Source organism: Pseudomonas sp. A34-9 (assembly GCF_029543085.1).
Taxonomy (GTDB): domain Bacteria; phylum Pseudomonadota; class Gammaproteobacteria; order Pseudomonadales; family Pseudomonadaceae; genus Aquipseudomonas.
On record NZ_CP119967.1, the window covers coordinates 4031338 to 4086027 of the forward strand.

59 protein-coding genes and 1 pseudogene (1 of these 60 only partly in view) are annotated in these 54690 nt (G+C 60.4%); 27 read left to right on the forward strand and 33 right to left on the reverse strand.

The genetic code is table 11. From position 1 onward, the window contains the following. On the reverse strand, positions 1-349 hold the 5' portion of the coding sequence (locus P3G59_RS17880; protein WP_277758341.1) for a rhodanese-like domain-containing protein. The gene continues 80 nt to the left of window position 1, outside the view; the window shows 349 of its 429 coding nt (coding positions 1-349); its start codon is at positions 347-349; its stop codon lies beyond the left edge, outside the window. A gap of 101 nt (positions 350-450) precedes the next feature. Between P3G59_RS17880 and ftrA the strand changes: the two genes are divergently transcribed. The 3 genes from ftrA (at position 451) to P3G59_RS17895 (ending at position 2513) form a co-directional block, all read left to right on the forward strand. Beyond that, complete coding sequence (gene ftrA, locus P3G59_RS17885) at positions 451-1425, forward strand: transcriptional regulator FtrA (protein ID WP_277758342.1); 975 nt, start codon at positions 451-453, stop codon at positions 1423-1425. A 435-nt stretch (positions 1426-1860) separates the two neighbouring features. Then, entirely contained in the window at positions 1861-2241 is a 381-nt protein-coding gene (locus tag P3G59_RS17890) for a DUF6124 family protein (RefSeq protein WP_277758343.1), read from the forward strand. A 2-nt stretch (positions 2242-2243) separates the two neighbouring features. Next, positions 2244-2513, forward strand: a complete 270-nt coding sequence (locus P3G59_RS17895) for a hypothetical protein (RefSeq protein ID WP_277758344.1) — start codon at positions 2244-2246, stop codon at positions 2511-2513. Between the two features lie 156 nt (positions 2514-2669). Here the strand turns inward: P3G59_RS17895 and P3G59_RS17900 are convergent, their stop codons facing one another. Together P3G59_RS17900 and P3G59_RS17905 are read right to left on the reverse strand one after the other, a co-directional pair. Next, positions 2670-3086 carry a hypothetical protein gene (locus P3G59_RS17900; RefSeq protein ID WP_277758345.1) on the reverse strand — a complete coding sequence of 139 codons (417 nt, stop codon included), beginning with the start codon at positions 3084-3086 and terminating at the stop codon, positions 2670-2672. A 35-nt stretch (positions 3087-3121) separates the two neighbouring features. Next, positions 3122-3460, reverse strand: coding sequence for an FKBP-type peptidyl-prolyl cis-trans isomerase (locus tag P3G59_RS17905; protein ID WP_277758346.1), 339 nt, complete (start codon positions 3458-3460; stop codon positions 3122-3124). Positions 3461-3623: 163 nt separating this feature from the next. On the opposite strand from P3G59_RS17905, the gene P3G59_RS17910 reads away from it, so the two are divergent. Next, entirely contained in the window at positions 3624-4715 is a 1092-nt protein-coding gene (locus P3G59_RS17910) for a sensor domain-containing diguanylate cyclase (protein WP_277758347.1), read from the forward strand. Here P3G59_RS17910 and P3G59_RS17915 read toward each other — a convergent pair. Further along, on the reverse strand, positions 4712-5020 hold the full coding sequence (locus P3G59_RS17915; protein ID WP_277758348.1) for an RcnB family protein: 309 nt from the start codon (positions 5018-5020) through the stop codon (positions 4712-4714). The genes P3G59_RS17910 and P3G59_RS17915 overlap by 4 nt on opposite strands. A gap of 219 nt (positions 5021-5239) precedes the next feature. On the opposite strand from P3G59_RS17915, the pseudogene P3G59_RS17920 reads away from it, so the two are divergent. The 3 genes and pseudogenes from P3G59_RS17920 to P3G59_RS17930 all read left to right on the forward strand — a co-directional run. Then, positions 5240-6361: pseudogene (locus P3G59_RS17920) on the forward strand (IS481 family transposase); the annotation flags it as partial. 392 nt (positions 6362-6753) lie between these two features. Continuing rightward, on the forward strand, positions 6754-8046 hold the full coding sequence (locus tag P3G59_RS17925) for an MFS transporter (RefSeq protein WP_277758349.1): 1293 nt from the start codon (positions 6754-6756) through the stop codon (positions 8044-8046). A gap of 12 nt (positions 8047-8058) precedes the next feature. Continuing rightward, positions 8059-8829 (forward strand): substrate-binding domain-containing protein, encoded by a 771-nt coding sequence (locus tag P3G59_RS17930; RefSeq protein ID WP_277758350.1) that lies wholly within the window; start codon positions 8059-8061, stop codon positions 8827-8829. Here P3G59_RS17930 and P3G59_RS17935 read toward each other — a convergent pair. Next, entirely contained in the window at positions 8819-9733 is a 915-nt protein-coding gene (locus tag P3G59_RS17935; protein ID WP_277758351.1) for a LysR family transcriptional regulator, read from the reverse strand. The two genes, P3G59_RS17930 and P3G59_RS17935, sit on opposite strands and share 11 nt — an antisense overlap. 380 nt (positions 9734-10113) lie before the next feature. Between P3G59_RS17935 and P3G59_RS17940 the strand changes: the two genes are divergently transcribed. Next, entirely contained in the window at positions 10114-11922 is a 1809-nt protein-coding gene (locus P3G59_RS17940; protein WP_277758352.1) for a monovalent cation:proton antiporter-2 (CPA2) family protein, read from the forward strand. A gap of 118 nt (positions 11923-12040) precedes the next feature. On the opposite strand, the gene hcnC is transcribed toward P3G59_RS17940, so the two are convergent. From hcnC to P3G59_RS17970, 6 genes are all read right to left on the reverse strand, one after another. After that, a complete protein-coding gene (hcnC, locus tag P3G59_RS17945) occupies positions 12041-13300 on the reverse strand; it encodes a cyanide-forming glycine dehydrogenase subunit HcnC (protein WP_277758353.1) in 1260 nt (419 codons plus the stop codon). Then, positions 13293-14702 (reverse strand): cyanide-forming glycine dehydrogenase subunit HcnB, encoded by a 1410-nt coding sequence (gene hcnB / locus P3G59_RS17950; protein ID WP_277758354.1) that lies wholly within the window; start codon positions 14700-14702, stop codon positions 13293-13295. The genes hcnC and hcnB overlap by 8 nt, the downstream gene beginning before the upstream one ends. Further along, on the reverse strand, positions 14699-15013 hold the full coding sequence (gene hcnA, locus P3G59_RS17955; RefSeq protein WP_277758355.1) for a cyanide-forming glycine dehydrogenase subunit HcnA: 315 nt from the start codon (positions 15011-15013) through the stop codon (positions 14699-14701). The genes hcnB and hcnA overlap by 4 nt, the downstream gene beginning before the upstream one ends. Before the next feature lie 240 nt (positions 15014-15253). Continuing rightward, positions 15254-15793 carry a hypothetical protein gene (locus P3G59_RS17960; protein ID WP_277758356.1) on the reverse strand — a complete coding sequence of 180 codons (540 nt, stop codon included), beginning with the start codon at positions 15791-15793 and terminating at the stop codon, positions 15254-15256. Between the two features lie 224 nt (positions 15794-16017). Next, positions 16018-16947 (reverse strand): hypothetical protein, encoded by a 930-nt coding sequence (locus P3G59_RS17965; RefSeq protein WP_277758357.1) that lies wholly within the window; start codon positions 16945-16947, stop codon positions 16018-16020. Between the two features lie 192 nt (positions 16948-17139). Next, positions 17140-17448 (reverse strand): hypothetical protein, encoded by a 309-nt coding sequence (locus tag P3G59_RS17970; RefSeq protein WP_277762175.1) that lies wholly within the window; start codon positions 17446-17448, stop codon positions 17140-17142. 193 nt (positions 17449-17641) lie between these two features. Between P3G59_RS17970 and P3G59_RS17975 the strand changes: the two genes are divergently transcribed. Continuing rightward, positions 17642-18325, forward strand: coding sequence for a response regulator transcription factor (locus P3G59_RS17975; protein WP_123594222.1), 684 nt, complete (start codon positions 17642-17644; stop codon positions 18323-18325). Then, positions 18303-19697, forward strand: a complete 1395-nt coding sequence (locus P3G59_RS17980; protein WP_277758358.1) for a HAMP domain-containing sensor histidine kinase — start codon at positions 18303-18305, stop codon at positions 19695-19697. The genes P3G59_RS17975 and P3G59_RS17980 overlap by 23 nt, the downstream gene beginning before the upstream one ends. Before the next feature lie 131 nt (positions 19698-19828). Here the strand turns inward: P3G59_RS17980 and P3G59_RS17985 are convergent, their stop codons facing one another. Genes P3G59_RS17985 through P3G59_RS17995 form a run of 3 tightly spaced genes read right to left on the reverse strand, consistent with a single transcriptional unit; the run spans position 19829 to position 22077 of the window. Beyond that, positions 19829-20239 carry an SRPBCC family protein gene (locus P3G59_RS17985; RefSeq protein WP_277758359.1) on the reverse strand — a complete coding sequence of 137 codons (411 nt, stop codon included), beginning with the start codon at positions 20237-20239 and terminating at the stop codon, positions 19829-19831. 21 nt (positions 20240-20260) lie between these two features. Continuing rightward, entirely contained in the window at positions 20261-21058 is a 798-nt protein-coding gene (locus P3G59_RS17990; protein ID WP_277758360.1) for an SDR family oxidoreductase, read from the reverse strand. Further along, positions 21055-22077, reverse strand: a complete 1023-nt coding sequence (locus P3G59_RS17995) for an aldo/keto reductase (protein ID WP_277758361.1) — start codon at positions 22075-22077, stop codon at positions 21055-21057. Before P3G59_RS17995 ends, P3G59_RS17990 begins: the two co-directional genes overlap by 4 nt. A gap of 112 nt (positions 22078-22189) precedes the next feature. On the opposite strand from P3G59_RS17995, the gene P3G59_RS18000 reads away from it, so the two are divergent. Continuing rightward, the gene (locus P3G59_RS18000) at positions 22190-23086 is read left to right on the forward strand and encodes a LysR substrate-binding domain-containing protein (protein WP_277758362.1); all 897 of its coding nucleotides are present in this window, start codon (positions 22190-22192) and stop codon (positions 23084-23086) included. Positions 23087-23304: 218 nt separating this feature from the next. Continuing rightward, a complete protein-coding gene (locus tag P3G59_RS18005; protein ID WP_277758363.1) occupies positions 23305-23964 on the forward strand; it encodes an isoprenylcysteine carboxylmethyltransferase family protein in 660 nt (219 codons plus the stop codon). Positions 23965-24084: 120 nt separating this feature from the next. On the opposite strand, the gene P3G59_RS18010 is transcribed toward P3G59_RS18005, so the two are convergent. Together P3G59_RS18010 and P3G59_RS18015 are read right to left on the reverse strand one after the other, a co-directional pair. Next, positions 24085-24753 carry an HAD-IA family hydrolase gene (locus P3G59_RS18010; protein ID WP_277758364.1) on the reverse strand — a complete coding sequence of 223 codons (669 nt, stop codon included), beginning with the start codon at positions 24751-24753 and terminating at the stop codon, positions 24085-24087. 69 nt (positions 24754-24822) lie between these two features. Continuing rightward, a complete protein-coding gene (locus tag P3G59_RS18015; protein ID WP_277758365.1) occupies positions 24823-25236 on the reverse strand; it encodes a response regulator in 414 nt (137 codons plus the stop codon). 198 nt (positions 25237-25434) lie between these two features. Between P3G59_RS18015 and P3G59_RS18020 the strand changes: the two genes are divergently transcribed. Continuing rightward, the gene (locus P3G59_RS18020) at positions 25435-26376 is read left to right on the forward strand and encodes a class I SAM-dependent methyltransferase (RefSeq protein ID WP_277758366.1); all 942 of its coding nucleotides are present in this window, start codon (positions 25435-25437) and stop codon (positions 26374-26376) included. A 125-nt stretch (positions 26377-26501) separates the two neighbouring features. Here the strand turns inward: P3G59_RS18020 and P3G59_RS18025 are convergent, their stop codons facing one another. Next, the gene (locus P3G59_RS18025) at positions 26502-27275 is read right to left on the reverse strand and encodes a helix-turn-helix transcriptional regulator (RefSeq protein ID WP_277758367.1); all 774 of its coding nucleotides are present in this window, start codon (positions 27273-27275) and stop codon (positions 26502-26504) included. A 110-nt stretch (positions 27276-27385) separates the two neighbouring features. Between P3G59_RS18025 and P3G59_RS18030 the strand changes: the two genes are divergently transcribed. Together P3G59_RS18030 and P3G59_RS18035 are read left to right on the forward strand one after the other, a co-directional pair. Further along, positions 27386-28501: an extracellular solute-binding protein gene (locus P3G59_RS18030; RefSeq protein WP_277758368.1), complete on the forward strand. Its 1116-nt coding sequence runs from the start codon at positions 27386-27388 to the stop codon at positions 28499-28501. A gap of 89 nt (positions 28502-28590) precedes the next feature. Next, a complete protein-coding gene (locus P3G59_RS18035) occupies positions 28591-29709 on the forward strand; it encodes a P1 family peptidase (RefSeq protein WP_277758369.1) in 1119 nt (372 codons plus the stop codon). Between the two features lie 106 nt (positions 29710-29815). On the opposite strand, the gene P3G59_RS18040 is transcribed toward P3G59_RS18035, so the two are convergent. After that, on the reverse strand, positions 29816-30448 hold the full coding sequence (locus tag P3G59_RS18040; RefSeq protein ID WP_277758370.1) for a TetR/AcrR family transcriptional regulator: 633 nt from the start codon (positions 30446-30448) through the stop codon (positions 29816-29818). A gap of 162 nt (positions 30449-30610) precedes the next feature. On the opposite strand from P3G59_RS18040, the gene P3G59_RS18045 reads away from it, so the two are divergent. Continuing rightward, entirely contained in the window at positions 30611-31051 is a 441-nt protein-coding gene (locus P3G59_RS18045) for a hotdog fold domain-containing protein (RefSeq protein ID WP_277758371.1), read from the forward strand. Between the two features lie 63 nt (positions 31052-31114). Here the strand turns inward: P3G59_RS18045 and P3G59_RS18050 are convergent, their stop codons facing one another. Beyond that, positions 31115-31801 carry a GNAT family N-acetyltransferase gene (locus P3G59_RS18050; RefSeq protein WP_277758372.1) on the reverse strand — a complete coding sequence of 229 codons (687 nt, stop codon included), beginning with the start codon at positions 31799-31801 and terminating at the stop codon, positions 31115-31117. Positions 31802-31995: 194 nt separating this feature from the next. On the opposite strand from P3G59_RS18050, the gene P3G59_RS18055 reads away from it, so the two are divergent. Further along, positions 31996-32319 carry a YXWGXW repeat-containing protein gene (locus P3G59_RS18055; RefSeq protein WP_277758373.1) on the forward strand — a complete coding sequence of 108 codons (324 nt, stop codon included), beginning with the start codon at positions 31996-31998 and terminating at the stop codon, positions 32317-32319. 42 nt (positions 32320-32361) lie between these two features. After that, positions 32362-32574 (forward strand): YXWGXW repeat-containing protein, encoded by a 213-nt coding sequence (locus tag P3G59_RS18060; protein ID WP_277762176.1) that lies wholly within the window; start codon positions 32362-32364, stop codon positions 32572-32574. Positions 32575-32589: 15 nt separating this feature from the next. Here P3G59_RS18060 and P3G59_RS18065 read toward each other — a convergent pair whose 3' ends face one another. Both P3G59_RS18065 and P3G59_RS18070 read right to left on the reverse strand, forming a co-directional pair. Then, positions 32590-33147: a YceI family protein gene (locus tag P3G59_RS18065; protein WP_277758374.1), complete on the reverse strand. Its 558-nt coding sequence runs from the start codon at positions 33145-33147 to the stop codon at positions 32590-32592. A 74-nt stretch (positions 33148-33221) separates the two neighbouring features. Then, the gene (locus P3G59_RS18070) at positions 33222-34577 is read right to left on the reverse strand and encodes an MATE family efflux transporter (RefSeq protein ID WP_277758375.1); all 1356 of its coding nucleotides are present in this window, start codon (positions 34575-34577) and stop codon (positions 33222-33224) included. A gap of 199 nt (positions 34578-34776) precedes the next feature. On the opposite strand from P3G59_RS18070, the gene P3G59_RS18075 reads away from it, so the two are divergent. The 3 genes from P3G59_RS18075 (at position 34777) to P3G59_RS18085 (ending at position 37846) form a co-directional block, all read left to right on the forward strand. Further along, positions 34777-35340, forward strand: a complete 564-nt coding sequence (locus P3G59_RS18075) for a chorismate mutase (RefSeq protein WP_277758376.1) — start codon at positions 34777-34779, stop codon at positions 35338-35340. Positions 35341-35497: 157 nt separating this feature from the next. Then, positions 35498-36055: a phage infection protein gene (locus tag P3G59_RS18080; RefSeq protein ID WP_277758377.1), complete on the forward strand. Its 558-nt coding sequence runs from the start codon at positions 35498-35500 to the stop codon at positions 36053-36055. Positions 36056-36202: 147 nt separating this feature from the next. Next, on the forward strand, positions 36203-37846 hold the full coding sequence (locus P3G59_RS18085) for a diguanylate cyclase (RefSeq protein WP_277758378.1): 1644 nt from the start codon (positions 36203-36205) through the stop codon (positions 37844-37846). Here P3G59_RS18085 and P3G59_RS18090 read toward each other — a convergent pair whose 3' ends face one another. The 3 genes from P3G59_RS18090 to P3G59_RS18100 all read right to left on the reverse strand — a co-directional run bounded on the left by P3G59_RS18090 (position 37847) and on the right by P3G59_RS18100 (position 40673). Continuing rightward, positions 37847-38140, reverse strand: coding sequence for a hypothetical protein (locus P3G59_RS18090; protein ID WP_277758379.1), 294 nt, complete (start codon positions 38138-38140; stop codon positions 37847-37849). A 91-nt stretch (positions 38141-38231) separates the two neighbouring features. Next, complete coding sequence (locus tag P3G59_RS18095; RefSeq protein WP_277758380.1) at positions 38232-39320, reverse strand: polyamine ABC transporter substrate-binding protein; 1089 nt, start codon at positions 39318-39320, stop codon at positions 38232-38234. Between the two features lie 51 nt (positions 39321-39371). Beyond that, positions 39372-40673, reverse strand: a complete 1302-nt coding sequence (locus P3G59_RS18100) for an FAD-binding oxidoreductase (RefSeq protein WP_277758381.1) — start codon at positions 40671-40673, stop codon at positions 39372-39374. Positions 40674-40833: 160 nt separating this feature from the next. Here P3G59_RS18100 and P3G59_RS18105 point away from each other — a divergent pair, with 160 nt between their 5' ends. Further along, complete coding sequence (locus tag P3G59_RS18105; RefSeq protein WP_277758382.1) at positions 40834-41724, forward strand: LysR substrate-binding domain-containing protein; 891 nt, start codon at positions 40834-40836, stop codon at positions 41722-41724. Between the two features lie 81 nt (positions 41725-41805). On the opposite strand, the gene P3G59_RS18110 is transcribed toward P3G59_RS18105, so the two are convergent. Further along, positions 41806-42192 carry a cytochrome c family protein gene (locus P3G59_RS18110; protein ID WP_277758383.1) on the reverse strand — a complete coding sequence of 129 codons (387 nt, stop codon included), beginning with the start codon at positions 42190-42192 and terminating at the stop codon, positions 41806-41808. Between the two features lie 52 nt (positions 42193-42244). Further along, complete coding sequence (locus tag P3G59_RS18115) at positions 42245-43576, reverse strand: PLP-dependent aminotransferase family protein (RefSeq protein WP_277762177.1); 1332 nt, start codon at positions 43574-43576, stop codon at positions 42245-42247. Between the two features lie 89 nt (positions 43577-43665). On the opposite strand from P3G59_RS18115, the gene P3G59_RS18120 reads away from it, so the two are divergent. Then, on the forward strand, positions 43666-44559 hold the full coding sequence (locus tag P3G59_RS18120; RefSeq protein WP_277758384.1) for a DMT family transporter: 894 nt from the start codon (positions 43666-43668) through the stop codon (positions 44557-44559). A gap of 3 nt (positions 44560-44562) precedes the next feature. Here P3G59_RS18120 and P3G59_RS18125 read toward each other — a convergent pair whose 3' ends face one another. Beyond that, a complete protein-coding gene (locus P3G59_RS18125) occupies positions 44563-45378 on the reverse strand; it encodes an AraC family transcriptional regulator (RefSeq protein WP_277758385.1) in 816 nt (271 codons plus the stop codon). Positions 45379-45508: 130 nt separating this feature from the next. On the opposite strand from P3G59_RS18125, the gene P3G59_RS18130 reads away from it, so the two are divergent. After that, entirely contained in the window at positions 45509-46021 is a 513-nt protein-coding gene (locus tag P3G59_RS18130; protein ID WP_277758386.1) for a carboxymuconolactone decarboxylase family protein, read from the forward strand. 562 nt (positions 46022-46583) lie between these two features. Here the strand turns inward: P3G59_RS18130 and P3G59_RS18135 are convergent. Beyond that, positions 46584-48029 carry a SulP family inorganic anion transporter gene (locus P3G59_RS18135; protein ID WP_277758387.1) on the reverse strand — a complete coding sequence of 482 codons (1446 nt, stop codon included), beginning with the start codon at positions 48027-48029 and terminating at the stop codon, positions 46584-46586. Between the two features lie 156 nt (positions 48030-48185). Here P3G59_RS18135 and P3G59_RS18140 point away from each other — a divergent pair, with 156 nt between their 5' ends. Continuing rightward, on the forward strand, positions 48186-48494 hold the full coding sequence (locus P3G59_RS18140) for a hypothetical protein (protein WP_277758388.1): 309 nt from the start codon (positions 48186-48188) through the stop codon (positions 48492-48494). On the opposite strand, the gene P3G59_RS18145 is transcribed toward P3G59_RS18140, so the two are convergent. Next, entirely contained in the window at positions 48485-48943 is a 459-nt protein-coding gene (locus tag P3G59_RS18145) for a GNAT family N-acetyltransferase (RefSeq protein ID WP_277758389.1), read from the reverse strand. The two genes, P3G59_RS18140 and P3G59_RS18145, sit on opposite strands and share 10 nt — an antisense overlap. A gap of 143 nt (positions 48944-49086) precedes the next feature. Here P3G59_RS18145 and P3G59_RS18150 point away from each other — a divergent pair, with 143 nt between their 5' ends. After that, positions 49087-49731 (forward strand): TetR/AcrR family transcriptional regulator, encoded by a 645-nt coding sequence (locus P3G59_RS18150; RefSeq protein ID WP_277758390.1) that lies wholly within the window; start codon positions 49087-49089, stop codon positions 49729-49731. An 11-nt stretch (positions 49732-49742) separates the two neighbouring features. Here the strand turns inward: P3G59_RS18150 and P3G59_RS18155 are convergent, their stop codons facing one another. The 3 genes from P3G59_RS18155 to ggt form a co-directional block, all read right to left on the reverse strand. Then, positions 49743-50756, reverse strand: coding sequence for a hypothetical protein (locus P3G59_RS18155; protein WP_277758391.1), 1014 nt, complete (start codon positions 50754-50756; stop codon positions 49743-49745). A 196-nt stretch (positions 50757-50952) separates the two neighbouring features. Then, on the reverse strand, positions 50953-51486 hold the full coding sequence (locus P3G59_RS18160; RefSeq protein WP_277758392.1) for a cysteine hydrolase family protein: 534 nt from the start codon (positions 51484-51486) through the stop codon (positions 50953-50955). Between the two features lie 66 nt (positions 51487-51552). After that, the gene (gene ggt / locus P3G59_RS18165; protein WP_277758393.1) at positions 51553-53280 is read right to left on the reverse strand and encodes a gamma-glutamyltransferase; all 1728 of its coding nucleotides are present in this window, start codon (positions 53278-53280) and stop codon (positions 51553-51555) included. 155 nt (positions 53281-53435) lie between these two features. On the opposite strand from ggt, the gene P3G59_RS18170 reads away from it, so the two are divergent. Further along, positions 53436-53951, forward strand: a complete 516-nt coding sequence (locus P3G59_RS18170; protein WP_277758394.1) for a methylated-DNA--[protein]-cysteine S-methyltransferase — start codon at positions 53436-53438, stop codon at positions 53949-53951. A 94-nt stretch (positions 53952-54045) separates the two neighbouring features. Here P3G59_RS18170 and P3G59_RS18175 read toward each other — a convergent pair whose 3' ends face one another. After that, positions 54046-54636 carry an NUDIX domain-containing protein gene (locus tag P3G59_RS18175; protein WP_277758395.1) on the reverse strand — a complete coding sequence of 197 codons (591 nt, stop codon included), beginning with the start codon at positions 54634-54636 and terminating at the stop codon, positions 54046-54048. Positions 54637-54690 lie beyond the last annotated feature (54 nt).

Genomic DNA, 54690 nt, shown 5'->3' on the forward strand with positions numbered 1-54690 from the left:
CGCCAATCATCTCTTTGACCGGGTAACCCAGCGCCGCCAGTTTCACCGCTGCCTTGTTCGCGCCGTTGCAGTGCGGGCCGGCGCAATAGACCACGAACAGCGTGGTTTTCGGGTAGTTCGCCAGCTCCGCCGCCGTCAGCAACCGGTTCGGAATATTGATCGCGCCCGGCACATGCCCGCGCTCAAAGGCCAGCGGCCCGCGCACGTCGACCAGGACAAAATCGATCTCACCGGCCTCCTGGCTGCTGAAGACGTCGGAACAATCGGTTTCGAAAGTCAGACGATTGCTGAAGTGCATCAGGGCGATCGCCGACGGAGCGGCAGGGATGTCGCGAACGAGGCTGGTCATGGGTGTTGCTCCTTGGTCTGTAGGGGTGTGAACAGACTTTATCGAGCGGCCGCTTGCGGCTACAGTGGCGCACAAGACACTCACCGGGAATTTTCCGCCAAATGCCGACATCACCAGGTCTGGTCGCGATTCTGGCCTACGACGGCCTCTGCACATTCGAGTTCGGCATCGCCGTTGAGGTCTTTGGCCTGACCCGGCCGGAGTTCGATTTCCCGTGGTACACCCACGCCATTGCGGCGGTCGATCAAGGCCCGATGCGCGCCTTGGGCGGGATTCAGGTGCTGGCCGATGGCGGTCTGGAACTGCTCGCCGAGGCGCGCACCATCATTATTCCCGGCTGGCGCGATCGAAATGCAGAAGTGCCGCCAGCGCTGCTCGATGCACTGCGTCAGGCCCATGCCCGTGGCGCACGGTTGTTGTCGATCTGCTCCGGTGTATTTGTGCTGGCGGCCAGCGGTCTGCTCGACGGCCACGGCGCCACTACCCATTGGCGTTACACGGCGGAACTGGCGCAGCGTTTCCCGGCAATTGCGGTCGATCCCGATGTGCTTTATGTCGACGCCGGGCAGTTGATCACCTCGGCAGGCAGCGCTGCCGGGATCGATGCCTGCCTGCATCTGGTGGCGCGGGACTTCGGCACGCAAGTCGCCAACTCGGTGGCGCGGCGACTGGTGATGTCGCCGCAACGCACCGGCGGTCAGGCGCAGTTCATTCCGACCCCGGTCAGCCCGACGCCGCGCAACGACCTGTCGCGCGTCATGCAGTGGGCGCGCGAGCGCTTGCATGAACCGCTGGAAGTGCGTGATCTGGCCAGTGAAGCGGCGATGAGTGAGCGCACGTTTCTGCGGCGCTTCACCGAGGCCAGCGGGCAGTCGCCCAAGGCGTGGCTGCAGCATGAACGGTTGGCGCGGGCGCGGGAGTTGCTGGAGAGCACGCCGCATAACACCGAGCAGATTGCCGAGCGTTGCGGCTATCGGTCGGTGGAGAGTTTTCGCGTGGCGTTTCGCGGGGTGGTGGGGGTGCCGCCGTCGGTGTATCGGGAACGGTTTGGACGGGGCGTGAGGGTTGAATCCTGAGGTGGTTTTGAAGGCGCCTTCGCGAGCAGGCTCGCTCCCACAGTTTGGAATGCGTTCCCCCTGTGTGCGAGCTTGCTCGCGAAAGCGCCGGGTAAAACGCAGCATCATTTAGACATCAGCCACAAGGCTACAGCGCCTTGCGCCTTTGCCTACAACTACGCCAGAATCCGCCGGCTTGTGCGGCTTGGGGGCTGCCGGTAACTTGGTTCGCGTCACTGAATGTTCAGTGATCGGGTTTAGTCGCTCGGTGTTTTCTCAAGTTCGCAAGCTGTTATTCAGTCTGGCATTTCCATGCCTGCACTCAATGGCGGCTGTGCGCAGGGCGCTTTCGAGCGCGCCGGTAATGCTTGGGATGCCGGTCGACTAACCTGCGTATAGCTGCCACCTAATGTTTAGTCGCAGGACGGTGTCAGCCTCATTGAGGTTTCCCAGCATATGTTCAAAATAACGCCGAATCCGCCCGAAACAGGTGCGGAAGTTGATCAGAATCCAACGTCCCCCTATTCCACACCGGGCTCCAGAAAACTCCACGAAGCCGCCGAACGCGCCCTCGATCACTACCTGAAACCCGCTCCCCCTGCGCCACCGCGCAAACCCAGCACCATGTTCCTCGTTGACCCCAACACCGGCGCCGAAGACCTCATGGCCCACGCCTGCGAATCCATGGCCTCGGCCAGCGTCATGCTCAGCGACTTCGCCGCCCTGCTCGACTCGCCCTACCGCAACACCGTGCTCGGCATCCAGCAAGTGGTCATGCTCGGCGAACTCGCAGTCAACCGCGCCCTCGACAAACTCGAACCCGCCCTGAGGCAATAAACATGTCCAACAAAACAGATGCACAAGTCGTCGCGGCGTTGGTGTCCATGGGTTTCAACGAACGCGACCGACGCTGGGCGCAGAACGCCTGCCTGGTGCTGTTTGAAAGCGAACGCGAAACCATCGTCGCCTCCGCCGTCACCGTCCTTCCCCAACTCGATGAACTGGAAATCGACGCCGTGCTACCCGCACTGCGCCGCGTGACCCGCCGGTTCCCCGCACTGCAAAAAACCGTGGCCGACACACTGGCCGAGATGGCGCACGCAGCCTGATTGACCGCGTGATCGTTCTTCGCGAGCAGGCTCGCTCCCACACCAGATCTGCGCTGGCTCACGGCATTCGAGTTCACCGCCGATCCACTGTAGGAGCGAGCCTGCTCGCGATGGCGTTCTTTCTGCATCGGACGCGTGAGTCAAACATCGTTGTCTCTAAGCTCGAAAATCCGCCAGGATAAAGGGCGTGTGGTCACGCAAGTAAACGTCGACATCGTCCAGCGAGTGCAGCGCTTCACTGGATGACTCCACATGCTCTTCATCGTCATGACGAATGACCGTGACGAAATAGGTTTCTTCCTGTCGGACCAAAGTCGCAGTGCGTTTGACCGGCCGCCCATCCTCCTGAGCGAAGGACATCGCACGTAACGTTTCATTTTGCAGAGCTTCAGACACGTTTGCTTTGAGCGCCTTGCCTTTGGCGAGCAGTTCTTTCGCGACTACCCAGCTGCCAACTGCAGCGGCAGCGGCAGCGGAAACGAAATACATATAGTTGTAAGTCGATCCTCTGCGCGAGGCATGCCTCTCCACCAGCCAATCGGCAACTTGTGAAATCCCGTGCCACACATCCATCGCATTTATTCCCAAGCTTAAAAAACGACCCGGTTTCAATCCTCCCGCGTCAGCACTTCCAACAACTCAATCTCAAACACCAGATTCGAATTTGGCGGGATCTTGCCCATCGTCCGTTCGCCATACCCCAGATGCGCCGGCACCAACAATTTGCGTTTGCCCCCCACCTGCATCCCCATCAAGCCCTGATCCCAACCCTTGATCACCCGCCCGGTGCCGATCACACACTGAAAAGGTTTGCCACGGCTGTAGGAAGAATCGAACTCGCTGCCGTCTTCCAGCCAACCGGTGTATTGGGTGGTGATCAGCGCGCCTTTGACGGCCGCTTTGCCTGCGCCGATCTGAAGATCGATTACCTGCAGTTCATCATTCATAACATTCACTCTATTGTTCAGCCGGCCGCCGTTTTCCCAGAAATGCCGGTGATTGGCAACCCGCCAGCGCAGATCAACGTGGTATCCGAACCGAGTGATGAAGCATTAACATAGCCAACCGCCACTACTCCACGGATCGACCCGCCATGCTGGCAGCGCCCGAATGACTCTGTTCTGGATCAGCCTTGCCGTGGGCGCGATCTTGCTGGCCATCATCGCCCTGCTGCTGTGGCGCGAACGCGGTTTGCGCAGGCAGCTCGCGCACTATCAGGATCTGCTGACACGGGCCGTCGCTGGACAGAACATTCATCAGGACGGCGACGTCGAGCGCTTCAAACGCAGCCAGTACTTTGCGCGCATCGGTACGTGGGACTGGGAAGTCGACACGGATCGGCTGTACTGGTCGGACGCGATTTACGGCATGTTCGGCTTCAAGATCGGCGAAATCACGCCGTCCTATGCGCTGTTCTGCTCCTGCGTGCATCCGGACGACCGCACCAAGGTGCGCGAAGGCGAACTGCGCTGCCTGGAAACCGGCGAAAACCACGATGAGGAATATCGCGTGGTGTGGCCCGACGGCACGATTCGCTGGCTACGGGAAACCGGCAACGTGGTGCGCAACGACCACGACGCGGTGGTCAAGATGATGGGCGTGGTGCGCGACATCACCGAAGAAAAAGCCTCGGCCAGTTACCTGCAACACCTCGCCCACTTCGATCCGCTGACCGGCCTGCCCAATCGCCTGGTGCTGGAACAACGCTTGTCCGAAGCACTGGATCACGCGCGCCAGACCGAGACCCGCGTCGCACTGGTATTCGTCGACCTCAACGGTTTCAAAACCATCAACGACCGCTACGGCCATGCCGCCGGCGACCGCGTGCTGATCACCACGGCCACGCGCCTGAAACGCATCCTGCGCAGCACCGACACCGTCGCGCGCATTGGCGGCGACGAGTTCGTGGTGATCCTGCAAGGCCTGGCCCCGGGCCTCGATCTACAGGACGAGGCGCGCAGTATCTGCCAGAAAATCTTCATCGAACTGTCGCCACCGATCAGCATCGGCAACGACCAGCGCCACATCGGCAGCAGCCTCGGGGTCGCGGTGTTTCCGGATCATGCGACGGCTATGGATCGCTTGCTGCACATCGCCGATCTGGCGATGTATGAGGCCAAGCGCAGTGGCAATAATCAGTATCGGTTGGGTGGAGAAAGCCCCACGCGGGTGCAGGCGCAGGGCTTTGAGATCCGCTCTTAACGCTCCACCGGTTTCATCTCGACAATCGTCCCGTTGGTGATCATCACCATCACGTACTTGTCGTTGATCTGCACCCACTGGGCCTGGTCGATCGGCGCTTTCAGGCCTTTGGCTTTCCAGTTTTCCAGTGCCTTGTCCTTGCGCTGATACATTTCAGGCGCCCGGTCGTTGACCTTCAACTCCCGATCGCTGGTCGGCGATTGAACGGCCTGTTCATTTGAGGTTTGCGCCGCTTGAACAAGTGGGCTGATCCCGGCAATGCCGGCGACGAGGGCCAGGCTGGCGATTAGGGTTTTGCTGTTCATCGGTGAACCTCCTGAATTGGGTAGTACCTCAACTCCGACTGCGTGGGGCGGGAATCATTCCTTTTTTACCGGGGGTGGCCGCTAGAGGTCATTGGAATTGGGTGTCCTGGAGACAAAAGCAAATCAAGAGCCCCTCACCCTAGCCCTCTCCCTGTATGTACCGGAGACATGGTGGACACTTTTTAATAGACACATTGCTCATCACCAAGGAGATGACCTGTGTCCTGGGAAGAGGTGTCCACCGTGCAGCTTCGTTCAGAGTTCGTGCATTTGGCTCGGCAAGAAGGAGCCAATGTCCGGCAGCTTTGCCGCCGATTCAATATCAGCCCAAGCACTGCCTACAAATGGCTCAACAGGTTTGAAACTTCAGGTGCAGAGGGCTTGATCGATCAGTCTCGACGACCGAAGACGTCACCCAAACGCTGCGCTGACGAGGTTGAGCAGCAGATTCTGACCGTGAGTGAGGAATACGCGGCTTGGGGCGCTCGCAAGCTCAAACGTGTGCTGGAAGACAGCGGCGTAGTAATGCCTTCGGTCAGTACCGTGCATGCGGTTTTACAGCGTCATTCACGCGTTGATTCAAAGGCCGCTGAGATTAAACCGTTTATCCGCTTCGAGCATGAAGCGCCCAACGATCTTTGGCAGATGGACTTCAAGGGCCATATCAGCCTGGCTCAGGGACGCTGCCATCCGTTGACGATACTGGACGATCATTCGCGGTTTTCGCTGTGTATCGCGGCCTGCCTCGATGAGCGACGTGAAACCGTTCAGGAGCATCTAATCCGGGTCTTTCGGCGTCATGGTCTGCCTTTGCGCATGACGATGGACAACGGTTCACCCTGGGGTGACCAGACTGGCGTTTATACCGCGCTGGAGGTCTGGCTGATGAGTCAGGGCATCAAGGTCGGGCACTCTCGACCTTATCATCCGCAAACCCAAGGAAAGCTGGAACGCTTCCACCGCAGCCTGAAAAATGAAGTCCTGCGAGACCGACATTTTATTGATCTCAACGGTGCACAACGGGCGTTTGATATCTGGCGTGATATCTACAACCAGAAGCGTCCACATCAAGCGTTGGACATGCAGGTGCCTGCTACTCGCTACAGCAGCAGCCCACGGGAATATCAGGAGCAACCCGCGGCGCCGGAGTACGACGATGGGGATGTGGTCAGGAAGGTTCAGGTGAAGGGCGAGATCTACTGGCGGAACCGTGAATACACAGTCGGAAAAGCTTTTTACGGGAGGTCAGTAGCTATCCGGGAAACGACGGAAGATGGCATCCACGATGTCTACTGGAGTAGACATCGTATTGCCCGAATCGACTTGAACTTGCAGATCGTTACGGCAGGTAAGAAGATCTAAAACCGTCCACCATGTCTCCGAACATGTGTCCACCATGTCTCCGGTACATACACTCCCGGAGGGAGAGGGGACTGACCGAGGTGTTTGGCAGAAGTGCGCCGACGTGCGATACCGAGTCGAATGTATGTTTCCAAACCTACCGAAATCGACTCCCTCTCCCTCGGAAGAGGGCTGGGGTGAGGGCGAAACCATAAGCAGCCGTTACCGCAGCAATGGATTTGTACCCAAAAAAACATTGATCCACTTTGCACATCAATCCATGCCAACAATGCAATTAACAGATTGTTACATCTGCGCCACCATCGGCCTCAATAAAAACCGTGCGCCGCCCTCCCGTCGCGCACGTCATAAAAGCGGTGGAGTACTTTTCTATGACAGCCTCAATCCCACACAACGGCTCGCGGGCCGGCGCCATTTTCCGGGTGACCTCGGGCAACTTCCTCGAACAGTTCGATTTCTTTCTGTTCGGCTTCTACGCCACGCAGATCGCGGCGGTGTTCTTTCCGGCGAGCAGTGAGTTCGCTTCCCTGATGATGACTTTTGCGGTGTTCGGCGCAGGCTTTTTGATGCGTCCGCTGGGCGCCATTGTGCTCGGTGCGTACATCGATGATGTCGGCCGGCGCAAAGGTTTGATCGTCACCCTGTCGATCATGGCCAGCGGCACGATATTGATTGTGCTGGTGCCCGGTTACGAGAGCATCGGCCTGTTTGCGCCGGCGCTGGTGTTGATCGGGCGCTTGCTGCAAGGCTTCTCGGCCGGTGCGGAATTGGGCGGTGTGTCGGTTTACCTCGCCGAGATCGCCACGCCGGGTCGCAAAGGCTTCTTTACCGCTTGGCAGTCGGCCAGTCAGCAAGTGGCGATCATCGTCGCCGCTGCTTTAGGCTACGCCTTGAACGCGTGGATGGCGCCGGATGTGGTGGCCGATTGGGGCTGGCGGATTCCGTTTTTCGTTGGCTGCATGATCGTGCCGTTCATCTTTTTCCTGCGCCGTAATCTGGCCGAGACCGAAGAGTTCGCCGCACGCAAACACCGCCCGAGCATGGGCGAGGTGTTCCGCACCCTCGGCCAGAACTGGGGCGTGGTCCTCGGCGGCATGCTGATGGTCGCGTTGACCACCACCGCGTTTTACCTGATCACCGTGTACGCGCCGACCTTCGGCAAAACCGTGCTGCACCTGAGCACCTCCGATGCACTGTTAGTGACGCTGCTGGTCGGTGTGTCGAACTTCTTCTGGCTGCCGATTGGCGGGATGTTGTCTGACCGTATCGGCCGTCGTCCGGTGCTGATCGCCATGTCGCTGCTGGCCTTGGCCACCACCTATCCGGCGCTGTCGTATCTGGTGCAGGCGCCGAGCTTCAGCCACATGCTGCTGTCACTGTTGTGGCTGTCGTTTATCTACGGTTTGTACAACGGCGCAATGATTCCGGCGCTCACCGAGATCATGCCGGTCGAAGTGCGCGTTGCCGGTTTCTCCCTCGCCTACAGCCTGGCCACAGCGATTTTCGGTGGTTTCACCCCGGCGATGTCGACCTTCCTGATCCAGTACACCGGCGACAAAGCTGCGCCGGGTTACTGGATGAGTGTCGGCGCGCTGTGTGCCTTGTGCGCCACTCTTTATCTGTACCGCCGTGCTGGTGGTCGTCTGCAACCTGTCGCGGCCTGAGGAATACTCGCCATGAAAAAACTGTTTACTGTCACTGCCCTGCTCGCCGGTCTCGCGTTCAATCTCGCGGCCCAGGCCGAAGAATTGAGCGTGATGACCTCCGGGGGCTTCACTGCCGCCTACAAGATTCTCGGGCCGAAATTCGCCGCCAGCACCGGCAACACACTGACTACCAGCCTCGGCCCGTCGATGGGCAAAGCCCCCGAAGCTATCCCCAATCGTCTCGCCCGCGGTGAACACGCCGACGTGGTGATCATGGTCGGCTACGCCCTCGATGATTTGATCAAACAAGGCAAGGTCGACCCGGCCTCGCGCGTTGAACTCGCCGATTCGCGGATCGGCCTGGTGGTGCGTGAAGGCGCGCCGAAACCGGACATCAGCAGCGTCGACGGCCTGAAGAAAACCCTGCTCGACGCGCAGTCAGTTGCCTACTCCGACAGCGCCAGCGGCGTGTACATCGAGCAGCAGTTGTTCAAGAAACTGGGGATCGAAGAGCAACTGAAACCGAAGGCCAAGATGATTCCAAAAATCCCGGTCGGCTCGGTGGTCGCCACCGGCGACTATCAATTGGGCTTCCAGCAGGTCAGCGAATTGCTGCCGGTGCCCGGCGTGAGTTTCGTGGCGAAGATTCCGGAATCGGTGCAATCGGTGACGCGCTTTGCTGCCGGGATTCCAGTCGGTGCGCAGCATCCAGAAGAAGCCAAAGCCTTGCTCGCCTACCTCGCCGCGCCGGCCGCGCAAGCTGACGTGCAGGCCACCGGGCTGGACTCGGTCAAGCGCTGATCGTAGGCGGCTGGACCTTCATTTCCACCACCAGCCGCTCCAGTTCCAGTGCCGCCGGGGTCAACGTGCGACCCCGGCGCTTGATGATGCCGACACTGCGCATCACTTGCGGATCGGTCAGCGGCACCCGCGTCAGGATCGGATGGTCCGGCCCGGGCATCGCCATCAGCGGCACCGCCGCCACCCCCAATCCCGCCTCCACCAGACCAATCATCGTCGTCACATGTCGGGTTTCGCAGATGCTCGGACGCTGCGGCACTACGCTGCTCAAGGCCTGATCGAGCAGAAAGCGGTTGCCGGAGGTCTTGTCGAGCGAGATGTAATCCTGCCGGTAAAACTCGTCCCAGCTCACGCTGCTGCGCCCGGCCAACGGATGATCGCGGCGGCAAGCGACGACGTAGCACTCCTGCACAAGCGGTTCGAACTCGACTTTGGCATCCTGCGTGCCGAGAAAACTCAAGCCAAAATCCGCCTCGCCATTGACCACCGCACTCAAGACATCGTGAGCGCTGGAGTCCAGCACTTTGACTTTGATCCGTGGAAATTGCTGGTGATAGCGCGCGACTACGCGGGGCATGAAGTAGTACGCCGCCGAAGGCACACAGGCGACGGTGACATGGCCCAGACGCGTCGAAGCGACTTCGCTGATGCCCAGCAACGCCACGTCCAGATCATCGAGCAAACGCTCGACACTGGGCATGAAACCGCGCCCGGCCTGGGTCAGGCTGACCTTGCGTGTGGTGCGTTCAAAGAGTTTTACGCCGAGGGCGTCTTCGAGCTTTTCGATGCGCCGGCTCAACGCCGGTTGCGACAGGCGCACGGTGTCGGCGGCCTTGCGAAAACTGCCCTGCTCGACCACCGCGCGGAAGGCTTGCAGGTCGTTGAGGTCGAAGTTGATGGCCATGGCGGGACTCGGGAGATTGATACGCTGAGGTTATGAATGTAACCAATTGATGCAACTTATTACAGAGCACATGAAGAGCCCCTATAGGAGCTGCCGCAGGCTGCGATCTTTTGATCTTGAATCCTTGCAGGCAAAAGCAAGATCAACAGATCGCAGCCTCGTTGCACTCGACAGCTCCTACAGACCACATGAATAGCCCCCTGTAGGAGCTGCCGCAGGCTGCGATCTTTTGATCTTGAATCCCTGCAGGCAAAAGCAAGATCAACAGATCGCAGCCTCGTTGCACTCGACAGCTCCTACAGGGGATCTTCGGTGGATGAAAAGTCGCTGTAGCCCTTATCCTTGTCACCCCCGCCGTACCGTTGTCAGGAGTAACCCCCATGCCCCATGAAGGCAATCTGTTGCAAGCCGCCGTCGTCTTTCTGTTCGCGGCCGTGCTCACCGTGCCTTTGGCCAAACGCCTGCAACTGGGCGCCGTGCTCGGTTATCTGTTTGCCGGGGTGATCATCGGCCCGTCGGTGCTGGGCCTGATCGGCAATCCGCAAAGCGTCGCGCATATTTCCGAACTGGGCGTGGTATTGCTGCTGTTCATCATTGGCCTTGAGCTGTCGCCGCGACGCTTGTGGGTGATGCGCAAATCGGTGTTCGGCGTCGGTCTGGCGCAAGTGCTGCTGACAGCTTCGGTGATCGGCGTGCTGGCGTTGTCGGTGTTTGGCCAACCGCTGAACAGTGCGATTGTGCTGGGCCTCGGTCTGGCGCTCTCATCCACGGCATTCGGTCTGCAAAGTCTGGCCGAGCGCAAGGAACTGACCAGCCCCCATGGGCGTCTGGCGTTTGCGATTTTGCTGTTCCAGGACATCGCGGCGATCCCGTTGATTGCGCTGGTGCCGATGCTCGCCGGCGGTGCTCATGACACCAGCAACGCCGAGAGTCTGAATCATGCACTGCAAGTGCTCGGCGGTATCGCCGTGGTCGTGGTCGGCGGGCGCTATCTGCTGCGTCCGGTGTTCCGCGTGGTGGCAAAAACCGGTTTGCCGGAAGTGTCGACGGCCACAGCGTTGCTGGTGGTGATCGGCACGGCGTGGTTGATGGATCTGGTCGGTGTGTCGATGGCGCTGGGGGCGTTTCTCGCCGGTTTGCTGTTGGCGGATTCGGAATATCGCCATGAACTGGAAGCGCAGATCGAGCCGTTCAAGGGCTTGTTGCTCGGGTTGTTTTTTATCAGTGTCGGCATGGGTGCCAACCTCAGCTTGCTGCTGAGTGCGCCGATCACCGTGTTAGGGCTGACGCTGCTGTTGATCGCTCTGAAATTGCCGCTGTTGTTCGTCGTCGGGCGTCTGGCCGGTGGCTTGACCAAGGTCAGTGCGATTCGCCTTGGCATCGTGTTGGCGGCCGGTGGTGAGTTCGCATTTGTAGTGTTCAAGATCGGTCGGGATCAGGGCCTGTTCGAACCACGCCTGTATGACTTGCTGGTGCTGACCATCACCCTGTCGATGGCGGTGACGCCGTTGTTGCTGTTGATCTGCGCGCGACTGGTCAGCCCGAAAGTGCAGCCGGTGGAAGTGCCGGAAAAATACCGCGAGATCGACACTGACACCCCGCGTGTGGTGATCGCCGGCATGGGCCGGATGGGCCAGATCGTGGCGCGGATTCTGCGTGCGCAGAACATCAAGTTCGTCGCGCTGGACACCTCGGTGGAGACCATTGAACTGTCGCGCAGCTTTGGCGGCGTGCCGGTGTTCTACGGCGACCCGATGCGCCCGGAAATCCTTAACGCGGCCAAGGTCGGCGAGGCAGAATATTTCGTCATCGCCACGGACGATCCGGAGACCAACATCAAGACCGCCGAAGTGGTGCGCAAGCTGTATCCGCACATGAAAATCATCGCCCGGGCGCGTAACCGTCAGCACGTACACCGGTTGGTCGATGTTGGCGCGGAGGCGATTCGTGAGACCTATTATTCGAGTCTGGAAATGAGCCGGCGCACCTTGGTGGGACTTGGTTTGACTCAGGCCCAGGCCGATGCGCGGATCAAGCGCTTCAAGCACCACGACGAGCAGGTGCTGGAGGCGCAACACGCAGTTTACGACGACGCCGCCAAAGTCCTGCAAACCGCCCAGGAAGCCCGGGCGGAGCTGGCGCGGTTGTTTGAATCCGATCAACTGGAAGAAGAATCGCGCAAATCCTGAGCCCTGCCCAGAACCCCATGTGGGAGCGAGCCTGCTCGCGAAAGCGGTGTGTCAGTCAACTTATTCGTTACTGACAGATTGCCTTCGCGAGCAGGCTCGCTCCCACAGGGGATCTGTGTCAGGCCGGCTCTAGCGTGCGCTCCTGTTTGACCGGGGCTGTTTCAAACCGGTCCGCCAGAAACGGCGTGATGTCCAACGGCAGCGGTTCATCGTTGACCAGTTTGTCCAGCAACACGCCAGTAATCGCCGAGGTCAGAATCCCGGTACGGAAGTGGCCGCAGGCATTCAAATACCCTTCCACCCCACGCATCGGCCCAAGAATCGGCAACTCGTCCGGCGAACCCGGACGCAAACCTGCCCACGTACGTTTGAGATTCACATCCTTGAGTTCCGGCAGGCAACGCACCGCGCCCTGCACCAGCCCGGCGATTTCCGGGTAGGTGGTGGTGACGTCGAAGCCTTTGTCTTCGGTCGTGCTGCCGATCAGGATCTCGCCGTTGTCCTTCTGCGCCACGTAGCAGTCGCTGGTGGTCAGGCAGCCGTTGAGGATTTTCGGCATACGCTCGGTGAGCAGAATCTGGCCTTTGACCGGTTTCACCGGGATGCGAATTCCCGTCGCCCATTCGCTCAAATCCGCCGCCCAGGCACCACCGGCGTTGATCAGCGTCTTGCAGTGGAACACGCCCTCTTCGGCCGTCTGCACACCGGTGACGCGGCTGCCGTGATGCAACACGCCGGTGACGTTGGTATTGACGAAGATGTCGACGCCGTTCTGCCGCGCGCCTTCCATGTAGGCATCGGCGAGGCGGAACGGGCTGACCTGATGGTCGCAGAGAAACTCCAGCGCCCCGCGTGCTTCGTGGCTGACGCTCGGTTCAGACTCGCGCAACGCAGCCTGATCGAGCCAGCGCACCTGCTCGGCCAGGTGTGGAATGCAGCCGACGATGTGCTCGGCGTAGAGCCGGTCTTCGTCGTCGTAAATGACGAATTTCAACCCGGTTTTTTCGAACTTGAAATCCATGCCGTGATTGTCTTTCAGTTCACGGTGCAGCGCCGGGTACAACGCGTTGGACTGCAAGGCAAAATCGAAAAACGACTCCGGCAGAATGTGCGGCGTGCTCGCGTCCACGGCCACCGCCGCGCCCTGGGTTTCGCGCTTGCGGTTGGCCGACATCATGCGGAAGAAAATCACCCCGCAGCCGAGGCCGACCGACTCGCCGATCGCCCACAAACCACCGGCCGAAGCCCGGGTCGCGTTGCCGGGGCGTTTGGCATCGATGACCGCCACCTTGAGATTTTTGCGCTTGGACAGTTGATAGGCGCAGGACGCGCCGATCACCCCGCCGCCGGCAATGATCACGTCATAGAACTTAGTCATGGGCAGTGGCCTCCGTGCCGACGGACTGGAACGCAGAAAAAGGAATCGGATCGATCGGGAATCGCGGGCGCAGCCAACCGACGTCCTTGCGCCCGGTCGCCTGACGCAAGCGATCGCTGCAGTAGCCGACGCACATGCGCCCCTGGCAATCGCCCATGCTCACGCGGGTACGCATTTTCAGGCTGGCGATGTCTTGCACGCCCTGCTCCAGCGCCAGGTCGATGTCGGCGCGGGTCGCGTGTTCGCAGCGGCAGATCACCGTGTCGGCGGCAGGCAGTGCGGTCTGACCCACGCCGCGTTCGGTGTAGCGGTCGACGGCGGCACGGAAGCGCACGATGGCTTTGAGTTTGCTCAAGTAGCGGTCGCGACGCACGCGGGCCAAATCCTCTTCGAGGACACCGCGTTGCAACAGAATCGAGGTTGCGGCGATCTTGCCGGCAAGCATCGCCGCTTCACCGCCGCGAATCCCGCCCATGTCGCCGGCCAGATGCACGTGAGGTTCGTTGCTTTGCTGCAAGACGTTCGAGTTGGCACGCAGATAACCGTCGTCGCTGAAGCCATGATCCAGGCCCATCTGCTGACTCAGTTGGGTGCGCGGAATAAAGCCGTAACCGACGGCGAGGGTCTTGGCTTCGAAGCGCTCGACGCGGCTAAGGTCCGGCTCCCACGTGGCCGAGTACGGCGCGACGCTGACGCTTTTCAGCTCGCCCTCGCCGTGTGCTTCAACCACGCCCCAACCGTAGTTCATCGCAATGCCGTGCAGTTTCAGGTAGGCGAGCATGCTCAAACCGTCGAGGAACAGCTGCGGCTTGTTCAGCAGCGCCAGACTTTCGCGGGCAATCTTGCCGAACGCACAGGCTTCATACACGCCCGCGACGCTGACGCCCGCAGCGTGCAACTGCGTCGCCACCAGCGGCAGCAACGGCCCGGTGCCGGCGATGATCACCGGCCCCTGCGGCTTGACCACGCCACTTTTGATTTGCAGTTGCAGACCGCCGAGCATGATCACCCCCGGCAAGGTCCAGCCGGGAAACGGCACGCTGCGCTCATGGCAACCGGCAGCCAAGAGCAATTGCGGATACTCGATCTCGTGCAGTTGCTCGTCGCCATCAAGCACGACCAGCGCGCGGGTGCCTTCGGCACCGACCACGCGATGGTTGAGGCGCACGTCGACCAGCCCGGATTGCTCCTGAAAATCGCCGTGCAGTTTGCCCAGTGCCTCGGAGTAGCGCGGGCCGAGATAATCCAGCTGCACGCCATCACGCAACGGCCCGCGATAGACCACCCCGCCGAGCCGTGAAGCTTCTTCGAGCAAGGTGCAGCGCACGCCGTGGCGCGCCAGTTCGATGGCCGCTGCCATCCCCGCCGGGCCACCGCCGACGATTACCGGTTGCAGGCTCATACGACCTCCTGCGCGGTGATGCGGTTGACCTGGGTTTCGATGCGCATGCCGTCACGCACCACGGTCTGACAGGCGCGGCGCTTGTGCCGGCCGTTGATTTTCACCAGGCAGCACTGGCACACGCCCATGCCGCAATAGGCGCCGCTGATCTGGTCATGATCGTTGCGGGCAATCTGGCGAACGCCGAGGGACTGGATAACGCTGAGGACGGTTTCGCCGATAGCGGCGGTGACCGCTTGGCCGTTGATGTGGACGGTCATATCCGCCTGCGCCAACGGCTGGATATCGAAGGTTCTTTCTTGGCAGTGCATTGCGATGTTCATCCGTGAAGGTTCGGTTGAGGTGGTGTCAGCTCCTTGCTGCACTACACCGTGTCGACGCGTTTATTGTGGCTGTGAGGGGCGTCGACGCGGGTACTCCGTCAGCGCAACAAGGTGCGCGTGAAGCACTGTAGTTCATACCTCAGCAAAGGCCGGGATCATTTACGTTAGGCGATATCGCCGCACGAAATATTGATCCAGGCCAGTGAAAGCGGTTGGATTGTCCAACGATCAGTTGGAAAAGACGAACTGCCCCTTGATCTTCTTCGCGCCAAAGAAACCCAGGTCAGGAAACAGCAGGTTCTTCAGCCAAGCGACGAAAAACACCATGGCCAGCGTGATTGCCACGCCAATGACCGTGCCCGTCGGATCGTCGGCGTATTCCTTGAACATGCGCGGCACCTGGGTGATCGAGAGGAACACGTACACGGTGTAGGCCTGCGCTGCGTTGCGGTAAAAGCCCCAAGCAAACAGCAAAGGTACACCACCGGCAAACAGTCCCAGGCCGATGGCCCAACCGGTGCTGATCGTCAGCCCGAGAAAATAGCCCCCCACCAACCCGATCAACGCCTGAACATAGGTCAACCCGAGCAGAATCTTTATCTTGCCAGCGTGACGATCCAGCAGCGCCGGATCTGGCCGCGAACCGATCAGATACGCCAGCACCTTGTCCTTGACCGCACCACCGGACAGCGCCCGGAAAGTTTCGGTTTTCGAGCGACCGGCGTCGAGCATCTCGCCCACCTGACGTTTGATTTCCTTCTTGTTCAACGTTCTTATCCCTGATCAGAGGTCAATCGAAATACAGCGCAGGCGCTGATTCTCGCCTTGTTGCCCGCCAGAAAGCAAAAAGCCGCTTCCACCCGAAGGTGGAAGCGGCCGAGGCATGAGCCCCAATAGAGCAATCAGTGCACGAACAGGGCGATCAGGATGATGATCGGGATTGGCACGCCGAGGAAAAACAGCAGTAATGAGCGCATGGTGATGCTCCTTGTTTAACGGACTGGAGTGGTCGTGGTGTAGGTGTCGACTTCAACGTACTCGACGGCATCCCGACGACGACCGCCGTAGGTGGCCGCGAGGCTGGCGAAGAACGCACCGGCCAACAGCGAGATGAACATCCACAGCGAGGTCCAGGCAGCGACTTTCGCAGCGGTGTCGGCAGCTTGTTGCGCTTTCAGCTTGGCGTCGGCCAGGGCTTTCTGGGTGCGCGCATAGATCTCGTCAACGCGGCGCTCGGCATCGGCCTGAGTCAGGTTGGTGCGTTGTGCGACCAGTTGCGCCAGGTAGGTACGGTCTTCGGCACTCAGCTGACCGTTGGCCAGGCTTTGCGCGAAAATCCGCGCCACGGCGCCATGGGCTGCGTCATCGCTGACGGAGGCCGGACGGTCATCGCGGAACAGGCTGTCGATGTAGTAACCGTACTGGTTGCTGTCGGTGTTGGCCGCTGCAGTACCGGCCGCCTGAGTCATGGCACTGGCTGCGCCGCCAGCGACACTGGCACCGGCCTGCACACCGCCACTGATGACGCTGCTGACCGAGCCGACCACCAGAACGGCGGTGACCAACGTCGCCACACACCAGGCAAGGAAGCCGTGCGCGGTGTCGCGGAAATACACTTCATCGCCGTGCATGTTCGCCCACTTCACCCGCAGACGACCGGCGATGTAGCCGCCCATGCCCGAGGCAATAATCTGCGTCGCTGCCAGCCAGACTATCGTTGAAATGCCCAGGCCCTTGGCGCTGACGCCCTCTCCGGCCCACGGTGAAACGGCAGAGAAACCCAAACCGAAGCCGAGCAGGACCAAAATCATCGACAGTGCAGCGGCAGCCGCGGCACCAGCGAAAATCGCGCCCCAGGACACGCCCGAAACGCTGCTCGACTCTTCAACGGAAGGGTAAAACCCATCAGAGGATCTATTCATTGTTGTTCTGCTCCAGGCATGAAAAATGGTGTTACAACTCGTCATCAGAGGAATTGCAGTGACCGTGCCAGTCGAACGAATTAAATAAATCCTTTAATTTCAATGATTTAGAAAGAATGAACTTCCTCAGACCATGCAAATTGCAACAACAGCCGAATAACAGCGGGTTTTATGCATTGGCACAAATGCCAGTTATTTGCGTTTGTAGCTCTTGTTACCGCTGGGCGTCAGGCAATACACGCCACCGCGCGGGCCGGTGCAAAACGAACCAGTGCCGCAAGCGCAGCCATCGTCGCTCTGCAGGAAGTTTTGCGGTCGCGCCTGCTGGCGTTCGCCATACATCGCCGCGCAGCTTTTCTTCGAGCCGCTGATGGAGCCGTCATTGCACAGGAACAGGTCGCCATCGCAGCGAGCAATGCCGCCCTTCTTCCCGGAACACGGGGTGTTGGCCGCCCAGCTTGAAGCACTGAACAGCACTAGCAGCAGACCGGTGATGGGCATCCAGCCACGGCGAATCGAAATACGCACGGAACCACTCCTGATTGATTTTATGGCCAGATGATATCAACGTTCCGGCAAATAATTCGCCAAGGCGCGCAAATGACAGCTACAACATGAAAGTTAATTTAAAGCGTCGCCGGAATTTCTTGGCAAAATGCTGCCATTCCGTTTGAACCGATCAGCAGGCCTGCCTATGACTCGTATCTTGACCATCGAAGACGACGCCGTGACCGCGCGGGAAATCGTCGCCGAACTGAGCAGCCACGGGCTGGAAGTCGACTGGGTCGACAACGGCCGTGAAGGTCTCGACCGCGCCGTGAGCGGCAACTACGACCTGATCACCCTCGACCGCATGCTGCCCGAACTCGATGGCCTGGCCATCGTTACCACCCTGCGCACCATGGGCGTGGCCACGCCGATTCTGATGATCAGCGCGCTCTCCGATGTCGATGAGCGCGTGCGCGGCTTGCGCGCCGGCGGTGATGATTACCTGACCAAACCGTTCGCCACCGACGAGATGGCGGCGCGGGTTGAAGTGTTGCTGCGTCGGCAGAACAGCGGCGCCACTCAGGCAACGACGCTGCAGGTCGCCGACCTCGAGCTGGATCTGATCAGCCACGAAGCGCGACGCGCCGAACAGGTGCTGACGCTGCTACCGACCGAGTACAAATTGCTCGAATTCCTGATGCGCAACAGTGGCCAGATCCTCTCGCGCATGATGATTTTCGAAGAGGTCTGGGGTTATCACTTCGACCCCGGCACCAACCTGATCGACGTGCACATCGGCCGTCTGCGCAAGAAGATCGACGCGGTCGGCAATGTGCCGCTGATCCGCACGGTACGGGGCTCGGGTTATGTCATTGCCGAACCCGTCTGACGGCTGGCGTTCCTCCAGCAGCCGCTTGCTGGCGCTTTACAGTTCGCTGTTCGTGGCCTGGAGCGCGATCCTCATGGGGGTCATGTATTACGAGGTCTCCGGCTACCTCGACAATCTCGCCAAGCACTCGCTGATGCAACGCCAGCACCTGTTTTCGCACTTTCGCGGCGAACAGCTGGAAGACGCCCTCGCCGCCAGCATGACCTTCGACATTCGTGGCATCGATGCCTATGGCTTGTTCGACGCCAACGGCGTTTACCTCGGCGGCGCCTTGCAGCAGATCCCCGAAGGCCTGCCGCTGGACGGCAAGATCCACATGCTCGCCGATTGCGCCGACTCCGATGACCCGACCCTGCCCAATGACAGCTGCGACGCGGTCGCCACGCAAACCCGCGACGGCCGTTGGCTGGTGTTGTTGCGCGACAACGGCTCGCTGTTCGCCGTCACGCGGATCATTTTGCATGCGTTGTTCTGGGGCGTGTCGCTGACGATTCTGCCGGGCATTGCCGGCTGGCATTTGCTGCGACGCCGGCCGCTACGGCGGATTCGGGCGATTCAGGCCAGTGCGCAGTCGATTGTCGCCGGCGACCTGACGCACCGTTTGCCGCTGTCCAATCGCCGTGACGAACTGGACATGCTCGCCGCCATCGTCAACGCGATGCTGGAGCGCATCGAGCGTTTGATGAATGAAGTCAAAGGCGTCTGCGACAACATCGCCCATGATTTGCGCACCCCTCTGACGCGCCTGCGCGCGCAGTTGTATCGCATGCAGCAGCAGGCCGGCGAAGGCTCGCAGGAAGCCGCGCAACTGGATCTGGTGCTGGCCGAAGCCGACACGCTGATGGCGCGGTTTCGCGGGTTGCTGCGGATTTCTGAACTGGAAGATCGCCAGCGCCGCTCAGGTTTTGTCGAACTCGACCCGGTGCAATTGCTCGAAGAACTGCATGAGTTTTACCTGCCGCTGGCCGAAGAAGGCGAGCTGCGTTTCGAGCTGAACATGCCGGAGACCCTGCCGCCGCTCAATGGCGACCGGGCGCTGTTGTTCGAGGCGCTGGCCAACCTTTTGAGCAACTCGATCAAGTTCACCCCACCGGGCGGCACGGTGATGCTGCGCGGGGTGAATGCGGGTGGGCAGACGCGGATTGAAGTGCACGACTCGGGGCCGGGGATTCCCGAGGCCGAGCGTGAGGCGGTGTTCCAGCGCTTCTATCGCGCCGAGGGCGGGCAGCCGCAGGGTGGTTTTGGCTTGGGGCTGTCGATCGTGGCGGCGATTGTCAGCTTGCATGGCTTCAGTCTTGAAGTGAGCAGCAGTGATCTCGGCGGGGCGAAACTGGTGCTCGATTGCCGGCAGAGCCTGATCGAAAATTCCTGATTCCCACCTTGGAATGCAATCAATGTGGGAGCGAGCCTGCTCGCGAAGAGGGAGTGTCAGACAACATCTTTGTTGAATGACACACCGCCTTCGCGAGCAGGCTCGCTCCCACAGGTGTTTGTGGTGGATGATTAAGCTGGGTAATTGGCGCGCAGTGCTTCGAGGCCACCCTGGTAGATGCCGCTGAACAGAGCCACCACTTCCTCATCGCTCACGCCTTTGGCGTTGAAACGCCCCGACCACGTCACCCGTGCGCCCTGCCCCTGGGCTTCGACCTTGATCGTCGCCAGATAATCGCTGGCCGGGAACGGCGCCTGTTCAATCGAATAGCTGTAGGTCCTGGCGGCGTTGTCGAACGCTTGCAGCCGCTCGACCACCACAGCGCCGTCAGCGGTTTGCAGGGTGCGCACGCGGCCGCCGTCGCTGAGCTCACTGTTGGGAATGAACGGCAGCCAGTCCGGCAGCGTGTTGAAGCCGCCGATCAATTGCCAGACCTGATCGGCCGAAGCCGGGATGTCGATGGTTGCAGATGCTGTAGGCATATATACGTCTCTCTCGGGAATTCAGATGGTCAGGCTGTCGACCACGCCGCCATCAACGCGTAAAGCGGCGCCGGTGGTGGCCGAGGACAGCGGCGAAGCGATGTAGGTGACCAGGTGCGCAACTTCTTCGACATCCGCCACGCGCTGGATGATCGAGGTCGGCCGGGCCCTGCGTACAAAAGCGTCTGCCTCGTCGCGCAAGCTGCGGCCAGACTCGGCGGCGGCGTCCTTGAGCATCGCTTCGACGCCGTCCGTGTAGGTCGGCCCCGGCAGGATCGCATTGACCGTGACCCCGGTGCCAGCCAGACGTTTGGCCAGGCCGTGGGACACCGCCAGGTTGGCGCTTTTGGTCACGCCGTAGTTGATCATGTCGGCCGGGGTGGCCACACCGGATTCGGAGGACAGGAAGATCACCCTTCCCCAACCCTGCTCGACCATCGCCGGCACGTAATGCCGCGACAGGCGCACACCGGAGATCACATTGACTTCATAAAAGCGCGTCCATTCCTCATCGGCCGCATCGAAGAAATCCACGTTGTTGTAGATGCCGAGGTTGTTCACCAGAATGTCGGCGCGCGGCTCGGCAGCGAACAGTTTCTGCGCGCCTTCAGCCGTGCCCAGATCAGCCGTCAAACCACGCAATTGCGCACCCGGCACCTTCTCGCGAATGCTCGCCAGCGCCTGCTCGACCTTGGCCGTGTCGCGACCGATCACCACCACGGTGGCGCCGGCTTCGGCCAGCGACTGGCTGATGCCCAGACCAATGCCGGCGGTGCTGCCGCTGACGATGGCCAGTTTTCCACTCAGATCAATCTTCATGCTTTCACCTCATCGATTGGCAATGGTGCACGTTCTGAAACCAGTTGGGCGTCGCGCATCGCCTGCCAGAAACCGGCAGGAATAACGGCTGACAATGCGGCAACATCTTCAGCAATCCGGTCGGGTTTGCTCGCGCCGGGAATCACCGCTGCAACAGCAGGATTAGCCAGCGAGAACTGTAGCGCAGCGGCTTTGATATCGACGTCGTAGGCTGCGGCGATGCGTTTGATCTGCTCGACCCTGGCGATGACTTCAGGGCTGGCCTTCTGGTATTCGAAGTGCGCGCCTCCGGCCAGGATTCCCGAGCTATAAGGGCCACCGACGACGATTTCAACGTTCTGCGCCCGTGCCGCCTCCATCAAGCGTTGCAACGGGCGTTCGTGATCGAGCAACGTATAGCGACCGGCCAACAGGAAACCATCTGGCTGTGCCTCGCTGAGGTCGAGGGTCAGTTCACATGGCTCGACTTTGTTCACGCCCAGACCCCAGCCTTTGATCACACCTTCTTCACGCAAACGGGTGAGGACTTTGAACGCACCGGTGCGGGCCTGGTTGAAGTATTCCAGCCATTGATCGCCGTAGAAATCCTGAGCGATGTCGTGCACCCAGACGATGTCGAGGCGATCGGTTTGCAGGCGTTCGAGGCTGTCTTCGATCGAACGCAGCGTTGCATCGGCGCTGTAGTCGTTGACGATCTTGTTCGGGCGACCGTGTTCGAATACTCCGCTTTTCTCACCGAGATCACGGGCGGCGGCATCTTCGACGTCATCGAGGATGATCCGACCGACCTTGCTGCTGAGCACATAGTCGTCACGCTGGTATTGCTTCAGCGCTTCACCCAAACGGATCTCCGACAGACCGGAGCCGTAGAACGGCGCGGTGTCGAAGTAACGCACACCGGCGTCCCACGCGGCATGCACGGTGGCTTGCGCTTCTTCTTCGGGGATGGCGCGGAACATGTTGCCCAGTGGCGCGGTGCCGAAGCCCAGTTGGCCGGGCAGTTTGTCTTTCAAGCTCATGGATTTCCCTCAATAGGTGCTGGGTCTGTGTGACCGTTGAGCAGATCCTAGATTGCGACACCGAGACCGTCCAAGACATAATGTGCAGCACTTGAGTCCCTGAAGGTCTGACATGATCGACATCCGCCAGTTGCGCTACTTCGTTGTCGTCGCCGAGGAAGAACACGTCGGCCGCGCCGCCGAACGGCTGCATATTTCCCAGTCGCCCCTGAGCCGGCAGATCGCCCAGCTCGAAGAACGCCTGGGCCTGACGCTGTTCGAGCGCAGCCAGCAACGCATTCGCCTGACCCGCGACGGCCAGACTTTCCTCGCCGAAACCCGTGCCCTGCTCACCCACGCCAATCGCCTGGAATCCCTCGGCAAACGCCTCGGCCGCGGCGAAGAAGGTGGCCTGTGCATCGGCTATATCGAGAACGCCATGCACGCCGGCATCCTGCCCAATGCCCTGCGCGTGTTGCGCGCCGAGCGGCCGAATGTGCACGTCGCGTTGTACAACCTCAACTCCGCCGAGCAACTGGAGGGCCTGCGACAGCGTAGCCTCGATATTGCCTTGGTGAGTGAGCCGCCGACCGATGACGACCCTGATCTGTTGGGCTTTCAGGTGCTGGATGAGCCGATGCTGCTGGCGTTGCCGGAACACCATCGATTGGCGCAGCAAGCGGCGTTGAATCCCGAGGATCTGGCTGATCAGGAATGGATCGGCGTGCAGCCGCGCCAGGATGCCAATAGTGAGTTTGCCAGCGCGTGCATCCGCGCCGGCTTCACCCCGGATGTGCGCATGCAGGCGACCGAGCCGTTTACTGCGCTGGGGTTGGTGGCGTCGGGGTTGGGGATTGCGATGATCCAGAAAGGCCTGAGCCATAACGCCCCGCCGGGTGTGATTTTGCGTGAACTGCCATGGCTGAGGTTGACCACGCCGCTATGGGCGGCGTGGCACCGGATCAATTTGCGGCCATTGGTGGAGACGTTCAGAAAGGTACTGACTGACGACAAGGTATCTGCTGACTGACATGGCCTCTTCGCGAGCAGGCTCGCTCCCACAGGAATTCGTGTCGTTCACAGAATTGAAATCTACCCCATAACCTGTCGGAGCGAGCCTGCTCGCGAAGGGGCCGGTACATCCAACATCGAATTTGACTGACCCAACGCCTTCGCGAGCAGGCTCGCTCCCACGGGTTTTGTGGCGGATCTACACTCAACGGATACGCACCCAGTTGTGAGTTCGCCATGAAAATGTCTGCGCAAATGACCGTCGTCGCGGTACTCGCCACCCTCGCCTGGCTGGGGCTGGCGGTTTGGGGCATTGGCGGTGTGGCGATGTTCTTTTCCCACGGTTCATTGGTGATCGTGGCATTGGCGACGGTGGCCATGGTGATCGCCTCGCTGTTCAGTGAGGTCAACCTCAGTTCTGGCGAACGTGAAGATCGCGCCAATCGTTGGGTGATTCCCGCGTTTGGTGTGATCGGGCTGCTCAGTGGTTTTTTGCCGGCCTACTGCGACCGGATGAACTTCTGGACGGTGGGCGGTGAAGGCGTGCGCTGGCTCGGCACTTTGCTGTTCATCGTCGGCGGCGCGCTGCGACTGTGGCCGGTGTTTGTGCTGGGGCGGCGTTTCAGTGGCTTGGTGGCGATTCAGCCGGGGCACCGTCTGGTGACCGATGGCATTTATCAACACCTGCGTAATCCGAGTTATCTGGGGCTGGTGGTCAATGCCGTGGGCTGGGCGCTGGCGTTTCGTTCGGTGGTCGGGTTGATGCTGGCGGCGCTGACGTTAATCCCGTTGATTGCCCGGATTCATTCGGAGGAGGCGCTGCTGCGTGCGCAGTTTGGGGCGGAGTACGACGCTTATTGCGCGCGCAGTTGGCGTTTGGTGCCGGGCGTTTACTGATCTGCGAACACCGTCCCTGTAGGAGTGAGCCTGCTCGCGATAGCGGTGTGTCAGTCAAATCTGTGTGTCTGACACACCGCTATCGCGAGCAGGCGAAGGCCTACAAGGGATTGTGTGGTGTCAGTTGCGGTGCAGGTGAAGCTGGCCGTTGCTGTCGACTTCGACGCGGATGTCGGCGTAACTGGCCAACGTCGCATGGGCGGTTTCCAGCGGATGCTGATGTGTAGTGGTGATGATCATCAGCGATGCAGCGGCCGCTTCGGCAGCCTGAATGCCGACGGTGGCGTCTTCGAAGATCAGGCAATCACGCGCATCCAGACCAAGACGTTTGGCCGCCAGCAAATAGCCGGCCGGATCAGGTTTGCCGGCCTTCACATCTTCAGCCGTGATCATCACGGCCGGTGCCGCAATCCCCGCCGCCGCCATCCGCCGCAACGCCAGATCCCGTGGCGCCGACGTCACCATCGCCCAGCGATCAGCAGGCAGACTGTTGAGAAAAGCCGCCGCGCCGGGAATCTCGACAATGCCTTCGACGTCTTCGATTTCCGCCTCGGTGATGAACGCCGCTTGCGCCTCGGCATCGACCCCCGGCAGGTTCAGACGCGTGATGGTATCGATGGCGCGCGCACCATGAATGGTTGGCAAAAAGGTTTCCACATCGACGTCATGGCGCACTGCCCAGGCTGACCAGATCCGCTCGGCGGCGGCGATGGAATTGAGGACAGTGCCGTCCATGTCGAACAGAAACGCGCCGAACGCGCGATCGAATACAGCATCGTGAGCAGACAAAAGTTCGCATCCTCTGGCAAAAAACCGGGCAAGCAATGTAGCACTTGCCCGGTCGATTCACCCAGCGTGTCAGTGCAGGCGCGGCGCCTTGGATTTGAAAGCGCTGTCGACGCAGTCGAGCAATTGACCGATGGCCCAGGGCTTTTTGATGAACGCCACCGGATACTTGACCCCGGAGGTCTCGGGCGTTTCATAGCCGGACATGACCATCACCGGTTTGTCCGGCCAGCGGTCGCCGACGAGGTTGGCCAGGTCGGCGCCATTAAGGGTGCCGGGCATGGTGATGTCGGTCAGTAGCAACGCCACGTTCGGGGCGTTTTGCTCAAGGTAAAGTGATGCGGCGTCGGCACTGGTTTGCGGCTCGACCTTGAAACCTTCCTCCTGAAGAATTTCGCAGAGAAACTCCAGAATCAACGGATCATCCTCAACCACCAGAATCAATCCGTCAGGAAGGTGCGCGTCCGCCGTCGGTGTTGGGCACATGGAACTGCACTCCCTGAATTACATTAACGATTTAGCGGCTTGAATCCGCTGCTTATCTGGTATGAGCGGCGGGCTCTGCAGAAATTCATTTTTGATACAGGTCTTTTGCGAAACGTCGTTTTGCCCGTCAGCGGCAATCGTTCGCAGCGGCGTATTTGTGGTTAAAATGCCGGCCCTTTTGCTTGCCGATCCTGACCGATGAACCCTGAAGCCCTCGCCACCCTCCACGCCCATCTGCTGCCGGCACTCGCGGCCGCACCGAGCGAAACCCGTCGCCTGTTCCATGGGCGCGGTCGTTGCTGGCCGGGGCTGGAGCAGTTGACCGTGGACTGGCTGCAAGGCGTGGTGCTGGTGTCACTGTTCAAGGAGCCGGTGCCTGAGCAACTGGAACATCTCAAAGCGTTGCTGCTGGCACTCACAGGGTCCGCCGAATGGAAACAGTCTGGCGCACACACCTTGCTGATCCAGCATCGCTACTTGCCGCAAAGCACCGCCGAATGGCTGCTGGGGGACGAGATCGACGAAATGAGCATCGTCGAGGGCGGTTTGCAGTACCGCGTCGATCTGGGCCGCAAGCAGAACGCCGGGCTGTTTCTCGACATGCGTTACGGGCGCAACTGGGTGCGCGAACAGGCCAGCGGCAAGCGCGTGTTGAATCTGTTTGCCTACACCTGCGGTTTTTCCGTGGCAGCCATCGAGGGTGGCGCCAGCCATGTGGTCAACCTGGACATGTCCCGCGCGGCCCTGAGCCGTGGCCGCGACAATCATCGCTTGAACGGCCATGACCTGAGCAAAGTCAGTTTCCTCGGTCACGACCTGTTCAAGTCCTGGGGCAAGGTGATCAACAGCGGCCCATATGACCTGGTGATCATCGATCCGCCGTCGTTCCAGAAAGGCAGTTTCCTGCTGACCAAGGACTACCAGCGCGTGCTGCGTCGTTTGCCGGAATTGCTCACGGCGCAAGGCACGGTGCTGGCGTGCATGAATGACCCGGCGTTCGGTTCGGATTTTCTGATTGAGGGTGTCACGCAGGAAGCGCCGAGCCTGCGCTTTGTAGAGCGGTTGGAGAATCCACCGGAGTTTCCGGACATAGACCCTGAAAGCGGCCTCAAGGCCTTAGTCTTCCAGCGCACTATCTGACACCCCACAATCCCCTGTAGGAGCTGCCGAAGGCTGCGATCTTTTGCTTTTAAAAACAAGATCAAAAGATCGCAGCCTTCGGCAGCTCCTACACTTGGATATCGTGCACTGAGCAATGGGCAAGGTCAGTTTTGACGCAACACCAGCGCAAACAACTCGCCATGCCCGGTGACATTGAGCTTGTGATACAGATTGCGTCGATGCACTTTGACCGTCTCCGGCGAGATGCCCATCTGCTGGGCCATCGCCTTGCTGGAAAAACCCTGCAAGATCAGCCGCGCCGTATCGACCTCACGCGCGGTCAGCCGCGCATCGAAGCGGTCAAGCAACGTCGCAAGATCCCCGACCACCGCTTCCGCCACCGCGCCCTGCGGCGGCAGCAACTGCACATGCCGTCGCATCGCCGCCATCACCCAGTCACGCACGCACAGCAACCGGCCCTGCTCGGCCATGTCGAACGGCGTCGAACGACCCAATGACAAACCGAGCACGCCGCCTTCGACGTTGATCATGAACTGCAACTCGTCTTCGCCCACCACCGAGCGAAAGTAGCTCTGGTAGTACTCGCTGTGCAGAAACTGGTCCGGCGCCACCGAGGCGAGGCTGTGCAAGCCGTCGGCAATACCGGTCGACGCAGCCTGATAGAACGGATCGAGCAGGTACATTCCGGCAGTGTAACTGGCCAGTTCTTCCTGCTCGTCGGGGCGCCCCTTGCTGTCGAAGTCGATCAGCAACTGCGGCGCCTGCCCCGCTTGCATCAACGCCACCAGCGCGTTGTCCAGCGGCACCAGCAAACGCAACGTGTCGACCAGCGCGCGCCAGAAACCCTCTTGGCCAACACCGGCAAATACCCGGGCCAGGCTTTGATGCACTGGCAACTCCTGCAGCAACGCGTCCACGCACTACCCCTTTTGAGTAACCCATGATGGGAATGGGTCAGGCCTGGCCGGCCCGATAGGCTGACCACTCCTGTTCATCACCGGCCTGCACAGGCCAGGAGTGCCGCATCATGCGTCGTCACCGAGGCTGTATCAACCTCAGTATTCCACTGGGCCTGCTGGCCGGCATTGGCGTCACCTCGATGGCCATGGCCGCCGACGCACCGAGCGTGCACGTCTACAACTGGTACGACTACATCGGCCCGAATACCCTGCACGATTTCCAGCGCGACAGCGGGATCCAGCCGGTCTACGACACCTTCGACAGCGCCGAAGTCCTCGAAGGCAAACTGATGACCAGCCGCAGCGGCTACGACGTGGTGGTGGCAAGCAACTTCAGCCTGCCGACGCTGATCAAGGCCGGCGCCCTCGCGCCGCTGCCGCGCGACCAACTGCCGGGCTGGAAGAATCTCGATACCGGTCTGTTGGCGAAACTGGCCAACAACGATCCCGGCAATCAGTACGCGGTGCCGTACCTGTGGGGCACCAACGGCATCGGTTACAACGTCGACAAGGTGCGCGCGGCGCTAGGCGACAAAGCACCGGTGGATTCGTGGGATCTGGTGTTCAACGAAGACAACCTCGCCAAACTCGGCCAGTGCGGTGTGGCGATGCTCGATTCGCCGTCGGAAATGCTGCCGGTCGCCCTGCATTACCTCGGTTTGCCACCGAACAGCACCGATCCCGAAGACTATAAAAAAGCCGAAGCGCTGCTGCTGAAACTGCGCCCGCACATTGCCTACTTCAACTCGTCGAAATTCATCAGCGACCTGTCCAACGGCAACATTTGCGTGGCGGTGGGCTGGTCGGGGGCGATGCTGGAAGCCAAGACCAATGCCGAGCAAGCCAACAACGGCGTGAAAATCGCCTACAGCCTGCCCAAGGAAGGCGCGCCGGTGTGGTTCGACACGCTGGTGCTGCTCAAAGACGCGCCGAACCGGCCGCAAGGGCTGGCGTTTATCGACTATCTGCTGCGCCCCGAAGTGATCGCGCCGGTCAGTGATCATCTGTCGTACCCCAACGGCAATCGCGCGGCGACACCGCTGGTGGCCGAAGCCACGCGGGACAACCCGGCGGTTTATCCGTCTGCCACCGCGATGGCCACGCTGTACACCCTTGAACCTTTACCGAAAGCCACCGAGCGCGTGCGTACGCGGGTGTGGAGCAAGGTCAAGAACGGCCAGTAATCCCGTTTTGAAGACATCACAAAGTCCTGTGGGAGCGAGCTTGCTCCCACAGGGACGGTGTACAACCCTTTTTAGAGAGACAACCATCGATGAAACCTCGTGCCCGTGACCTCAACATCCGCATTGGCCAACTACCTCCTGGCCCGCTCAACGCCATCACCGATGTCCCCGGCGTGCGCGTCGGCCACAGCAACGTGCGCGGACGCAGCAGTGCCGGACGCGACATCTGCACCGGTGTCACGCTGATCGAACCGCGCCCGGGCTCGACCAATCAGCAGCCGTGCTTTGCCGGCGTGCATGTGCTCAACGGCAATGGTGATGCCACCGGTCTTGAATGGATTCGCGAGGCAGGCCTGCTGACCAGCCCGATTGCATTCACCAACACCCATAGCCTCGGTGTGGTGCGTGATGCCTTGGTAGCACTGGATCGCCAGCAGCAACCCGACGACGGTCGTCTCTACTGGAACATGCCAGTGGTGCTGGAAACTTTTGATGGTTTGCTCAATGACATCAACGGCTTTCACGTCCAGCCAGAGCACGTCGCCGAAGCGTTGAGCACAGCCGTCAACGGTCCCGTCGTGGAAGGCGCAATCGGCGGTGGCAGCGGCATGATCTGCCATGAATTCAAGGGCGGCATCGGCACCGCGTCACGCCGTTTGAGTAGTGCTCAGGGCGGCTGGACTGTGGGCGCGATCGTGCAGGCCAATCACGGCATTCGCAACGAGTTGCGGGTCGATGGCTACCCGGTCGGGCGCTACATGGAACAGAAAGATTCGCCATTCTTGCGGGCATCGTTGCCGCATCCAGGCATGGGTTCGATCGTCGTCTGCCTGGCCACCGATGCGCCGCTGTTGCCGCATCAGTGCACACGTCTGGCGCAGCGCGCGAGCCTCGGTCTGGCGCGGACTGGTGGCGGTAACGAGGATCACAGCGGCGACATCTTCATCGCTTTCGCCACGGGTAATGATCACGTACCGCCGGCTGCCTACGAAGGCAAAGGCGCGCCAACCTGCGACGGCTTGCGCATGGTCAACAATGATCACATCAGCGAGCTGTTCCTGGCCGCGACCGAGGCGGTTGAAGAAGCGATCATCAATGCGTTGCTGGCCAGCGACAGCACCGAGGGCAACGGACATTCGGTGCCGGGTCTGGACGCCGAAACCCTGCTCGCCGCGCTCGCCAAGGCAGGCTGGCCCGGCGCCCGCTGATACCGCCGTTCCCCTGTAGGAGCTGCCGAAGGCTCCTACGGGGTGCTCACGGGCTCCACTTCCTCCCCATCAAAGAGCTTTGAGGCTCTTTTTTTGTCTGCGTCAATCAGCTGTCCGCCAGCGAATCGGCGCGAATCGAGCGCCAGGCCGCTTGTGCCAACAACTCGCGATAGTCCGCCGGACTGCCCTTCACCCGTCCCGCCAACCAGGCGCGGCAGTAACTGTCGGCCTGACCGATGATCAATGACGGCAAGAGTTCGGCGGGCAGCGCCTTGAGTTCGTCTGCGCGCCCCGATTCGGCCAGCCAGTCGCGCAGACGCACATTGCGCGCCTTGTTGCGCTCGGCCAGATCATCCTTGAACGGCCCCTTGGTGACAGCAAACCGCGCGTGGTACTGGAAACGCGCCCATTGCGGTTGGCGTTCGACCCAATCGACGTAGCTGAATACCAGCGCCTGCACACCTTCCTCGGTGGTTTTCGCCGCCTCCAGATACGTGTCTCGCAGACGCGCCTGATCCTCCAGCGCGGTGAAAAACAGCGCCGCGACCAAACCCTCCTTGTTGCCGAAATGGTGATAGATCGCCCCGACGCTGGTATCGCACTCGGCTCGAATCATGTCGATGGTGGTGGCTTCGATCCCCTGCTCGTTGAACAGGCTCAACGCCTTGCGAAAGATATCGCGCTTGAGTTCGGCGCGCCGGCCGGGGTAGCTGCGTTCGAGTAAGTCTGCGGTGTCCATGGTGCTCACAGCCAGAAAGTAGAGGTTGGAAGGGCCACAGTGCGCCCCTGACAAAACACGCTCAGGTTGACAGATTTCCCGCAGACAGAATACCGTTCCGTTACAGAATATTATTCTGTAACGGAACATCATTCTGCAAAATCACTTCTCGCGAGGCTTTCCATGAGTCAGTTTCTCAGCATGTTCAACAGCGCCGGTCCGCAGGCATTCAGCCAGATGGCCTGCCAGGTCGCGCCGTACTTCAGCAGCATCAACCCACTGGTGACCGAGTTACGGGCGAACTCGGCAACGGTACAGGTGCCGTTCCGTCGTGAGATCACCAATCACCTCGGCACCGTGCATGCGATTGCCATGTGCAACGCCGCAGAACTCGCTGCCGGGATGATGACCGATGTGTCGATCCCCGCCGGCGCACGCTGGATCCCGAAAGGCATGACCGTTGAGTACCTGGCCAAGGCGAAAACCGATGTGACGGCGGTGGCCAGTGGTGAAGGCGTGGACTGGCAAAGCGAGGGCGACAAGATCGTCAACGTCGACATTCACGATACCGAGGGCAAAAAAGTGTTCACGGCGCGCATCACCATGAACGTCAAACTCGGCTGAATCGCGGACAGAAAAAAGCCCTTGCTGGGCGATTCACAGCAAGGGCTTTTTACCGATGAGAGATCAGTGCAGGGTCAGGCGTTGCCGGACAAACTCCTCGACATGGCGAGTGGTCTGATCGAGGTGTCGGTCGCGCTGTTTCTCAGCGTCGAGCATCGCCCGCTTGCCGTTTTTCTGCAGCAGATAGGTATGGATCTGCTGCACTTCCAGCGACCGGTAAATCGGCGTGGTGTCGATAAATCCGCGCAGGCCATTGCTGCGGTAATGCCGGGTGCTCATCAACACCTGGGTTTCACGCTGGCCAATCACCTCAAAGCCCAACGCTTCGAAGTACGGCACTTTACCGACCGTGCAGGCCAGTTCCGCATGGGGGTAACGCCCGACCATTTCAGCGATCATCGCCCGCGCCACGCCCTGACGCCGATGCCCTTCGCGCACCGCCATGTAGGCCACGCTGCAGGCTTCCCAGTCGCCCTGCACCGGCAGGTACAACAGGAAACCGACCACTTGCTCCGGATCATCCTCGTCGGTGGCGACCAGCAACTCGACATCGGTGCCCTTCTCGCCATTCAACGCTTCCAGATACAGATGCACCTCATAACCGACCGCGTACTGATAAACGTTGTACAGCAGGTTGCTCGGGCCAAGACCGACCGCGCTGATGTCGGTCAGGTAGTCGACGACCATCTGCAGGATCTGGCTGTTGACGCCTTCGGGGCATGGGGATTTGTAGTGGGTGATGCGTGGCATGACAGGCGAACTCCGACGGAAAACCGCGACATCATACCTTGTGGGCTGGGCCAGCCTGCATTGGCAACGAAATCGAAGGTGGGAGCGCGCCGTGCCTGAAAAAAATTTCATCCGCCGCAGACGGGATCTTTCGCAAATCAGGCATCCAATTCTGCAGCTGCGTTCACTTTCGACGCAGGCCTTGAGGAGTTGTCATGAGCGTTTTGCGTTCCCTGTCCAAATGGCGAAAAACCCTGTTGCTGGTGCCGGTGACGCTGGCGGCGCTGAGCAGCGCCCCGGTGTTTGCGCAACCGGTGGTGATCGTCCAGCAAGCCCCTCCGCCGATGCGCATGGAAGTGATGCCCGGCGCACGTCCCGGTTATGTCTGGGATCAAGGTCATTGGCGCTGGCAAGGACGCGGTTATGTATGGATGCCCGGCCACTGGCAACCTGTGCGGTACGGCGCGCGCTGGAAACCCGGGCACTGGCAGGCGCGCGGGCCCAACTGGTTCTGGGTCGAGGGGCATTGGGTGCGATGAATGCGCAACAGCCTGTCCACCACTTCTTGCGAGAACACCACCATGTCGAAAACCGTTAAAGCACTGGTGGCCGCCACGCTGCTGACCGTTACGTTGTCCGGTTGCGTCGTCGAGCCGGCCCGTCCGCATCGGCCTCCGCCGCTGGTCGAAGTCGTTCCGGTGATGCCGGCGCCGGGTTATCACTGGGTTGCCGGGCACTATCGCTGGGGCGGCAACCAATGGCGCTGGGTGCCGGGGCACTGGCGGGCGTATTGATCGAAACCGATGGCGTCACTGCTGTGGCGCCACCACTTTGAATTTGATGGCGATGTCCTTGGACACTACCGTGTCCGCCCACTCCCCCGCGCCGAGGCCAAACTCGTCGCGCTTGAGCACCAGTTCACCGTCGAAAATGCCGATGGCGCTGTCCGGCTTCAGCTCCACCGGCACTTGTACTTCGCGGGTAATGCCTTTTAGGGTGAGCTGGCCGGCGATCAGGTAGCGGTGCTCGGCCACTTGGGTGAAGTGGCTGGATTCGAAAACCGCGACCGGGAATTTGGCAGTGTCGAACCACGCCGGTTTCACCAGTTCGGTGTTGGCGTCTTCGCTGCCGGCATCGATGCTGTTGAGGTCGATATGCAACGTGGCGTGGGCGTTGGCGAGGTTGTCGGTGTCAAAGTCCAGCGTCGCCTCGAACTTGCCGAAGGTGCCGTACATCCGCGCGCCCATCTGGTTGTAGGTAAAACTGATCTGACTGGCAGTGGTGTTGACCCGCGTGTATTCGACAGCCTGCGCGGCATAGACGACGCACAGCGAACACGCGGCAGCCAGCAGCAATCGGATCGACATGGGATTCTCCGGGCGAGGCTTGCCGTCGAGGGACTCGATTGACTTAAGCAAACATCCGCCCGTTGCGCCAGCGCCTACACCAAACGCTCGATTTTCTGATGCTGCCAGACCAGTTTGTAATACAAGGTCTGCAGCACCAGCATCCCCAGATACGCCACCGGAAACGCCATCCACACGCCTTGCAAACCATATTGCCCGTCCAGCCAGTACGCCGCGGGCAGTTGCACACCGACCACGCAAATGATCGCAATGATCACCGGCACCAGTACCGTGCCGCTGGCGCGCATGATGCCGCCAATGATCGCCTGGAAGCCGAACACCAACAGGCTCCACAGCATGATGTGCAGCAGATGCTCAGCCATTGCCCGGGTCGAGTCCTCGGTCAGGAACAGCCCCAGCAACCAGTGCGACAGCAGGTAGCCGAGCACGATCAGGCCGCCGGTCAGGCACACGTTGATCAGCAGCCCGGTGCGCAGAATCGGCCCCATGCGTTCCAATCGCCCGGCGCCGATGGCTTGTGCGCCGAGAATCGACGCGGTGATCGCAATCGACAACGCCGGGAACTGCACATAATTGACGATCTGCGTCACCGCGCCATACGCGGCCGTCGCTTGCGAGCCGTGCTGGTTGACCAGCGCCAGAATGACCAGCTCCGACAGCGACAGTACAATCATCTGCACGCCGGTCGGCAGGCCGATGCGCAACACCTTGCCGAGAATGGCCCCGTCGAGCCGCAGCGCAGCGAAGAACTCCCGGTCCGGCGCCAGCGGATGACCCTTGCGAATCAGGCGCCACGCCAGCCACGCCATGGCCGCCAGGTTACCGGCCAGCCCCGCGTACGCCGCGCTCTGAATGCCCAGTTGCGGCAGGCCGAACCAGCCGCGAATCAACGCTGGCGTCAGTGCCAGCCCGACACCGGTCGATACGATCAACGCCAGCAACGGCGACAGCGTATCGCTGACCCCGCGCAACAGCTGCGTGAACAACACAAACACCAGCAGCGATGGCAAGATCCACATCATCACATGGGCATACGCCACTGCGTCGTCCAGTACATCCGCCGGCGTCCCCAACCCCGTCAACGCCTGGCGCGCGAACACGCTGCCCAACACCGCAGCCGCCAGACCGATCAACACGCCCAGCAACAGCGTTGCCCCGGCAATCGCCTTGACCATATGCGGCTCACGCGCGCCCCAGGCCTGACCGATCAACACACCGGCGCCCGCGCCGAGGCCAATCACCAGCGCGATAAAGAAAAACACGATGGGAAACATCCCCGACACCGCCGCCAGCGCCTGGGTGCCGAGCATCTGACCGATGTAGATGCTGTTGACCGTGCCCGACATCGATTGCAGAAAGTTCGACAGCACCATGGGTGCGAGGAACAGCAGGTAGGTGTGCCAGAGTGGGCGTTGGGCGGCGGCTTGCATTGAATAAAGGTCCATCTCGACGGCGGGAGGGCTGATGGAGGATAGCTTCGGTGAGTTGCACGCGGGGCGCAATTAACATTTCAAATCGGTGTTTATCAGCGGTGCCCGTGCCTGTGTAATTGCCACGGATCTGTAGGCCCCGGTTCAGGGCTGTGGTAAACAATTGCCCACTTTCATTTCTCTCATTGAGGCTCTGTTCATGCCGCACGTTGCCCACCTGCTGACCGGCACCCTCCTCGCCCTGCTCGCCACCAGCGCCCACGCCGATGTGCCCGCCGAAACCTTGAAGCCGTTGCTGGAAACGCTGAACGAACGCCTGAACATCGGCGATCTTGTCGCGCTGACCAAATGGGACAGCGGCAAGCCGATTCAGGACAGCCCGCGTGAAGCGCAGGTCATCGCCAATGCCCGAGCGCTGGCCGCCGAGCACAAACTCGACCCGGAGGACGTGGCGCAACTGATTGCTGCGCAAATGGAAGCGAACAAGCTGGTGCAGTACGGTTTGCTCGCACAGTGGCAAGCGGCCGGTACCGCGCCGGACACACCGCGTCCCGATCTGGGCAAGCAGATCCGCCCGCGTCTGGATGAACTGCAAACCCGCCTGCTGCAGCAATACGCCGAGTTCACTCCGTATCGCCATGACGCGAATTGCCCGGCGTGGCTGGCCAAGGCGCGCAGTGGCCTGAGCCACGATGCGCTGCATGAACTGGCGCTGACGCGGGCTACTGGTGAACTGTGTGTTCGGGCGGCGAAGTCGCACTGAGAAAGATCAAAGGATCGCTGCCTGCGGCAGCTCCTACAGGGAATGGGTGAACCATCATTGCGGTCGATGTTTACCATCACGGCAATGAAGTTCTCATAAAAAATCCACGGCGTAACATCGGCTCCAGACAAACAACTACCCCTTGGAGCACACGATCATGAAACGCCAAACCCTGCTCGGCATCGCATTCTCGGTTTTCGCCATTAACGCTTTTGCCGCCACTGCGGCACACACCCAGGTCGCTGAAGGCGGCTCGGACAAGTTGATTGAAAGTCGTGTCGCCGAAGGTGGCGCTGATCGTCTGCTCGAACGCCGCGTTGCCGAAGGTGGCGCTGATCGTCTGCTCGAACGCCGTGTTGCCGAAGGTGGCGCTGATCGTCTGCTCGAACGCCGTGTTGCCGAAGGTGGCGCTGATCGTCTGCTCGAGCGCCGTGTTGCCGAAGGTGGCGCTGAACGTCTGCTCGAACGCCGTGTTGCCGAAGGTGGCGCTGAACGTCTGCTCGAACGCCGCGTTGCCGAAGGTGGCGCTGATCGTCTGCTCGAACGCCGCGTTGCCGAAGGTGGCGCTGATCGTCTGCTCGAACGCCGTGTTGCCGAAGGTGGCGCTGATCGTCTGCTCGAACGCCGTGTTGCCGAAGGTGGCGCTGATCGTCTGCTCGAGCGCCGTGTTGCCGAGGGTGGCGCTGATCGTCTGATCGAACGCCGCATCGCCTAACTCAACGGCTTCATCGCAATCGCAATAAGAGCCCGGCCTGATCAGCCGGGCTTTTTCACGTCCGCCGCCATCCATTCCCAGACTGGCCACCCACCGCCCATTGCGCATACCATGCGGCCACAACTCCAAAACAGACCTCGCCTGCCCATGCTCAAAGCCAGTCTGCGTAGCCACCTCACCCTTTGGTTTGCCGGTTTATCCCTGCTGACACTGCTCAGCGTAGGCTTCTATGTCGGTCACATCGCCACGGAGCAGATGAAGCAGGCCAGCGGCAATGCCTTGCTCAACACAGCACGCTCGGCGGCATCGTTACTGGGTGAACAACTGCGCGAACGCCAGTTGGAGGTCTATCTGCTCAGCCGCGCGCCGCATCTTGAGCGTGGTGATCTGGACAATCCGGCGATTCTGAAATCGATGCAACTGCGCACCGAGGCCCGCGCCGAGTATGCGTGGATGGGCGTCACCGATGCCGAGGGCAAGGTGCATCAGGCAGTCAACGGCTTGCTGGTCGGCCAATCGGTGCAACCGCGACCGTGGTTCCAGGCCGGGTTGCGCGGTGAGTACACCGGCGATCCCCATGAGGCGGTGCTGCTGGCGAAGATGCTGCCGGGGCTGCCGAACGGTGAACCACTGCGGTTCATCGACTTCGCCGCGCCGATTCATAACGCCGACGGTCAGGTGATTGGGGTATTGGGCGCACACGCACACTGGAGTTGGGTGACACGCATTGTCGAGTCGGCGGCGTTTTCACATAAAAACTCAACGCCGGATATCGAGGCGTTGATCATCGATCACGATGGCAAGATTCTCTATCCGGAAGCGCTGGCGGGCCAGCAACTGGCGGCGACGGATTCGAAGGTGCAGGGCTGGACGGCAGGTAACGGCTTCCTCACCAGCGTGGTCACCGTACCAACGCCGTCGAGCACAGCGCTGGCGTGGTCGATTGCCGTGCGCCAGCCATTGGAAACTGCACTGCAACCGGCGCGGCTGCTGCTCTACAAACTGCTGATTCTGGGCGTGGTCGCGGCCGTGCTGTTTGGACTGGTGGCGTACTATCTGGCGCTGTATCTGAGCCGACCGATCGAACAGCTCGCGCATTCGGCCAGACAAGTTCAGAACAAACAGCCCGGCGTACAATTCCCGTTGCAGCACCCGGTACGGGAAATTGCCCAGCTCGGTCAGTCCATCGATGCGATGACGCAATCATTGCTCGGCAAGGAGCGTGAACTGCAAGAGGCCAATGCCTCGCTGGAAGCCACGGTGGCGCAGCGCACGGCGGCCCTGACCCAAGCCAATGCCGAATTGCTGAGCCTGGCAACTCACGATGGCTTGACCGGGGTTTACAACCGTCGCCGTTTCGACGAAAAACTCACCGAATACACACTGCTGTTCCGCCGCACGGGGCGACCGTTTGCCCTGCTGTTGATTGATGCCGACTACTTCAAACGTATCAATGACACGCACGGTCACGCGGTGGGCGATGAGGTGCTGCAACAGTTGGCGCAGTTGATTCAGAGCAGCCTGCGCACCACCGACTTCGTCGCCCGTTATGGCGGCGAAGAGTTCGCCGTGCTGTTGCCGGAAATCGCCCAGCCTGACACCCCGGAAGTGGTCGCCGAGAAGATCCGCGCGGCGGTTGCTCAAGCGCACTTCCCGACTGTCGGCCCTGTGACCGTCAGCATCGGCGTCGGCCTGGCAGACCCGGCGGACAATAGCCACAGCGCCCTGATCAAACGCGCCGATCAGCAGCTGTATCAGGCCAAGGCGGCGGGCCGCAATCAGGTAGCGTGATCAGCCCGTCTGCACTTCGCAAATCCCGTTGGCCCTGTTCTTCCCGGTGTACGACACCGCAGGCGAACCGTCGGGATTGATGCTCAGGGAAATGGTCACACCCGCGCCTTTGGCTTCGAAGTAGTTCTCATTGAATTTCTTCAACTTGCCTTCCTTGCCATTGATGTAGATCGGCCCGCCTTGATCGGCGTGCACTTCGATCTTGCCCGGGCACGTGGCGTTGAAAAGGGGAATGCCGGCGTGGGCCAGCCCGGTGGCCAGTAACAGCGGCGCTGCCAATAGCAGAGATTTCATGGTGAGTTCCTTGAATGCGCCGGTATGACGACACCTTCAGCAATACCGTAAATTCTTCAGCCCGGCCAGCGCCGTGTTGCCACATCCGTGGTCAGGTATTGGTTTTCAGTTTGGTCCACAACCGCGTCGTCAGCCGCGCAATCTTCGCCGGCAGCTCCTCCACCGTGAACAACTTCTCCATCACGCTTTTCGGCGGATAGATCGCTGAATCCTGCTTCACGTCCGGGTCGAGAAATTCATTGGCCGCGGCGTTAGGGTTGGCGTAATGAATGCTGTTACTGATGTTGGCGATGACTTTCGGTTCAAGCAGGTAGTTCATGTAGGCATAGCCGTTCTTCTCGTGCGGTGCGTTCTTCGGCATGACCAGCATGTCGAACCACAACGTCGTGCCTTCGTCGGGGATCGAGTAGGCGATGTCGATAGCGTTTTTGGCTTCTTTGGCGCTGGCGGCCGCCTGGACGATATCGCCGTTGAAACCGATCACCACGCAGACGTTGCCGTTGGCCAGATCGCTGATGTATTTCGAGGCGTGGAAGTACTGAATATACGGGCGGATTTTCAACAAGGCCTGTTCGGCTTTTCTGTAGTCTTCAGGCTCGTGGCTGTGCGGTGGCAGGCCCAAATAGTTGAGGGTGATCGGCAACACCTGCGTCGGATTGTCAATGAACGCCACGCCGCACTGGCTGAGTTTCTTGATGCTCTCCTCGTCGAACAACAGCTTCCAGGAGCGCGTGACGTCGGTGTTGCCGAAGATCGCCTTGATCTTCTCGACGTTATAACCGATGCCGGCGGTGCCCCACATATACGGGTAACCGTACTGGTTGCCGGGGTCGTTGACTTCAAGTTTCTGCATCAGGACCGGGTCAAGGTTTTTCCAGTTCGGCAATTGCGATCTGTCGAGTTTCTGGATGGCACCGGCCTTGATCAGGCGCGACAAAAAGTGGTTCGACGGGCTGACCACGTCATAACCGGTGTTGCCGGTCATCAACTTCGATTCCAGCACCTCGTTACTGTCGTGGATGTCGTAGGTGGTCTTGATGCCGGTAGCCTGGGTGAAGTTGGCCAGAGTGTCCGGGGCGATGTAGCTGTTCCAGTTGGAGATGTTCACGGTTTCGTCGGCGATGGCCGCCGTCGATGCTGCCGCGAGTACGACGGCCAGGGAAAGTGGTTTGATGCGCATGGTCTGTCACCTGTGTTGAGTGGCTTTTGTTGTTGTGCGATCGGTGGAAATTCAGATTTCTGTTCTGGCCCTGACCGCCTCCACGCGCATGCGAAGCATGGCACCGATGTCGAAAAACGGACGCGGCGGCAGCCAGCCGGGTTCAGCGCGCTGCATCACCGATTGCAATAGTGGCGAGTCGACACCCGAGGCCAGTTCCGCGAGCAGCCGCCCCCATAACGTCCCGCGCGCCAACCCCGAACCATTGCAGCCGGCCACGGCGAAGACGCCCTCTTGCACCCGATCAAAAAACGCCTGGCCACTGCGGCTCGCACTCAAGTGGCCGGTCCAGGTGTACTGAATGTCTTGCTCGCCGAGGAACGGGAAGCGCCGTTGCAAGCCGCGCACATGATGCTGACGACGAACCGCGAGTTCGCTGCCGGAAAGATCGCGCGTGCGGTATTCAGCGGTGTTGCGGATCATCACGCGGCGATCCGGGGTCAGACGCACCGTGGCGCCCAGCGGTCGCGTCGACAGCACGCCCCAGGGCTCCACCGCCCCGATAGCGTTGAACTCGTCATCGGTCAGCGGTCGCGTGAGGCTGGCGCTGAGTTCCATTGGGAACGTCGCGCTGTCGCCGATCCCGACCCGAGGAATAAACGCGTTCAGGCACACCAGAACCCGGTTGGCTTCAATGCTGCCTTGCACACCGCTGGCACGCAGTCGTCCCTGCGCAAGACGCTCCAACCCGGTGATGTCAGTGTTTTCGTAAACCGTGACATTGCCCGGCAGGGCATTGAGCAAACCTTTCACGTACCTGGCCGGTTGCAACAGAGCGTTGCCCTCGCCACACCAGATGGCTGCCTCGTAGTGAGGGGTGCCGAGTTTTTGCGCCAGTGGCGCGCCTTGCACAAACTCCGCGCGAGCGCCGAGGGCACGCAGGGTCGCCAGTTTGGCATCGACATGGTCGAGCTTGGCGCGGTCGTTGACGGCAAAGTAATAACCGCTGTCACGAAAATCGCAGTCGATCGCATGACGGGCGATCTGTTGCCGGACCTCTTCGCTGGCCGCGCGGGAAATCATCGTGTCGACCTCGAACCCGGCAAACCCCGGCGCGCCGATCAACTCGCTGTGCGCCGGGTGTTCATGGGCGACGACGAACCCCGAGTTGCGCGCCGAAGCGCCCTGCGCCGCGCGCTGCCGATCCACTACAACGATGCGCGACTGCGGGTGCAGGTCGGCCAGGGCATGCGCAGCACTGAGTCCGGTGATCCCGGCGCCGATCACCAGCCAATCGGCTTTTTGCGCCCCGCTCAGGCGACCACGCTGCGGCGAACTGCCGGCCTGCGCGATCCAGCCACATACGTTTTCCATGCCTCACCTCATTCGACTGTCGTTCTGCGGCTTGCTTCTGAAACAGCGTCATGCGTGAATCGCATGCACATCTTGAGAAGCTCACCGCCAGAGCTAGAATCTATAAGGTCTTCAGCGCACCGACCAACGCTATAAAATCATCGAGCCATTCTGAAAACGCATGGATAAAATTCGCCACATTCCCTCGCTGCAAGCCCTCCAGGCGCTGGTTGAAGTCGCCCGTTGTGGCAACTTCACCCGCGCTGCGCAGACGCTGTGTCTGACGCAAAGCGCGGTGAGCCGACAGATCCAGCAACTGGAAAGCCACTTCAATGTCGCTCTGTTTATCCGCGGCAGCCGCAGCCTTAGCCTGACCGCAGAGGGCGAGCAGGTTTTGGCCAGCGCCCGCAGCATCCTTGACCAACTGAAAACCCTCGAAGAACGCCTCGCCCCGCAGAAACGGCCGTTTCGCATCCGCATGCATGTATCGCTGGCGGTGCGCTGGTTGCTGCCGAAACTCAGCGACTTCTATCTGCGCCATCCCGAAGTGTCGTTGGCGATAGAAACGGTCGCCACTGAAGTGGTTGAGCCGGGCAATGACAGTGACGCCTACATTCTTTACTTGCCGCAGGTATCGAGCGATCCGGATTGCCTGACGCTGTTCGAGGAAACGCTGGTGCCGGTGTGCTCGCCCACCCTCGCCGGGGCGCCGCGCTCGGTCGACGAGTTGCTGCGCTTCCCGTTACTGCATCGCTCGGCCGATCGTCAGGCGTGGATTGAGTGGCTGGCGGCCAACGATGGAAAGCCGCTGGAGGATTACCGGCACATTCCATTCAACCTTGATGAATTGGCACTGGATGCGGCGGCGCGAGGATTGGGCGTGGCGGTGACGGACATGACCCTGGCGGCGGAGTCGATCGAGCGCGGGGTGTTGGTGGTGCCGTTTGGCGAGCCGTTGAGGACGGGTGGGGTTTATTCGTTGTGTTTGCAGCCTGCGGCGGCTTCGAATCCGGCGTGCGATGTGGTGATGGCGTGGTTTGCCAGCCAGAGTATTAACCCCTGCCACGTTTAGGAGCTGCCGCAGGCTGCAATCTTTTGCTCTTGACCTTTAACAGCAAGATCGAAAGATCGCAGCCTGCGGCAGCTCCTACAGTTATTGCGAGAAGGTCTGAAGGTAAGCCAGCAGATTATCGAGTTTCTCTTCATCACTCAGCCCCCAGAAAATCATCCGCGTACCGGGCACCACACCTTTCGGATCCTTCAGATAAGCGATCAGCGTTTCACGATCCCAGGTCACTCCCGAGTTCTTCATCGCATCGGAATACACGTAATTCGCTGACGTCCCGGCAGGCCGGCCGATGATGCCGTTGAGTTGCGGGCCAAACCCCGGACGGGCCGATTCGCCGACCTGATGGCAGCCGCCACACAAACGCGGGAAGATTTTCGCGCCGGCTTCAGGGTCGCCTGCGGCTTGGGTGAGCGTACTGAGCAGGCTGGCGGCGAGCATCAGGGCGAGTGACAGTGCAGCGGTGTTTTTCATCGAAGGTTCCGGATCGGTCTGCAGCGGGCGGCGCAAGGGTAGCATTTTGTTTTTACAGGTAAGCGCCAATGATTTTTCTGATTTTGATCAATGCCTGGCGCAACACATCCATCTCTACCGAACCCAGCGCCAGGCGAATCGCATGCGGCACATGGCCCGACACCGAAAACGGTTCCGCCGTGGTGACGGAAATCTGTTCATGCATCAACTCGACGACAATCTGATCGGCGCGCACGTCTTCCGGCAACGGCAGCCACAAAAAATACGACGCCGGATGGCCAATGCTCGGCAAGCCTTGCAGCACCTCGGCCGCCAGCGCTTGCCGCGCCTTGGCGTCGTGGCGTTTCTGTTCCTCGAGCAGCGTCACTGTACCGTCGTCCAGCCAGCCGCAGGCGATGGCGGTCATGACGCCCGGCGTGTTCCAGGTGGTGGCGCGGATGATGCGTTCAAGTGCTGGCACCACGTCGGTCGGGGCGGCGATGAAACCGACGCGCAGGCCTGTGGCGATGTTTTTCGACAGGCCCGAGACGTACACCGTGCGCTCCGGCGCCAGATCGACCAGCGCCGGGGGTGGGTTTTCCACCAGAAACGCGTAGGCCGCGTCTTCAATGATCGTCAGATGATGTCGACGGGCGATCGCCACCAACTGCTCGCGCTGTGCTTGCGGCATCACCCAACCCAGCGGATTGTGCAACGTCGGCATGCTGTACACGGCGCGCACCGAGCGGCTGTGGCAGAGTTTGTCCAGCGCGGCGAGATCCGGCCCCTTATCACTGAACGGGATCGCCACGACTTCCAGATGCAGCGCTTCGGCCAAGACCTTGAAGCCGGAATAGGTCAGTGCGTCGGCGGCAATCACATCGCCGGGCTTGAGCAACGCCATCAGCGTCACCGCCAGGCCTTGCTGGGCGCCGTTGACGATCAGCACTTGCTCGGCCTCGACCTGTACGCCGCGCGTCAGCAGATGCCGAGCCACTGAAGCACGCTCGTGGGCGCGGCCGGCGTGCGGCTGATAACGTAGCAACGCTTCCAGATCGCCAGATAACGCCAACTGGCGCAACGCAGCGCGCAACAGATCCGCCTGACCAGACAATGACGGGTAATTGAAATTGAGGTCGATCATGCCGACCGCCACGTGTTTCTGATCAATGCCCTGCCCCGGCGACAGCGAGGTTTCGCGCACAAACGTGCCGCGCCCGGTCTCGCCGCTGACCAGCCCCATCGCCTCCAGCTCCGCATACACCCGCGAAGCCGTGACCAGCGCCAGGCCCTCCTGCACGGCCAATTGCCGATGGGTCGGCAGCCGCGTACCCGGCGCCAACTGGCCCGAGCGAATGTCTGCCGCATAGGCGTCAACGAGGGTCTTGTAGCGCGAACGTGGCATACCGGATGTATCCATGACAATTCTTTGATTGTGCTGATTCTCGGCTCTAGCATGGCTGCAATGCAACCCACTTCTGAGCGTGATCTGCTATGGAACGGACCTCGAATATGACGACCCCGGCACTGGAAAAAACCAGCGGCTGGATCAACGGTTTTATCGGCGTGGTGATCTTCAGCGGCTCGCTACCGGCCACGCGTCTGGCGGTGCTGGAGTTCGATCCGGTGTTTCTCACCGTGGTCCGCGCGGCCATCGCTGGGGTCTTGGCGGTTGCGCTGCTGTGGCTGTTTCGCCAACGGCGTCCGGCGCGCGATCAGTGGTGGTCGCTGTTGATTGTCGCGCTGGGCGTAGTGCTTGGCTTCCCGCTGCTGACCGCCCTGGCGCTGCAACATGTGACGTCGGCGCATTCGATTGTGTTTGTCGGATTGCTGCCATTGGCCACGGCGATTTTTGCTGTGCTGCGCGGCGGTGAACGGCCGCGACCGGTGTTCTGGATATTCTCGACGCTCGGCAGCGCGCTGGTGGTCGGCTTCGCGTTGGCACAAGGTCTGACTGCCTCCCCCAGCGGTGACCTGCTGATGCTGGCGGCCATTCTGGCCTGCGGCCTCGGCTATGCCGAAGGCGCGAAGTTGTCGCGCACACTCGGCGGCTGGCAGGTGATTTGCTGGGCGCTGGTATTGTCGCTACCGGTCATGGCGGTGTTGAGTCTGTGGCTGGCGCCCGACTCGTTCAGCGGTGTCAGCCTGTCGGCGTGGTTGTGCCTGGGCTATGTGTCGCTGTTCAGCATGCTGATCGGTTTTGTGTTCTGGTATCGCGGTCTGGCCCAGGGCGGGATTGCCGCGGTCGGTCAGTTGCAATTGCTCCAGCCGTTTTTCGGTCTGGCGCTGGCGGCAACCCTGCTGCATGAACACGTCAGCCTCGGCATGCTGGCTGTGACGTTGGGCGTGATCCTGTGTGTGGCCGGGGCGAAGAAATTCGCCAAATGATCCTCAGACGCCCGCCTTCCACTCGCGAGGACTAAGCCCGGTCTTGCGCCGAAACGCCCGGGCCAGCGCCGAAGGACTTTCGTAACCGACCTCCTCGGCAATCAACGCAATCGGCTTGCCTTCGCGCAGGCGCTTCTGCGCCAGACTGACGCGCCAACTCAGCAGATAATCGGCTGGTGTCTGCCCGACGACCCGGCGAAACTGCTCGGCAAACCCGGCGCGGGACAGGTTGGCGACCGCGGCCAGATCCGCCACGCTCCACGGTTTTTGCGGTTGTTCATGCATCAGGTTCAAGGCGCGGGACAGACGCGGATCAGCCAGCCCGGCGATCATCCCCGGTTGTTGCTCGCGACTGCTGATCAAGTGCCGCAACAGCAGAATCACCAGCAGCTCGAACAAGCGATCCATCACTGCCAGACGTCCGCAATGCCCTTCGAAGGCTTCCTTGAACAGCCACTCCACGGTATTGCCCAGCTCCGGGATGTCCGTCAGTTTCAGCACCAGATAATCCGGCAGTGCCGCCGCCAGTGCATTGCCGGAGCCGCCGTCAAACGTCAGTGTTGCGCAGACCACCTGAGTGTCCATGGCTTCGTCGGCGAACAGGCGATGGCCGAAGGGTCTGGGGAAGAAGATCAGCGACGGCTCACTGAGGCGGATCTCACGTTCGCTGCCCGGTTTGAGCCGCAATTCACCCGCCTGCAACAAATGAACATGGCCGACCGGCTCGTTTTCATGAACCGCGACGCCGCAAAACGTGCCGCTGTGAAAAGTGCCGGCCGTCACGCCGAAATGGCTGAGCAGTGTTGAAAGGCGATCCATGGACGGCTCCAAGGCATATCTGGACGATCTGCCGCATATCCTCGACGATTTGCCGCCAATGCACCAGCCCAGCTCAATAACATGGCCTCCATCCCCGGCGCACTTCGCACCGGACGTTCGGAGAATCACCATGAGCCGCATCCACGCTATCAGCCTCGAAACCGCCACCGACGCCAGCCGCCCTGTGCTGGAAGGTGTGAAAAAGAAAATCGGTTTCCTGCCCAACGTCTTCACCACCCTGGCCAAAGCACCGGTCGCCCTCGACACCTACGTGCAAGCTTCGGCAATCCTCGGCAAGACTTCATTAAGCGCCCAGGAAAAAGAAGCGGTGTACCTCGCCACCTCACAGGTCAACGGTTGCGACTATTGCCTGGCGGCGCACACCTTGTTTGCCAGCAAGGCCGGGCTTTCGGCACAAGACATCGTCGCCGCACGCCAGGGCGAACTCAACGCGTATGCCGCCCTCGCCCGTCAGCTGACTGAAAGCCGTGGCCATTTGACTGATGAACAGATAGCCACCGCCCGCACTGCCGGTATCGACGACGTGAAAATCATCGAAGTGATTGCACTGGTGGCCGTGCAGAGCCTGACCAACTACCTGAACAATGCGGCGCTGACCGATATCGACTTCCCGGCCATCTGAAATCGGCGACACAAAACCTGTGGAGCTTGCCTGCTGGTGATAGCGGTGTGTCATTCAAAGCATCTTTGTCCGACTCGACCGCCATCGCTTGCAGGCTCACTCCCACACAAAAGCAACAGCAACAGCAACAGCAACAGCAACAGCAACAGCAAGATCAAAAGATCGCAGCCTTCGGCAGCTCCTACAGGGGTGATATATACCCCCCGCACGCGGCGCATGCCGCCCCACTCAAAGGATGAGCGTTAGCTCGGCTGCAGCTTTTGATCTTGATCCACGGGCGACATCGGAAGGCTGAGCGGAGGGATTGATCCGGGCGTGGGAGCGCAGCGACCGTTTGGCGAAGCCAAACACAGCGAGAGGAGGTGCAGCGAAGCAAACCGTAGGCGCTGCGCCCGGATCAATCCCGCAGCGAAGGAACCCCGAGCCCCAGCGAGCGGGCCGCACGCAGGAGCAAGCCTTTTTGGTTACTTTTTCGGCGTCTGGAAAAAGTGACCCGCCGTAAGGGCGGAACCCTAAGCCGCCGTTACCGCAGCAACGGATATGTACACAGTCAGCCAGATAATCAGTGATGCTCCTCACCCGCCCGCTTCAGCAATTTCTTGCACCGCTCGGACAAATGAAACACCTGCAAATGCTTGCCCGCCTTGGCATAGCGCTCGCGCAAAGTCTTCAACGCCGCAATCGCCGAATAATCAACAAAACTCAAATGCCGACAATCCAAAGTCACGCGGTCCGGATCATTAGCCGGATCGAACTGATTGAGAAACGGCGTAGTCGAGGCAAAAAACAACGTGCCATGCAGACGATAAAGCTTGCTGCCGTCCGCTTCCAGATGCTCATCGGCATACAGCTCACGAGCCTGCTGCCAGGCAAAGTTGAGCGCAGCAATAATGATCCCGCACAGCACAGCCGTGGCCAGATCGGTGAACACCGTAATGGTGGTCACGGCGATGATCACCAGCACATCATTGAACGGCACTTTGTTCACCACCCGCAACGACGCCCAGGCAAAGGTCTGCTGCGACACCACAAACATCACACCGACCAGCGCCGCCAGTGGAATACGCTCGATCAGCGGCGACAGAAACAGAATGAACAACAGAATCAGCACGCCAGCGACCACGCCAGACAACCGCCCGCGCCCGCCGGAACTGAGGTTGATCACCGTCTGCCCGATCATCGCGCACCCGCCCATGCCGCCAAACGCGCCGCTGACCATGTTGGCCGCACCGAGCGCCACGCACTCACGATCCGGATAGCCACGGGTTTCAGTGATTTCATCGGTGAGGTTCAACGTCAGCAGGGTTTCCAGCAGACCGACCAGTGCCATCAGAATCGCATAAGGCGCGATGATGCGCAGGGTTTCGAAATTCCACGGGATGTCCGGCAAAGCGAAGGTCGGCAAGCCGCCAGCGATGTGCGCCATGTCGCCAAGGGTGCGAGTCGGCAGGCCGAACAGATAGACCAGCAGGCCAACGCCGAGGATCGCCACCAGTGCCGGTGGCACCGCGCGGGTCAGGCGCGGCAGAATGTAGACGATGGCCATGGTCAGCGCCACCAGCCCCGTCATCAAGTACAACGGCGTGCCGCTGAGCCAGTCCTCACCGCTCTTGAAATGCTCCAGTTGTGCCAGCGCAATGATGATCGCCAGGCCGTTGACGAAACCGAGCATCACCGGGTGCGGCACCATGCGCACCAGTTTGCCCAGGCGCAGCAGCCCGAACGCCATCATGATCAAGCCGCCAAGCAACACCGTCGCCAGCAGATACTGCACGCCGTGCTGCACCACCAGCGCGACGATGACCACAGCCATCGAGCCCGCCGCACCGGAGACCATGCCCGGCCGCCCGCCGAACAACGCCGTCAGCGTACAAATGATGAAGGCACCGTACAGGCCCATCAGCGGATTGAGGTGCGCCACCAGCGCAAACGCAATGCATTCGGGCAACAGGGCAAACGAGGTGGTGAGTCCGGCCAGGACATCGGCGCGCAGACGAATCGGTTTCATGGCTTACCTATCGAGCAGCCACCGAGCGCGGCTGCAGGTGTTCGGGAAAAAGAGGGTTGCGGATGTTACGGAATTGTCCGGGATCGGGCCAGTGAACGCTGACACTTGTCGGCTCGGGCTTTATGCTGGCGCGTTCCTGTATCGATTGAGTTGAACATGTCTGCCTTTCTGAGCGCCCGCGAGGTGTGCCAGCGTTTGCGTGAAGCTGCGCTGGGCGTGCTCGCTTTCAACATCTGCGATGGGCCCACCGCAACGGGACTGGTCACGGTCGATATCGAGGGCTGGCGCCTGCTGCTGGATGTTGAAGGTGGCCGGTTACACCACTGTGAATGTGCTCGCAACGGCGATGGGCAAGAAGGCGCGCTGGAGAGCTGGCAGCGTTATGGCACCGATCCGGTCAGTTTGCTCAGTACCTGGGAATTGGCGCAGATCGAGCAAATGCTGATGGCGGCCGTTCAGCCCTGACGCAAATCGAGAATGTAGGTGTAATAACCGCTGTCGCGTACGTAGCCGAGGGATTCGTACAAGCCTTGAGCCATGAAATTGTCGGTGGCGGTTTCCAGCACCAGGCCCTTGGCGCCGGTCGCCAAGGCAAAATCCCGCGCCGTGTTCATCAGCAGTCGGCCAACGCCGCGACCACGGGCGGCCGGTGCGGTGAACAGGTCGCTGAGCAGCCAGGTGCGGTGAGCATCGATGGACGAGAACGTCGGGTACAACTGCACGAATCCCAGCGCTTCAGCCTCTTCATCCTGAACCAGAAAAATCGCTGACTCGTCGCCGGCCATGCGCTCGGCGATGAAGGCGCGCGATTGCTCAAGGTTCGACGGCTGCTGGTAAAAGCCTCGATAAGCGTCGAACAACGGCGCCAGCGCATCCAGGTGTGTGACGTCGGCCCGCAGTACCTGAAGGGTCATGTCCCCGCTCCGTTCCCAGTCAATGATCGAAACAGCATAGCGCTGGCCATCGAGTGTGCTGGCTTCATCGCTATATAGTTTTGTATATTGCGAAACCAAAATCGCCAGAATCTTTCCATGCCGTCCAGCCAACCTGTATTGCCATGAGTGCCATCCGCGTACGCAACGAGCAACTGATCCTCGCCGCCGCCCGCTCAGAGTTCGCCGCGAACGGCTTCGACGCCACCCACACCCGTGACATCGCGGCGCGTGCCGGGGTGCCCAAGGCCAATCTGTATTATTACTTTCAGACCAAGGAAAACCTCTACAGCAAAGTACTGCTGGGGTTTGTCGAACCGTTGTTGGAGGCTTCGGCGGTGCTTCGTGAAAGTGATGATCCGCTGACCGGACTGCGCGCTTACGTTGCCGCCAGGATTCGTATTGCTCGCGAGCATCCGGCGATTGCCAAGGTCTTCAGTGGCGAGCTGCTGCTGGGCGGTCGACAGTTGCCGGATGAGTGCCGCGATCTGTTGCATGCCGAAGCACGGCGTAACGTTGAATGTTTGCGCAGCTGGATCGAACGCGGTCTGCTCGCGCCGGTGGATCCTGAGCATCTGATGCTGTTCATCTGGTCGGCGACGCGCACGTATACCAACATTGGCTGGCAGATGGGCCGGATCATGGGGCGCGAAGTGCCGCAGGATGAGGATTATCAAACAGCGGCGCAGACGATTACGCGGATGGTGCTGGAGGGTGTGGTGGTGACGCCGCGGGTGGGCGAGATTCGTGGGGTTTTGTTTGCGACGTGAGGCGTCTGGAATCAGGGCATGGAATCCAATGGGATCGAGCGATTGCCATTTGTGCGTTGGTACCAGGCTTGCAGAACATCGGGCAGACGCCCTTTCCATTTCATAGCGTTGGTGTAATAGCGCGCCCGCTGATGACCTTGCTCATCGTAGGTCAGCAGGATGATCCAGAAACGCTGGTCGGTTGTGCTCATGATGATGCCGGTGCCCCCCAGGCCACGCATCCACGTTTCCACCACCTGACTGCCCGGCACGTCGGCTGAGGGATCACCGACCTGCAAGGTGCCCGAAAGCTCAACGAGTCTTTCATAATCGTCCTTGAGCAATCCACGCAGGGCCTGGTTTTCCTCAGGCGTTCGCGCCAGGCCAAGGCTGAGCAGGTCGTAATCAAGCGTCACTGGTTGTTCCGAGGCGACATAAGTGCCGGCGTAATACACGCCCATACCCCCACCACAATCGGCATCTGCGCCGACTTGCGAGATATTCAGAACGCCATTCAGGGGGGTGAAAGTCAACGCGCACTCACCTTCTGCGTAATGCGCTTCTTTGCCTTCCAATACGGCGACACCCTCGAGATTTCCCGAGTTGGCGCCCTCGCCCGCCGCAATATCAAAAGTGATGTGCGCCGCATCGCGACGATGGGTTGTCAGCGTTGCCGCCGTTGAAGTATTCGCCGGAATGAGCTGCCAGGTCGCATCCCAACTGAAGGGCTGAGTGGCGTGTTCCAGTTCCGCCTGACGCATCAAATACTGGCGGCGCAAACAGGCCGTGAGGGCGCCACAGGCATTACGACTTTTCAGCCATTGCCGTTGATCGGTCTTGAGAGCCTTGGGATCGGCGACGTTGGCGAGGGTCGAGCGCCAACGCTCTGCAAGCTGTTCATCAAGCTGCGAAAGATACGGATCAGCGCAAATGGCTTTTTCAGTTTTGCTGTTGGCGATAGCGCAATCGAAACTGCTGGCGTGGGTGACAGAGGCAAACGCAAGGGAGGCCAGCAGCAAGGCATGACGCAGGGAGAGAGCAAACATCGAGAGATTCCATTCTTCGGACGGCGCGCAGTATGCCAGTGCTGCCAGCGAAAATCCCTGAAGTACATAGCACTCAGGATTTCGCAATCACTGTAGGAGTGAGCCTGCTCGCGAAAGCGTTCGGTCAGACGATGCAGCATCAAATGCCACACCGCTATCGCGAGCAGGCTCACTTCTACAGGTTTTGTGTGGGTTGTCAGAACATGATGTCGGCGGCGGGTTTGACGTCAATTCGGCCAGTAGCGCCGGTCAGGTGCGCCAGATCCTTGTTGTGTTCGACGATGATGTCTTCGGCGCCCATGTTGCCGTTGTCGACGGTGGAGTGCGCGTCGGCCACAAGCACTACGTCATAACCCAGGTGATGGGCCTGACGCACGGTGGCGTTGACGCAATAATCGGTTTGCAGACCGCAGATGACCAGTTTTTCGAAATCTTCGCTCGGTAACAATTTGCGCAAATCAGTCTGGTAGAACGAATCCGGGGTGGTCTTGCGTACGCGCAGGTCTTTCGGCGATGTCTCAAGCCCTTCGGCCAATTGCCAGCCTTCGGCACCCTGGGCCAACGGGCTGTCCTTTTCTTCATGCTGGATCAGCACCACTGGCACACCTGCCTTGCGCGCGCGGGCGCTGAGGTCGTTGATGGTGTCGATTACGCGGTGAATGTCATGGCACTGGTATTCGCCCGAACAGAGGGCGCGCTGGACGTCGATGATCAGTAATGCGGTGGTCATGATGAGCCTTCCTTGATCAATCTTTGAGACAGGGGCGGACGTGAGCCCGCCCCCTTTTTACGCCCCTCAGTAACCCAGTGACAAGCCGGTGTTGCGGCGCGGATCGTTGGCGCCGTAGAAACGGTTTTTCCCGACTGGTTTACCCCCCAGCGACGGCGCGCCGACCAGAATCGCGGCGATGTGGTTGGCGTCCTGCGGGCCGGCGAACTTGTGGCCCCAGCTTTCGAGGATCTTCTTCGTGTCGGGGCTGGCGGCGAAGTCTTCGAGGTTGGTTTCCTCCGGCATCCACTGCTGATGGAAGCGTGGCGCGTCGACCGCTTCCTGCAAGCCCATGCCGTAGTCGATGACGTTGAGCATGGTCAGCAAGGTCGCGGTGATGATGCGGCTGCCGCCCGGCGTGCCGACCACCATCACCACTTTGCCGTCCTTGGTGACGATGGTCGGACTCATCGACGACAACGGTGCCTTGCCCGGGGCGATGGCGTTGGCTTCGCCCTGCACCAGACCGTACATGTTCGGCACGCCGACCTTGGAGGTGAAGTCATCCATTTCATCGTTGAGGATCACCCCGGTCTTGCTCGCCATCACGCCCGCGCCGAACCAGTCGTTGAGGGTGTAAGTGACCGACACCGCATTGCCCCACTTGTCGACGATCGAATAGTGGGTGGTGTTGCTGCCTTCATGGGGCGCTACACCAGGTTTGAGCTCAGCCGAGACACCGGCCTTTTGCGGCTGGATGGCATCGCGCAGTTTGGTCGCGTAGTTCTTGTCCAGCAGGTGCTCGATCGGGTTTTTGACGAAATCCGGATCGCCGAGGTAGCTGTTGCGATCGACATACGCGTGACGCATCGCTTCGATCTGGTAGTGCATGCCCTGAGCGGAATGGAAGCCCAGGTCCTTCATCGGATAGCCTTCAAGGATGTTCATGATCTGGCAGATCACCACCCCGCCAGAGCTTGGCGGTGGCGCCGAGACCACGTGATAACCGCGGTAGTCACACTCCACAGGCGCCAGTTCGCGGGTCTTGTATTTGTCGAGGTCGGCCTGGGTGATGATGCCTTTGTTGGCCTGGCTCGACGTCACGATGGCATCCGCGACCCAACCTTTATAGAAGCCGTCGGTGCCTTTTTCGGAAATGCTCCGCAGGGTCTTGCCGAGGTCCTTCTGCACCAGTTTCTGCCCGACTTGCATCGGCTCACCGTTGTGCAGGAAGATCGAGCCGGAATCGCGCATGTCCTTCTTGAACACGTCGGTGGCGTACTCCAGCAGCTCGACGTCACCCTGCTCCAGTTCGAAACCGTCTTCCGCCAGTTTGATCGCCGGAGCAATCATTTCCTTGCGTGGTTTGGTCCCGTATTTGCTCAGCGCCAGTTCCATGCCGGACACTGTGCCCGGCACACCCACCGCCAAATGCCCACGGGTGCTGAGATCGGGAATGACGTTGCCTTCCTTGTCGAGGTACATGTTGGCGGTGGCCGCCAGCGGCGCTTTTTCGCGGAAATCGAGGAAGGTCTTACGCCCGTCCGCCAGTTGAATGGTCATGAAACCGCCTCCACCGAGGTTGCCCGCTGCGGGATAAACCACCGCCAGCGCGTACCCCACGGCGACCGCCGCATCGACGGCATTGCCGCCACTTTTCAGTACATCGACGCCCACATGGGTGGCCAGATGTTGCGCGGTGACCACCATGCCGTTTTCGGCAGCAACCGGTGCGACTGACGCCGCGTGAGCCATAAGACAGCTGAGTGCCAGTGAGGTCGCTATCAGCGACTTGGCCAAAGGTTCGTACTTCATGAGTCGATCTCTTTTTTGTTGTTTTCAGGGGCTGTGCAAAACAGAGGGGGAACGCTTCAAGAGCAACAATCAGTATGGTCGGCTTTGCGTATTGCGCCTCCTCGATCAGGCAGTATGCTGGGCGCTGTTGCCGCCCTGATCCGGAGTCTGCCGTCATGCCTTACACGTTCATCTCCCTGCCCTCGCCCGTCGGCGAGCTGAAGCTGGTCGCGAACGGTTCACGACTGGCAGCCATCCTCTGGGAAAACGACAAACCGAGCCGCGTGCGCCTCGGGCCGATGAGCGAGGCACCCGACAATCCGATCCTGCAGAAAACCGCCCGGCAACTTGAAGAATATTTTTCCGGAATTCGGCATCGCTTCGAGCTGGAGCTCGATTTCGCCGGCACGGACTTTCAGAAAAAGGTCTGGGCAGCGCTGCTGACCATTCCATTCGGCGAGACGCGGACCTATAGCCAGATTGCCGAGCAGATAGGCAATCCCACCGCTGTGCGGGCAGTGGGCGCAGCGAACGGACGCAACCCGATCTCCATTGTCGCGCCGTGTCATCGAGTGATCGGCGCGTCGGGGAAGCTCACCGGGTTCGCCGGTGGGCTGCAGGCGAAAGAGCGCTTGCTGACCCTGGAGGGTGGCGACTGGTCGCAGATTGGTAAAACCGGGGATTTGTTTTAGTCAGTTAAAACAGATCAAGAGATCGCAGCCTTCGGCAGCTCCTACAGGAAAACGCATTCCAGGTAGGAGCTGCCGTAGGCTGCGATCTTTTGATTTATTGGGCAAACAAGCTATTCATCGCCGCATACTGCAACAGCATGATGGTCTTGGCATCGCAGATCTCACCGCGCTGAAACGCCGCCAACGCGTCATCGAATCGCCACTCCAACACTTCCAGTTCTTCGGTCTCCTCCTCCAGGCCACCGCCGTCGCTGACTTTCGATGCCGCATCGTACTCAGCAATGAAAAAGTGCAGTTTCTCGGTTACCGAACCGGGACTCATGTAAGCCTCGAACACTTTCTTCACATCGTGCACGCGATAACCGGTTTCCTCTTCGGCTTCATCGCGAATCCGCTGTTCCGGCGCAGCGCCTTCGAGCAAGCCTGCAGCCACCTCGATCAACAACCCATCATGGCCATTGACGAACACCGGCAAACGAAACTGCCGGGTCAGCACCACCGTGCGCTGCTCGCGGTTAAACAACAGAATCGCTGCACCGTTGCCACGGTCGTAGACCTCACGGGTCTGACGCTGCCACTCACCATTGTTGCGGTGATAGTCGAAGGTGATTTTCTTCAGCAGATACCAGTCATGGGACAACACTTGAGTATCGACAATGTTGACCCGCTCGGCTGTGTTGGACATGACGCCTGATCCTTTTTGCATTGAAGGCACCCGGGCAGGTGCTTTTTTGTGAAC

Coding starts and splice junctions, on each gene's coding strand:
- P3G59_RS17890 (WP_277758343.1), top strand. CDS start 1,861: ATGTTCAAAATAACGCCGAATCCGCCCGAAACAGGTGCGGAAGTTGAT.
- ggt (WP_277758393.1), bottom strand. CDS start 53,280: ATGAAGTACGAACCTTTGGCCAAGTCGCTGATAGCGACCTCACTGGCA.
- P3G59_RS17975 (WP_123594222.1), top strand. CDS start 17,642: ATGACTCGTATCTTGACCATCGAAGACGACGCCGTGACCGCGCGGGAA.
- P3G59_RS18105 (WP_277758382.1), top strand. CDS start 40,834: ATGGATAAAATTCGCCACATTCCCTCGCTGCAAGCCCTCCAGGCGCTG.
- P3G59_RS17970 (WP_277762175.1), bottom strand. CDS start 17,448: ATGCCCATCACCGGTCTGCTGCTAGTGCTGTTCAGTGCTTCAAGCTGG.
- P3G59_RS18130 (WP_277758386.1), top strand. CDS start 45,509: ATGAGCCGCATCCACGCTATCAGCCTCGAAACCGCCACCGACGCCAGC.
- P3G59_RS18160 (WP_277758392.1), bottom strand. CDS start 51,486: ATGACCACCGCATTACTGATCATCGACGTCCAGCGCGCCCTCTGTTCG.
- P3G59_RS18040 (WP_277758370.1), bottom strand. CDS start 30,448: ATGGACACCGCAGACTTACTCGAACGCAGCTACCCCGGCCGGCGCGCC.
- P3G59_RS17915 (WP_277758348.1), bottom strand. CDS start 5,020: ATGAACAGCAAAACCCTAATCGCCAGCCTGGCCCTCGTCGCCGGCATT.
- P3G59_RS18000 (WP_277758362.1), top strand. CDS start 22,190: ATGATCGACATCCGCCAGTTGCGCTACTTCGTTGTCGTCGCCGAGGAA.
- P3G59_RS17985 (WP_277758359.1), bottom strand. CDS start 20,239: ATGCCTACAGCATCTGCAACCATCGACATCCCGGCTTCGGCCGATCAG.
- P3G59_RS18100 (WP_277758381.1), bottom strand. CDS start 40,673: ATGGAAAACGTATGTGGCTGGATCGCGCAGGCCGGCAGTTCGCCGCAG.
- P3G59_RS18085 (WP_277758378.1), top strand. CDS start 36,203: ATGCTCAAAGCCAGTCTGCGTAGCCACCTCACCCTTTGGTTTGCCGGT.
- P3G59_RS17940 (WP_277758352.1), top strand. CDS start 10,114: ATGCCCCATGAAGGCAATCTGTTGCAAGCCGCCGTCGTCTTTCTGTTC.
- P3G59_RS18140 (WP_277758388.1), top strand. CDS start 48,186: ATGTCTGCCTTTCTGAGCGCCCGCGAGGTGTGCCAGCGTTTGCGTGAA.
- P3G59_RS17965 (WP_277758357.1), bottom strand. CDS start 16,947: ATGAATAGATCCTCTGATGGGTTTTACCCTTCCGTTGAAGAGTCGAGC.
- P3G59_RS18045 (WP_277758371.1), top strand. CDS start 30,611: ATGAGTCAGTTTCTCAGCATGTTCAACAGCGCCGGTCCGCAGGCATTC.
- P3G59_RS18175 (WP_277758395.1), bottom strand. CDS start 54,636: ATGTCCAACACAGCCGAGCGGGTCAACATTGTCGATACTCAAGTGTTG.
- P3G59_RS17910 (WP_277758347.1), top strand. CDS start 3,624: ATGACTCTGTTCTGGATCAGCCTTGCCGTGGGCGCGATCTTGCTGGCC.
- P3G59_RS17895 (WP_277758344.1), top strand. CDS start 2,244: ATGTCCAACAAAACAGATGCACAAGTCGTCGCGGCGTTGGTGTCCATG.
- P3G59_RS17980 (WP_277758358.1), top strand. CDS start 18,303: ATGTCATTGCCGAACCCGTCTGACGGCTGGCGTTCCTCCAGCAGCCGC.
- P3G59_RS17990 (WP_277758360.1), bottom strand. CDS start 21,058: ATGAAGATTGATCTGAGTGGAAAACTGGCCATCGTCAGCGGCAGCACC.
- P3G59_RS17930 (WP_277758350.1), top strand. CDS start 8,059: ATGAAAAAACTGTTTACTGTCACTGCCCTGCTCGCCGGTCTCGCGTTC.
- P3G59_RS18150 (WP_277758390.1), top strand. CDS start 49,087: ATGAGTGCCATCCGCGTACGCAACGAGCAACTGATCCTCGCCGCCGCC.
- P3G59_RS18110 (WP_277758383.1), bottom strand. CDS start 42,192: ATGAAAAACACCGCTGCACTGTCACTCGCCCTGATGCTCGCCGCCAGC.
- P3G59_RS18065 (WP_277758374.1), bottom strand. CDS start 33,147: ATGTCGATCCGATTGCTGCTGGCTGCCGCGTGTTCGCTGTGCGTCGTC.
- P3G59_RS18090 (WP_277758379.1), bottom strand. CDS start 38,140: ATGAAATCTCTGCTATTGGCAGCGCCGCTGTTACTGGCCACCGGGCTG.
- P3G59_RS18080 (WP_277758377.1), top strand. CDS start 35,498: ATGAAACGCCAAACCCTGCTCGGCATCGCATTCTCGGTTTTCGCCATT.
- P3G59_RS18035 (WP_277758369.1), top strand. CDS start 28,591: ATGAAACCTCGTGCCCGTGACCTCAACATCCGCATTGGCCAACTACCT.
- P3G59_RS18155 (WP_277758391.1), bottom strand. CDS start 50,756: ATGTTTGCTCTCTCCCTGCGTCATGCCTTGCTGCTGGCCTCCCTTGCG.
- P3G59_RS18070 (WP_277758375.1), bottom strand. CDS start 34,577: ATGCAAGCCGCCGCCCAACGCCCACTCTGGCACACCTACCTGCTGTTC.
- P3G59_RS18005 (WP_277758363.1), top strand. CDS start 23,305: ATGAAAATGTCTGCGCAAATGACCGTCGTCGCGGTACTCGCCACCCTC.
- P3G59_RS18060 (WP_277762176.1), top strand. CDS start 32,362: ATGTCGAAAACCGTTAAAGCACTGGTGGCCGCCACGCTGCTGACCGTT.
- P3G59_RS18135 (WP_277758387.1), bottom strand. CDS start 48,029: ATGAAACCGATTCGTCTGCGCGCCGATGTCCTGGCCGGACTCACCACC.
- hcnA (WP_277758355.1), bottom strand. CDS start 15,013: ATGCACTGCCAAGAAAGAACCTTCGATATCCAGCCGTTGGCGCAGGCG.
- P3G59_RS18170 (WP_277758394.1), top strand. CDS start 53,436: ATGCCTTACACGTTCATCTCCCTGCCCTCGCCCGTCGGCGAGCTGAAG.
- P3G59_RS18030 (WP_277758368.1), top strand. CDS start 27,386: ATGCGTCGTCACCGAGGCTGTATCAACCTCAGTATTCCACTGGGCCTG.
- P3G59_RS18020 (WP_277758366.1), top strand. CDS start 25,435: ATGAACCCTGAAGCCCTCGCCACCCTCCACGCCCATCTGCTGCCGGCA.
- P3G59_RS18055 (WP_277758373.1), top strand. CDS start 31,996: ATGAGCGTTTTGCGTTCCCTGTCCAAATGGCGAAAAACCCTGTTGCTG.
- P3G59_RS18015 (WP_277758365.1), bottom strand. CDS start 25,236: ATGTGCCCAACACCGACGGCGGACGCGCACCTTCCTGACGGATTGATT.
- P3G59_RS17905 (WP_277758346.1), bottom strand. CDS start 3,460: ATGAATGATGAACTGCAGGTAATCGATCTTCAGATCGGCGCAGGCAAA.
- P3G59_RS18050 (WP_277758372.1), bottom strand. CDS start 31,801: ATGCCACGCATCACCCACTACAAATCCCCATGCCCCGAAGGCGTCAAC.
- P3G59_RS17935 (WP_277758351.1), bottom strand. CDS start 9,733: ATGGCCATCAACTTCGACCTCAACGACCTGCAAGCCTTCCGCGCGGTG.
- P3G59_RS18125 (WP_277758385.1), bottom strand. CDS start 45,378: ATGGATCGCCTTTCAACACTGCTCAGCCATTTCGGCGTGACGGCCGGC.
- hcnB (WP_277758354.1), bottom strand. CDS start 14,702: ATGAGCCTGCAACCGGTAATCGTCGGCGGTGGCCCGGCGGGGATGGCA.
- P3G59_RS18075 (WP_277758376.1), top strand. CDS start 34,777: ATGCCGCACGTTGCCCACCTGCTGACCGGCACCCTCCTCGCCCTGCTC.
- ftrA (WP_277758342.1), top strand. CDS start 451: ATGCCGACATCACCAGGTCTGGTCGCGATTCTGGCCTACGACGGCCTC.
- P3G59_RS18095 (WP_277758380.1), bottom strand. CDS start 39,320: ATGCGCATCAAACCACTTTCCCTGGCCGTCGTACTCGCGGCAGCATCG.
- hcnC (WP_277758353.1), bottom strand. CDS start 13,300: ATGACTAAGTTCTATGACGTGATCATTGCCGGCGGCGGGGTGATCGGC.
- P3G59_RS17925 (WP_277758349.1), top strand. CDS start 6,754: ATGACAGCCTCAATCCCACACAACGGCTCGCGGGCCGGCGCCATTTTC.
- P3G59_RS17900 (WP_277758345.1), bottom strand. CDS start 3,086: ATGGATGTGTGGCACGGGATTTCACAAGTTGCCGATTGGCTGGTGGAG.
- P3G59_RS18115 (WP_277762177.1), bottom strand. CDS start 43,576: ATGCCACGTTCGCGCTACAAGACCCTCGTTGACGCCTATGCGGCAGAC.
- P3G59_RS18120 (WP_277758384.1), top strand. CDS start 43,666: ATGGAACGGACCTCGAATATGACGACCCCGGCACTGGAAAAAACCAGC.
- P3G59_RS17995 (WP_277758361.1), bottom strand. CDS start 22,077: ATGAGCTTGAAAGACAAACTGCCCGGCCAACTGGGCTTCGGCACCGCG.
- P3G59_RS18145 (WP_277758389.1), bottom strand. CDS start 48,943: ATGACCCTTCAGGTACTGCGGGCCGACGTCACACACCTGGATGCGCTG.